At 72.0% G+C, this 40,505-nt stretch carries 33 protein-coding genes and 1 riboswitch (1 of these 34 only partly in view); of the genes, 17 read left to right on the forward strand and 16 right to left on the reverse strand.

Going from position 1 to position 40,505, the window contains the following annotated elements:
- On the reverse strand, window positions 1-1,127 hold the 5' portion of the coding sequence (locus tag ACZ5NJ_RS29790; protein WP_468768795.1) for a M4 family metallopeptidase. Its footprint begins 1,150 nt before the window's first position; the window shows 1,127 of its 2,277 coding nt (coding positions 1-1,127); its start codon is at window positions 1,125-1,127; its stop codon lies beyond the left edge, outside the window.
- Window positions 1,128-1,508: 381 nt separating this feature from the next.
- Here ACZ5NJ_RS29790 and ACZ5NJ_RS29795 point away from each other — a divergent pair, with 381 nt between their 5' ends.
- On the forward strand, window positions 1,509-2,996 hold the full coding sequence (locus ACZ5NJ_RS29795; RefSeq protein ID WP_468768796.1) for a sugar transferase: 1,488 nt from the start codon (window positions 1,509-1,511) through the stop codon (window positions 2,994-2,996).
- Window positions 2,997-3,012: 16 nt separating this feature from the next.
- On the opposite strand, the gene ACZ5NJ_RS29800 is transcribed toward ACZ5NJ_RS29795, so the two are convergent.
- Entirely contained in the window at window positions 3,013-3,957 is a 945-nt protein-coding gene (locus ACZ5NJ_RS29800) for a GDP-L-fucose synthase family protein (protein ID WP_468768797.1), read from the reverse strand.
- A 128-nt stretch (window positions 3,958-4,085) separates the two neighbouring features.
- Here ACZ5NJ_RS29800 and gmd point away from each other — a divergent pair, with 128 nt between their 5' ends.
- From gmd to ACZ5NJ_RS29815, 3 genes are all read left to right on the forward strand, one after another.
- Window positions 4,086-5,099: a GDP-mannose 4,6-dehydratase gene (gene gmd / locus ACZ5NJ_RS29805; RefSeq protein ID WP_468768799.1), complete on the forward strand. Its 1,014-nt coding sequence runs from the start codon at window positions 4,086-4,088 to the stop codon at window positions 5,097-5,099.
- Between the two features lie 189 nt (window positions 5,100-5,288).
- On the forward strand, window positions 5,289-8,069 hold the full coding sequence (locus tag ACZ5NJ_RS29810) for a CBM96 family carbohydrate-binding protein (RefSeq protein ID WP_468768801.1): 2,781 nt from the start codon (window positions 5,289-5,291) through the stop codon (window positions 8,067-8,069).
- A gap of 73 nt (window positions 8,070-8,142) precedes the next feature.
- Window positions 8,143-8,829 carry a hypothetical protein gene (locus ACZ5NJ_RS29815; protein WP_468768802.1) on the forward strand — a complete coding sequence of 229 codons (687 nt, stop codon included), beginning with the start codon at window positions 8,143-8,145 and terminating at the stop codon, window positions 8,827-8,829.
- Window positions 8,830-8,898: 69 nt separating this feature from the next.
- On the opposite strand, the gene ACZ5NJ_RS29820 is transcribed toward ACZ5NJ_RS29815, so the two are convergent.
- Complete coding sequence (locus ACZ5NJ_RS29820) at window positions 8,899-9,525, reverse strand: hypothetical protein (protein WP_468768803.1); 627 nt, start codon at window positions 9,523-9,525, stop codon at window positions 8,899-8,901.
- Window positions 9,526-9,750: 225 nt separating this feature from the next.
- Here ACZ5NJ_RS29820 and ACZ5NJ_RS29825 point away from each other — a divergent pair, with 225 nt between their 5' ends.
- On the forward strand, window positions 9,751-11,358 hold the full coding sequence (locus ACZ5NJ_RS29825; protein ID WP_468768804.1) for a phospholipase A2: 1,608 nt from the start codon (window positions 9,751-9,753) through the stop codon (window positions 11,356-11,358).
- Window positions 11,359-11,498: 140 nt separating this feature from the next.
- A complete protein-coding gene (locus ACZ5NJ_RS29830) occupies window positions 11,499-13,475 on the forward strand; it encodes a S8 family serine peptidase (RefSeq protein WP_468768806.1) in 1,977 nt (658 codons plus the stop codon).
- A 13-nt stretch (window positions 13,476-13,488) separates the two neighbouring features.
- On the opposite strand, the gene ACZ5NJ_RS29835 is transcribed toward ACZ5NJ_RS29830, so the two are convergent.
- Both ACZ5NJ_RS29835 and ACZ5NJ_RS29840 read right to left on the reverse strand, forming a co-directional pair.
- Entirely contained in the window at window positions 13,489-14,607 is a 1,119-nt protein-coding gene (locus tag ACZ5NJ_RS29835; RefSeq protein ID WP_468768807.1) for a glycosyltransferase, read from the reverse strand.
- Complete coding sequence (locus ACZ5NJ_RS29840; protein WP_468768808.1) at window positions 14,604-15,143, reverse strand: WcaF family extracellular polysaccharide biosynthesis acetyltransferase; 540 nt, start codon at window positions 15,141-15,143, stop codon at window positions 14,604-14,606. The genes ACZ5NJ_RS29835 and ACZ5NJ_RS29840 overlap by 4 nt, the downstream gene beginning before the upstream one ends.
- Window positions 15,144-15,263: 120 nt before the next feature.
- Between ACZ5NJ_RS29840 and ACZ5NJ_RS29845 the strand changes: the two genes are divergently transcribed.
- Window positions 15,264-16,748, forward strand: a complete 1,485-nt coding sequence (locus ACZ5NJ_RS29845) for a hypothetical protein (RefSeq protein ID WP_468768810.1) — start codon at window positions 15,264-15,266, stop codon at window positions 16,746-16,748.
- A 28-nt stretch (window positions 16,749-16,776) separates the two neighbouring features.
- Here the strand turns inward: ACZ5NJ_RS29845 and ACZ5NJ_RS29850 are convergent, their stop codons facing one another.
- The 4 genes from ACZ5NJ_RS29850 to ACZ5NJ_RS29865 form a co-directional block, all read right to left on the reverse strand.
- Window positions 16,777-17,364, reverse strand: a complete 588-nt coding sequence (locus ACZ5NJ_RS29850) for a pyridoxamine 5'-phosphate oxidase family protein (RefSeq protein ID WP_468768812.1) — start codon at window positions 17,362-17,364, stop codon at window positions 16,777-16,779.
- A 1,130-nt stretch (window positions 17,365-18,494) separates the two neighbouring features.
- The gene (locus ACZ5NJ_RS29855) at window positions 18,495-19,724 is read right to left on the reverse strand and encodes an MATE family efflux transporter (protein WP_468768813.1); all 1,230 of its coding nucleotides are present in this window, start codon (window positions 19,722-19,724) and stop codon (window positions 18,495-18,497) included.
- The gene (locus tag ACZ5NJ_RS29860) at window positions 19,721-21,454 is read right to left on the reverse strand and encodes a lipopolysaccharide biosynthesis protein (protein WP_468768814.1); all 1,734 of its coding nucleotides are present in this window, start codon (window positions 21,452-21,454) and stop codon (window positions 19,721-19,723) included. The genes ACZ5NJ_RS29855 and ACZ5NJ_RS29860 overlap by 4 nt, the downstream gene beginning before the upstream one ends.
- Window positions 21,451-22,656: a glycosyltransferase family 4 protein gene (locus ACZ5NJ_RS29865; protein WP_468768853.1), complete on the reverse strand. Its 1,206-nt coding sequence runs from the start codon at window positions 22,654-22,656 to the stop codon at window positions 21,451-21,453. The genes ACZ5NJ_RS29860 and ACZ5NJ_RS29865 overlap by 4 nt, the downstream gene beginning before the upstream one ends.
- 158 nt (window positions 22,657-22,814) lie before the next feature.
- On the opposite strand from ACZ5NJ_RS29865, the gene ACZ5NJ_RS29870 reads away from it, so the two are divergent.
- On the forward strand, window positions 22,815-23,336 hold the full coding sequence (locus ACZ5NJ_RS29870; RefSeq protein ID WP_468768815.1) for an FAD synthase family protein: 522 nt from the start codon (window positions 22,815-22,817) through the stop codon (window positions 23,334-23,336).
- Here the strand turns inward: ACZ5NJ_RS29870 and ACZ5NJ_RS29875 are convergent.
- Both ACZ5NJ_RS29875 and glgX read right to left on the reverse strand, forming a co-directional pair.
- A complete protein-coding gene (locus tag ACZ5NJ_RS29875) occupies window positions 23,317-24,039 on the reverse strand; it encodes a CDP-alcohol phosphatidyltransferase family protein (protein WP_468768817.1) in 723 nt (240 codons plus the stop codon). The genes ACZ5NJ_RS29870 and ACZ5NJ_RS29875 overlap by 20 nt on opposite strands.
- A 155-nt stretch (window positions 24,040-24,194) precedes the next feature.
- Entirely contained in the window at window positions 24,195-26,399 is a 2,205-nt protein-coding gene (gene glgX, locus ACZ5NJ_RS29880; RefSeq protein WP_468768854.1) for a glycogen debranching protein GlgX, read from the reverse strand.
- Between the two features lie 279 nt (window positions 26,400-26,678).
- Between glgX and ACZ5NJ_RS29885 the strand changes: the two genes are divergently transcribed.
- The 8 genes from ACZ5NJ_RS29885 to ACZ5NJ_RS29920 all read left to right on the forward strand — a co-directional run bounded on the left by ACZ5NJ_RS29885 (window position 26,679) and on the right by ACZ5NJ_RS29920 (window position 36,002).
- The gene (locus ACZ5NJ_RS29885; RefSeq protein WP_468768819.1) at window positions 26,679-27,890 is read left to right on the forward strand and encodes a L,D-transpeptidase; all 1,212 of its coding nucleotides are present in this window, start codon (window positions 26,679-26,681) and stop codon (window positions 27,888-27,890) included.
- A gap of 137 nt (window positions 27,891-28,027) precedes the next feature.
- Window positions 28,028-30,334, forward strand: coding sequence for a choice-of-anchor A family protein (locus ACZ5NJ_RS29890; RefSeq protein ID WP_468768820.1), 2,307 nt, complete (start codon window positions 28,028-28,030; stop codon window positions 30,332-30,334).
- Between the two features lie 138 nt (window positions 30,335-30,472).
- On the forward strand, window positions 30,473-31,708 hold the full coding sequence (locus ACZ5NJ_RS29895; protein WP_468768821.1) for a L,D-transpeptidase: 1,236 nt from the start codon (window positions 30,473-30,475) through the stop codon (window positions 31,706-31,708).
- 86 nt (window positions 31,709-31,794) lie between these two features.
- Window positions 31,795-32,562 (forward strand): enoyl-CoA hydratase/isomerase family protein, encoded by a 768-nt coding sequence (locus ACZ5NJ_RS29900; RefSeq protein ID WP_468768823.1) that lies wholly within the window; start codon window positions 31,795-31,797, stop codon window positions 32,560-32,562.
- 136 nt (window positions 32,563-32,698) lie between these two features.
- Window positions 32,699-33,307, forward strand: coding sequence for an ATP-binding protein (locus tag ACZ5NJ_RS29905; protein WP_468768825.1), 609 nt, complete (start codon window positions 32,699-32,701; stop codon window positions 33,305-33,307).
- Between the two features lie 377 nt (window positions 33,308-33,684).
- Window positions 33,685-34,473, forward strand: a complete 789-nt coding sequence (locus ACZ5NJ_RS29910) for a polysaccharide deacetylase family protein (RefSeq protein WP_468768827.1) — start codon at window positions 33,685-33,687, stop codon at window positions 34,471-34,473.
- Window positions 34,470-35,657 (forward strand): YncE family protein, encoded by a 1,188-nt coding sequence (locus tag ACZ5NJ_RS29915; protein ID WP_468768829.1) that lies wholly within the window; start codon window positions 34,470-34,472, stop codon window positions 35,655-35,657. The genes ACZ5NJ_RS29910 and ACZ5NJ_RS29915 overlap by 4 nt, the downstream gene beginning before the upstream one ends.
- Window positions 35,658-35,789: 132 nt before the next feature.
- Entirely contained in the window at window positions 35,790-36,002 is a 213-nt protein-coding gene (locus tag ACZ5NJ_RS29920; RefSeq protein ID WP_079429874.1) for an EF-hand domain-containing protein, read from the forward strand.
- 57 nt (window positions 36,003-36,059) lie between these two features.
- On the opposite strand, the gene ACZ5NJ_RS29925 is transcribed toward ACZ5NJ_RS29920, so the two are convergent.
- The 5 genes from ACZ5NJ_RS29925 to ACZ5NJ_RS29945 form a co-directional block, all read right to left on the reverse strand.
- Window positions 36,060-36,614: a PadR family transcriptional regulator gene (locus tag ACZ5NJ_RS29925; RefSeq protein WP_468768831.1), complete on the reverse strand. Its 555-nt coding sequence runs from the start codon at window positions 36,612-36,614 to the stop codon at window positions 36,060-36,062.
- Between the two features lie 110 nt (window positions 36,615-36,724).
- The gene (locus ACZ5NJ_RS29930; protein WP_468768833.1) at window positions 36,725-37,546 is read right to left on the reverse strand and encodes an ATP-binding cassette domain-containing protein; all 822 of its coding nucleotides are present in this window, start codon (window positions 37,544-37,546) and stop codon (window positions 36,725-36,727) included.
- Complete coding sequence (cbiQ, locus tag ACZ5NJ_RS29935; RefSeq protein WP_468768834.1) at window positions 37,543-38,292, reverse strand: cobalt ECF transporter T component CbiQ; 750 nt, start codon at window positions 38,290-38,292, stop codon at window positions 37,543-37,545. The genes ACZ5NJ_RS29930 and cbiQ overlap by 4 nt, the downstream gene beginning before the upstream one ends.
- 3 nt (window positions 38,293-38,295) lie before the next feature.
- Complete coding sequence (locus ACZ5NJ_RS29940; RefSeq protein ID WP_468768836.1) at window positions 38,296-38,661, reverse strand: energy-coupling factor ABC transporter substrate-binding protein; 366 nt, start codon at window positions 38,659-38,661, stop codon at window positions 38,296-38,298.
- Complete coding sequence (locus tag ACZ5NJ_RS29945) at window positions 38,658-39,356, reverse strand: energy-coupling factor ABC transporter permease (protein WP_468768838.1); 699 nt, start codon at window positions 39,354-39,356, stop codon at window positions 38,658-38,660. Before ACZ5NJ_RS29945 ends, ACZ5NJ_RS29940 begins: the two co-directional genes overlap by 4 nt.
- Window positions 39,357-39,386: 30 nt before the next feature.
- Window positions 39,387-39,581, reverse strand: a riboswitch (cobalamin riboswitch).
- 123 nt (window positions 39,582-39,704) lie between these two features.
- On the opposite strand from ACZ5NJ_RS29945, the gene ACZ5NJ_RS29950 reads away from it, so the two are divergent.
- A complete protein-coding gene (locus tag ACZ5NJ_RS29950) occupies window positions 39,705-40,415 on the forward strand; it encodes a flavodoxin family protein (protein ID WP_468768839.1) in 711 nt (236 codons plus the stop codon).
- Window positions 40,416-40,505 lie beyond the last annotated feature (90 nt).

Below are 40,505 nucleotides of genomic sequence, written 5' to 3' on the forward strand. Positions count from 1 at the left end.
CCGGTGACCGAGGTCAGACCGTGCGTCATCTCGTGCGCGGCGACGTCGATGGAGGTGAGGGGCTTGTTGTTGGCCGTGCCGTCACCGTAGGTCATGCAGAAGCAGGAGTCGTCCCAGAAGGCGTTCACGTACGCGTTGCCGTAGTGGACCCGGCTGTAGGGGGCCACGCCGTCGTTGCGCAGGCCGTTGCGGCCGTGGACGTTCTTGTAGTAGTCCCACGTCAGCTGGGCGCCGTAGGCGGCGTCCGCGCCGGCCGTCTCCTTGTTGGAGGGGAGGCCGTTGCCCCAGACGTCGGTGGTCTTGCTGAACAGCGTGCCGGTGCCGGACGAACCCCCGTTGAGGTTGTACGTCTTGTGGCCGCCCCGGGTGCCGTCGGTCAGCGTGTAGTTGCTGCCGGACAGGGTGGTGCCGAGGGTGACCTGGCCGCTGTACTGCGTGTTGCCCGTGCCCGTCTCGACGGCCTGCCACTGGGTGATCTTCGCGCCGGTCTTGGCGTCGGTGATCACGTGCAGGCGGCTCGGGGTGCCGTCGTCCTGGAGACCGCCGACGACGGTCTCGAAGGCGAGGACCGGGACGCCGGAGCCGGCCCAGATCACCTTGCGGGCGCCCTTGTCGGCCTTGGACTGCTTGGAGCCCGCGGAGTTGGCGGCGGAGACCGCCTGGCCCTCTGCCGTGGCGGTGCTGACCGTGGCGTTGGTGTCCGCGACCTTGATCTCGTGCTGGGTCGCCTTGGTCACGCTCTTGGTGACACCGCCCTTGGCGTGGACCGTCAGGTCGCCGCCGAGCACGGGCAGACCGTCGTAGGTCCGCTCGTAGGTGGTGTGCGTGGTGCCATCGGCGTCCTTGGACACATCACGGACGATCAGCTTCTCGCCGCTGCCGAGGCCGAGCGCCTTGGCGGCCTGCGCGCTGGTCGAGTTGGCCTCGCTGATGAGCGTCGCACGCTCCGAAGCGCTGAGTACGAGGTTGGCCGCGCCCGGGTTGGGCTGGGCGGCCGTGCGGGCCTGCGACGCGGTGGCGTCGGCGGCGGCGGTGGCGGTACCGGCCTGCATACCTACGGCGACCAGGGCCGCCGCGGCTACGAGTGCGCCGGCCGCGGTGGCGCGCCGCTGGGGGGTGGGACTCAACGCAGACTCCTTCTGCAAGGGGGGGTTCCGGATGGCTGGGTGGGCCACCGGGCAGATCAGGGCTGTGCGATGAACGGTCGAAGAGTGCCACCTGGAGTGTCCGATGTCAGGGCCACATCAAAAGGTTGGCTGGAAACGGTTCGTTGTCCGAAGATACGTATCCGGTATCCGAACCATTCACCTTTGTGTGCGAAGGCGGTCCGCAAGCCCTGGAACGGTTGATACCGCTTGCTAACCCTTGGGTAACAAGAGGCCCCGTTCACCCGAACGGCATTTACCGTACGGGTGTTTGTCGTACTGTTTCCCGGTGCGACAGATGTTCGCCGCCCGGGGAAGCGGCGGACATGCGCCACCGACATAGACCACGTGCCAGGGGGGCCCATGAGGCATGTCCATTTTCCTGCGCAAAGAGTGGCCGCGGCGGCCGGTGGTGCGGAAGGAACCCCGGACGCCCCCGCGCGGCGCATCGGTGACAAGGCCCGCTGGTACCTGCCCGCCGCCGTGGGCGCCGACTTCGCCGGCGCCGCCGTCCCCGTGGGCCTGGTCTTCGGCGCGGCCCAGCAGGCCAGGCCCCTGTACTGCGCGCTCGGCGCGGCCCTCGCCTGGGTCGGCGTACAGGCACTGCGCCGACGTTACGCCACCCGCGCGCTCGGAGAATCCCGCGGAGTGCTGCCCGTCGTCCACGACTGGCTGATTCTCATCGGCGTCCTGGCCGTCGCCCGCGTGGTCACGGGGGAGAGCACCCCCCGGCTCGCCGCCCTGGGAGCCCTGCTGCCCGCCCTCCTCATCACCGTCGCCCACCACAAACTGACCTACCATCACCTCTTCGCCGCACGCCGCGAGGCCCAGGCCGTCAGCCGGGTCCTGGTCGTCGGCGAACCCGCCGCCGCCGAACACGTCATCGCCCATCTCGCGGCGCGCACCGACCACCCGTACGTGGTCGTCGGCGTGCTCCCCGTCGGCCAGGGCCCGCTGGAAGGCGGGGTGCCCGTCGCCGCCCGCCTCGCCGCCCGGATGCCCGAGGCGCTGACCGAGGACTCGGCGGCCGTGCTGGGCGCCGTCCGCAGCCACCACGCCGACCTGGTGCTGGTGGTTCCCGGGGCGCGGATCGCGGGGGAGCGGCTGCGCCGGGTCGCGTGGGCGCTGCACGACGAGGGGCTGGAGATGGCGGTGTTCCCCGGGCTGGTGGAGGTCTCCGTCAAGCGCCTGGAGACCCTGTCGGCCGGCGGGCTCGCCGTGCTGCGGGTGGCGCCGCCCGTGCGGCGGGGGGCGCAGACCCTGCTCAAGGCCGTGTTCGACCGGGTCGCCGCGGCGGCCGGACTGCTGCTGCTCTCCCCGCTGTTCCTCGCGCTGGTGCTGGCCATCCGCCTCGGCTCGCGCGGCCCGGCCTTCTACAGCCAGCGCCGGATCGGGCGCGACGGGGTCCCGTTCGTCATGTGGAAGTTCCGCACGATGGTGGTGGACGCCGACCGGCTGAAGTCCGAGCTGTCGGGGGCCAATGAGAACGACGGGCCGATGTTCAAGATGCGCCGCGACCCCCGGGTGACCCGGGTGGGCCGGCTGCTGCGCCGCACCTCGCTCGACGAACTGCCCCAGCTGCTCAACGTCCTGACCGGCAGCATGTCCCTGGTCGGCCCGCGCCCGCCGCTGCCGGAGGAGGTGGCCGAGTACGACGAGGTCGAGCTGCGCCGGCTCACCGTCCGGCCGGGGATGACGGGGCTGTGGCAGATCAGCGGACGCTCCGACCTCTCCTGGGACGAAACGATTCAGCTCGATCTCCAGTACGTGGACAACTGGTCCTTCACCAGCGACGTCGACGTCATGGGCCGTACCCTCCGCGCCGTCGTCGACGGTCGCGGAGCGTACTGAGGGGCCCGGGGTGACGTCAGTCCTGCTCCAGCCACCACCGGTAGGTGGAGGCGATGCCGTCCCGCAGCCCGATGCCGGGCTTCCAGCCGAGCGCGGTCAGGCGGGACACGTCGAGCAGCTTGCGCGGGGTGCCGTCCGGCTTCGAGGTGTCCCAGGCGAGCCGGCCCTCGAAGCCGGTCACCTCGGCGACCGTCTCGGCCAGCTCCCTGATGGTCAGGTCCTCGCCGCAGCCGATGTTGACGGGCTCGTCCCCGTCGTAGCGCTCCAGCAGCACCGCACAGGCGGCCGCCAGGTCGTCGACGTGCAGGAACTCCCGGCGCGGGGTGCCGCTGCCCCACAGGGTGACCTCGTCGCGGCCCTCGGCGGCGGCCTCGTGGAAGCGCCGGACGAGCGCGGGCAGCACGTGCGAGGACTCCAGGTCGAAGTTGTCCCCGGGCCCGTAGAGGTTGGTGGGCATGGCGGAGACGTACGAGGCGCCGTACTGCCTGCGGTACGACTGGACCTGCACGATGCCCGCGATCTTCGCCAGCGCGTAGGCCTCGTTGGTGGGCTCCAGCGGCCCCGTCAGCAGCGCGTCCTCCGTGATGGGCTGCGGGGCGAGCTTGGGGTAGATGCAGGAGGACCCGAGGAACAGCAGCCGGCCCACACCGGCGGCGTGCGCGCCGCCGATCACGCTGAGCTGGATCTTGAGGTTGTCCTCCAGGAACTGCACCGGGTAGGTGCTGTTGGCCATGATGCCGCCGACCTTCGCGGCGGCGAGCACCACGGCGTCGGGGCGGACGTCCCTCAGGTACGCCTCCGTCGCGGCGGCGTCGCGCAGGTCGAGGTCGGCGCGGCCGCGGGTCAGCACCTCGTACCCGTCGGCGGTGAGGCGGCGGACGACCGCGGATCCCACCAGGCCGCGGTGTCCGGCGACGAAGACGCGGGCGTGCGGGGGCAGGAGCGGCTGCGGATTAGTCATACCGCCGATGATGCCAGCCCGCCGACGCGCCCCGGGCCCGGCTTACGCCGTCCCGCCCGCCCCACCACAGACCACACACCGAGGCGAAGCCTCACCCGCAACAGCAACAACGGACCCCAGGGGGACCCATGGGCAAGACCGCACTGATCACCGGCGTCACCGGACAGGACGGCTCGTACCTCGCCGAGCTCCTGCTCTCGAAGGGCTACACGGTGCACGGGCTCGTGCGGCGCTCCTCCAGCTTCAACACGGAGCGGATCGACCACGTCTACCAGGACCCGCAGACGGCGAACCGCTCCTTCGTCCTGCACCACGCCGACCTCTCCGACGGCGTGGCCCTGGTGAACCTGCTGCGCGACATCCGCCCCGACGAGGTCTACAACCTCGGCGCCCAGTCCCATGTCCGGGTCTCCTTCGACGCACCCCTCTACACCGGCGATGTCACCGGCCTCGGCGCGCTGCGCCTGCTGGAGGCCATCCGGGCCAGCGGCGTCGACACCCGCATCTACCAGGCCTCGTCCTCGGAGATGTACGGCTCCACCCCGCCCCCGCAGAACGAGGACACCCCGTTCCACCCGCGCAGCCCGTACGGGGCGGCCAAGGTCTTCGCGTACTGGACCACCGTCAACTACCGCGAGGCGTACGACATGTTCGCCGTCAACGGGATCCTCTTCAACCACGAGTCCCCGCGCCGCGGCGAGACCTTCGTGACCCGGAAGATCACCCGCGCCGTCGCCCGGATCAAGGCCGGCCTCCAGGACCACCTCTACCTCGGCAACCTCGACGCCGTCCGCGACTGGGGCTACGCGCCCGAGTACGTCGAGGCGATGTGGCGCATGCTCCAGCAGGACGAGCCGACCGACTACGTCGTGGCCACCGGAGTCGCCGCCACCGTCCGGGAGTTCGTCGAGTCCTCCTTCACCCGGGCCGGTCTCGACTGGAACGAGCACGTCCGCTACGACCCCAAGTACGAGCGCCCCAGCGAGGTCGACGCCCTCATCGGCGACGCGTCCAAGGCGCGGGAGATCCTCGGCTGGAAGCCGACGGTCCTCGTGCCCGAACTGGCCCGCATCATGGTCGACGCGGACGTCCGACAGGTCGAGGACCAACTGGCGGGCGCCACCGTCCGCATCGACCGCTGAGGCCGTATATTTCGCCTACGATGCGCCTACGTTTTGCATGTCCCGGTCATGTTCGCGGTGCTCTGCGGCCCTGACCGGGGCAAACCTGCCGTGTGTGAAGGGACTTCATCCGCGCCCCATCGGCGTCGGATACACACGGCTGTTCGTACAGTTCCAGCCATCAGACCGGGCGATTGCCCTGGGGGGCCAATGCGTAGATCCAGAGGGCTGACCGCTGCCCTCGTCCTGTCACTGGCCGGCGCCGGCGCCGGCCTGGGGGTGGTGCTGATGCCCTCGGCGTCGGCCCTCACGCCGCCCGTGGCGTTCACGGCCGACGAACTGCCCACCTGGCAGACGAACGGTGTCGTCTTCGCCATGGCCGAGGCGAACGGCACCGTCTTCGCCGGCGGCACCTTCTCGGCCGTCCGCCCGCCCGACGCCGTCGGCGGCGCCGAGCAGGAAGCGGTGAACTTCACGGCGCTCGACGCCGCCACGGGTAACCCCACCCCCTGCAAGCTGTCCTTCACCGTCGGCGACGGCGCCGCCACCGTCCGGGCCCTGACCGTCGCCAAGGACGGCAAGACGCTTTACGCGGGCGGCTACTTCGGCGCCGTCAACGGCACCCCGGTCTCCAGCCTCGCCGCCATCGACATCGCCACCTGCACCCCCAAGGCGTCCTTCCACCCCGGCGTCCCCGCCACCGTGCGCGCGCTCGCCGTCACCGACGACACCCTGTACATCGGCGGCGACTTCGGTACCGTCGAGGGCCAGACGCACGAGCGGTTCGCCGCGGTCGACGCCGCCTCCGGTGCCCTCAAGCCCTTCACCGCCAACGCGGACGAGCCCGGTCGCGCCGTCAAGGTCAGCAACGACGGCAAGAACGTCCTGCTCGGCGGCGACTTCTTCACCGTCAACGGCTCCAACTCGCACGCCCTCGCCGTCGTCGACGCCACCACCGGCGCGGTCACCAAGACGTACTCCAACATCCCCTCGAACTCGGTCGTCAAGGACATAGCCGCCGACGCCACGGGCTACTACACCGCCAACGAGGGCTCCGGCGGCGGCGTCTTCGACGGCCGCATCGGCCTGAACACCGACTTCAACGAGAAGTGGCGCGACCGCTGCCTCGGCGCGACCCAGTTCGTGCTCCCGTACGACGGCGTCCTCTACAGCGCCTCGCACGGCCACGACTGCTCCACCGAGCTGGAGTTCCCCGACGGCAAGCGCAACTTCCTGATGGCGCAGCCCACCGACCACACCGGCACGCCCCCCGCCCCCGTGGACGGCTTCGTGCGCGGCCCCCGCAAGCTCGGCTGGCACCCCACCGCCAACGACGGCATGGACGGCAGCGAGCAGATCGGCCCACGCGTCATGGCCGTCGCCGCCAAGGACGACGTCAAGTACCTCTGGGTCGGCGGCGAGTTCACCCAGATCAACGGAAAGCCGCAGGCGGGCCTCACCCGATTCGCCAACACCGGCGACGTCGGCGCGCCCACCACCCCGGTCGCCAGCGCCGGCAGCACCAAGCCCGGCGAGGTCCAGGTCCGCTGGCGCACCAGCTACGACCAGGACGACAGCAGGCTGACCTACCGGATCTACCGCAACGGCTCGGCCACCCCGATCCAGACCGTGACCGCCGACTCCCTGGAGTTCGAGCGGCCCCAGGCCTCCTGGACCGACACCACCGTCAAGGCCGGCCAGGCCTACACCTACCGGGTGACCGCCACCGACGGCGCCGGCAACACCAGCGCCCTGTCGGCGACCGCGTCCGTGACCGTCCCGACCTCCGCCCAGACCTATCCGGAGACGGTCCGCGCCGACGGCGCCAACCTCTACTGGCGCTACGACGACACCGTCAGCCCGTACGTGGCCGACTCCTCCAACGGAGGCAACACCAGCGGCGTCCAGGTGAGCGCCCCGACGCTGCGCCAGAGCCCCGGCGCCGTCAGCGGCACCAGCACGGCCATGGGCTTCAACGGCACCAGCCAGCAGGTGTACAGCGACCACCGCCAGTTCGTGGGCAGCAGCTTCACCGTCGAGACCTGGTTCAAGACCAACAGCACGCGCGGCGGCAAGCTCATCGGCTTCGGCAACAACACGTCGTCCCTCAGCGGCTCCTACGACAAGCAGCTGTACATGACGAACACCGGCCGCCTCGCCTTCGGCGTCTACAACGGCTCGGCCCGCACCATCACCACGGGCCTGTTCGACACGTACAACGACAACAAGTGGCACCACGTCGTCGGCACCCAGGGCCCGGGCGGCATGGTCCTGTACGTCGACGGCCAGAAGAAGGACACCAACAGCGCCACCACCTCCACCGCGTACGCCGGCTACTGGCACGTCGGCGGCGACGCCCTGGCCAACTGGCCGAACCGCCCGACGAGCACCTTCTTCGCCGGGCAGATCGACGAGACGGCGGTCTACCCGTCTGCACTCACCGCGGCCCAGGTCAAGAGCCACTACGACCTCGCCAAGGCGCCCACCGACACGGTCTCCAAGGTCCCCGCGACCGAGGACACCTACATCAACCAGGGCGCCCCCACCACGGCCTACGGCACCTCCACGCAGCTCGCCGTGCGCGGCACCTCCGCGTACGAGTCGTACCTGCGCTTCACCCTCCCGGCCGCCCCGGCCGGACAGGTCCTCAAGGCCGCCGCGCTCCAGTTCAAGACCTCCACGCAGACCGGCGCCGGCACCGCCGACACCGTCTCCGTGGTCCCGGTCACCGGCACCTGGAGCGGCGCCGGCACGACGTTCACCACCAAGCCCACCCTCGGCACCAGCCCGCTCGGCAGCATCACGGGCGTGCCGGACGGCTCGGCGATCCAGAACGTCGAGCTCGACACCGCCGCGGTCTCCGCGGTGCTGGGCAGCAGCTACAGCCTCGGCCTGACCAGCACGGGCACCGACGCGCTGTGGCTCTGGTCCTCGGAGTCGACCGCCGCGGACGCCGCTCCGCAGCTGATCCTCACCTTCGGCCAGAAGTAACCACCGAGACGCACGGGGCCCGGCGCGACCATCCGCCGGGCCCCGTACGCCTTCCCACCCACGGGAGCCCCCGATGCACCTCCGCTCCGCGACAGCGTCCGCAGCCCTCCTCCTGGCCACCCTCACCCTCACCGGATGCAGCTCCTCCGGCGACACCAAGGCCGACGCCGCCGCGGCCAAGCCGAAGCCGCCGGCCGCCTCACCGGCCCCCGACCCGGCGGACGCCACCGCGCCCCCGGCCACCCCGGACCCGAACGCCAAGCCGACCGGCCCGGTCCTCCCGGACGCGCGGCTCACCCCGAAGACGGGCAGCTTCAAGGCGAACGAGAAGCAGTACCTGAGCGGCCGCGTCCCGGAGAAGACCGACCCGGCGGCCGTCCTCCAGACGGGCCAGGAAACCTGCCAGCGGGTGGAACGCACCGCCAAGCACGACAAGGACGCCGCGGCCGCGTCGATCATCTCGGGCGAGCTGACCGGCGCCAAGGACGCGATCGCCTACCTCTGCCCCGACCAGAAGCCGATCCTGGACACGGCGGAGAAGGGCTTCCCCGACGGCGCCCGCACCAACCCGGCCCCGGGCACCTACCGCGCCCTCACCCAGACCACCACGTGCACCTGGGAAGCCAAGTCCAAGGACGGCGCGGTCCTCGCCTCGGGCCCGGAAACCCCGCCCAAGCCGGGCGACAGGACCACGGCTACGATCCCCGCGGGCGCAGCCACCTTCACCTCGACGAACTGCTACGCCTGGCTCCCGGCGTAACCCCCGCTCCGGTAGACGAACGCCGCCGCACCCACTGGGTCCGGCGGCGTTCGTGTGCCGGAGCGGTTCTCACCCGCTGCGGCCGACGCCGGTGCAGGCCACCGTCACGTCGGCGCCGTACGCCTCGACCTCCGTCTTCGTCCCGGTGGCCGAGCCCGACAGGCACAGCTCGCCGCCCATGACCCGCAGGTCCAGGACGAACCGTGTGGCCTCCCCGCGGTGACCCAGATCGTGGATGCGTCCGTCGGGGTAGCCGGCCCCGTTGAGGGCTTTCCGCACCTGTCGAGGATCTTCCTTGCCCGCGAGGATCTTCGTGAGGCGTTGCGCGTGCAGGCGCCCCTCGCACCTCTCGACCGGGCCCAGCCGTGTCTCGGCGGTGGGACCCGGCTGCGGCGCGCCGGTCGGGGCCGGCGGTGGGCCGAGTGACGGCAGCGGTACCGGGCCGGCGCCCGCGCGCGGCTCCTCAGCGCGGGGCGAGCCGTCTGCGCCCGGGCCGTCCGGCGGAGTGCCCGGATCACAGGCCCGGCCGACTTCCGCCCGCATCTCCATGAAGGCCAGCTCTTCCCTGGTCGTGCTGGAAGGGGATCCGGCACCCGCGGTGCCGCAGGCGGCCAGGGCGAGCGCGCATACCGCCGTTGCGGCGATACCCGACCAGGCGCGCCGAAGGGCGCCGGTCGCGAGAGTGGTCGGCGTCATGGGGGCAGTTTCGGGGGAGGTGGCCGGCCGCGCATGAGTACGGGTACTCATGTCTTTCGGTGGTATTCGTGCGCCACAACCTACTTGGCAGTAGCGGAATTTGACGCCATCTCAGTTCTTGGATGGTGGTTGTGGCGGCTCGTCGGACCCGCTTAATGTCCCGACTCGATCAACCCAAGTGGTTAATTCGAGGGGGGAATTGTGCGGAGATTGACGCTGCCTGCCGTGGCAGCGCTTTCCCTGTCGCTGCTGCTGCCGCAGCAGATCGCCACCGCCGACGGGCTGCCCGAGCAGCCGCTGTCCGGGGCTCAGGCGGAGCAGGTGGGGCCGGGTGTCTACCACCCGGAAACACGGACCTTCGAGGTCATCGAGTCCGATGTGCCCGCCGGTCTGATGGGCCGCAAGCACAGCGTCGTCGCCCCGGGCGGCGGAGGGGCGGCCAGGCCCGAATCGGCGGCGGAAACCCGTCCCGAGATGGGCGTGTTCGGCGCGAGCTGGGAGGCCGAGTTCCTCGGGGGCCAGCTCAACCGCAAGCTGGAGCAGGTGGACGGGGCCGTCGTGGTCACCGACCTGACAGTGAATGAATCGTTCCGGTACGAGTTGACCGACAGCATCGAGTATCCCGGCGGGGGCGGGGTCAACAGCTATGAGGACACCAACGGGTCGAAGGTCACGGAGACGACGAAGTGGGACGGTGCCAAGGGCGCCCTGACCACGACCATCACCGAGACGGTCGCCGGTGACCTGTCCACCGTGGCGTCCGGTGACGACAGGTTCAAAGACGCCGCCGGCCATCCGCTCTCCAACGCGGACCTCGCGCCGACCTTCACCTGGCAGCAGCCTGACGGCTTCACCGGCGCGGACACGTGGCGGGTGACGGGTACGGGCAGCAAGGCCTTCGGTACGAACACCGCCGGTTACGACGCCAAGGGCCGCGTCACCAAGGTGACCACCATCGCCGACACCGAAGGCGTCAGCGACGCACTGGCGGTGTCCTACGCGGACGCGACCACGGCTGCCGGCTCGAACCTCGGCGATTTCAACGGTCTGGTGAAAGAGATCACCCTGACCAGGGGCGATACCACGCAGACGGTCGCCCGCTACGCCTACGACGCCTCCGGAAAGCTCCGCGAGGTCGCCGACCCGTCCCGCGGACCCGAACCGGAAGCCGCGTACACCTACGACGGGCTCGGCCGCGTCGACAGCATCGACTCCCGCCTCAACGGCGCGTGGGATCTCGACTTCGCAGCCGAGGGCGCCTCCCCGGACGCCGTTCCGGACGGACCGCAGGGCCCCGCCGCACAGGCGCCGTTCCAGGGGTCGGCGGGCGTCTCCGACCCGAACGCGACCGGGCCGAAGCCGTCGGAACTCACCGTGCCGGGAGGACCGGAGCGGTCCCAGGCCTACCCGGGCCAGTGCTACACCGCCTACCGGTGGATGTACTACTCCGTCGGCGGATGCGTGGCGTGGGCCGCTCACTACGGCTGGAGGTCGCCGAGCTGGAAGCAGCTCAAGGACGGCAGCTACGTGGTCGGCATCTACTACGACCACTGCACCGACTCGCCCGACCAACCCGGAGGGTACGACTTCCGCTCCGCCTGTGACAGCCACGACTACGGATACGGCCTCATCGGCAACATCTGGACGTCCTACTGGTATTACCTCGACTGGAGCCAGAAGGCATCGGTCGACTGGGAGTTCTGGAACATGACGGCGAACAAGAACTGCAACGGGTACCGGAACAAGGGTGCGTGCCGGAACTGGGCCGGCCTCTACTGGAACGCGGTGCACCGGTGGGGGAATCCGTACAACGGCGTCAAGAACATGCGCTGAGCCCGCCTGCCGACAAGTAGCGCCCGAATGGGACGGCCGGATGGTACCCGCGTGCCATCCGGCCTTTCCGTGCCCTGAATTCGAAATGGATACACATGAAGAGACCGATATGGCCCGCCGTGGCAGTGGCTGCGACGATCATGTTGCTCGCACCCGCGCCGTCCCTCGCCCAGGACGGACCCGACGGAACCCAGATCACCTCCAAGGTCGACCCGCCGCTCTACGACGAGGTCGCCGACAGCGGAAAGATCCGGGTGAACGTCGTCACCGAGACCCGTGGCCAGCTCGACCAGGCGGCCGCGGCCGGTGAGACGCTGCAGACCCTGAGCACGCTCCCGGTCGTGACGCTGCGGGTCGACCGCGCGGGGCTGGACGCACTCGCCGCCCAGGAAGGGGTCGTCTCCGTCACCGAGGACGTCCCCGTCCCGCCCGAGCTGGACGAGAGCACGTCCCTCGTCAAGGCGGACAAGGTCACCGCTGGCGGATACGACGGCGCCGGTCAGGCGATCGCGGTCCTCGACACCGGTGTGGCCGTCCACCACCCCTTCCTCAAGGACCGGGTGATCGCCGAAGCGTGCTTCTCGGTCAACGACCCCGCCTACGGCGCCACCAGCCTGTGCCCCGACGGCAGCGCGGTACAGGAAGGCCCGGGGGCGGCCGACGCCGAGGCCGGGGCCTGCGCGGTGATCGCCGGGTGCGACCACGGCACCCACGTCGCCGGCATAGCCGCCGGCAACGGCCGGGACGTGGCCGGGGCCCCGAAGCAGGGCGTCGCGCCCGGTGCCGGCATCGTCGCCATGCAAGTGTTCTCCAAGTTCAACTCGCCGGAACTCTGCGGCCCGAGCTCACCGTGCGTGCTCAGCTTCGCCTCCTCCCAGCTCGCCGCCCTGGAGAAGGTCCTGGCGCTGAAGCAGGGCGGAATGCCGATCGCCGCCGCGAACCTGAGCCTGGGATCGGGACGCTACTCCAGCGCGTGCACCAACGACGTCCGCAAGAAGGTGATCGACGGCCTGTACGCCGCCGGTGTCGCCACCGTCGTGGCGGCCGGGAACAACGGCTACACCAACGCCGTCAGCGCCCCCGGCTGCGTCCCGTCGGCCGTCACCGTCGGATCGACCACGGACGCCGACCAGGTGTCCTCGTTCAGCAACCGCGGCCCGCTGCTGGACGTCTTCGCACCGGGCTCCGGCATCGTCTCCTCCGTTCCGGGAGGGCAGTACGCCTCCAAGAACGGCACCTCCATGGCCGCCCCGCACGTCGCCGGCGCGATCGCCGTGCTCCGCCAGGCACACGGGGAGGAGAGCCTGGACAACCTGCTCGCCCTGCTGAAGTCGAAGGGCAAGCCGGTCTCCTACACGGGGGCCACCACCCCGCGCATCGATCTCGCCACGACGTTCGAGACGGGCGAGCCGGAGCCCGCTCCGGCGGCCAGGCCGCGGTCGGCCGAGGTCGGGAACGACACCGACTACGCCATTCCCGCCCTGGGCCAGGTCACGTCCCCGATCGTGGTGAACGGCGTGGGCAACCGGGCCTCGGGCGCCCTGCAGGTCTGGGTCGACCTCACCCACCAGCGCCGCAACGACCTCCGTCTCGACCTGATCGACCCGGCGGGCAAGGCCCACCGGCTGTGGGTCGGCAGCACGGGACCGGGCGACATCAAGCAGTTCTACGGAGTGGACGCCTCGTCCTCTCCCGCGGACGGCACGTGGACCCTGAAGGTCCAGGACGGCGTCGCCGGGAACGCGGGCACGCTGCGGAACTGGTCGCTCGCCTTCCCGGTGCCGGAGAACCGGACCGTGACGCAGATCCCCGACGGTGGCTCCGTCGAGCTGCCGGTGTCGGCTCCCGGACTCGTCGGGTACGCGCCCTCCGAGGTGAACGTGTACGTGGACCTCACCCACGAGTGGCGGGGCGACGTCAGGCTCGACCTGATCGCCCCGGACGGCAGGGAATACCCGGTCAAGCCGTCCGAGATCGCACAGCGCGGTGGCGACCTCAAGGCCCTGTACCCCGTGACGATCGGCCTCTCCGAGGTGAACGCCCCGTGGAAGCTGCGCGTGAGTGACGTGGTGACGGGATCGACCGGGACGGTCAACGGCTGGGCCCTGGTGTTCTAGCGCCCCGGCCGTCTCACGAGCGGGCGGCGTCCTCGTACACCCCGAGCAGGGTGTCCAGGACCGCGTCCATCGAGAAGGAGGACGCCGCCAGTTCGCGGGCCGCTGCCGACGCCGCCGCGTTCCGCGACGGCTCCAGGAGGGCCAGGACCGCCTCCGAGACGCCCTCCGGGCCCGGGTCCACCGCGAGGCCCGCGCCCGAGGCCGCGATGTCGCGGGCCAGGCCGTTGGAGTGGGTGACCACCGTCGGGACGCCCACCGCCAGGGCCTCCAGGACCGACATGGGGAAGGGCTCGTCCACCGACGGGAGGACGTAGACGTGGGCGCGGCGGAGTTCTGTCAGGACCTCCGGGGCCGAGAGGGCGCCGGGGACGGTGAAGCGGTCCGTCAGGCCCAGCGCGGTGACGCGGGCCCGGACGGCGGCCAGTTCGCCCTCGTCCGGGCCCGCCACCACGAACTGCGCGTCCGGGTGGACCGCCAGCACCGCCGGGGCGGCGTCCACGAAGTCCACCGGGCGCTTGCGGGCCTGGAGGCGGGCCGAGTACAGGATGCGCGGCGGGCCGCTCAGGGGCGGGCGCTCCTCCTGGGACGGGGTGCCGTTCACCAGGCGGACCGCCTGCGCGAGCGGCGGGGTGCCGACCACCGCGTCCAGGCCCGTGCGCTCGTGCGGGGTCAGGTGGAGGACCGCGTCCGCGCCGCGCAGCAGGCGGCGTACCGCGACCGCGTCCAGGACCTTCGCGAGGAGCTTCTCGCTCGGGTCCACCATGCCGTGGGTCTGGAGGACCAGCGGCCTGCCCGCGCGCAGGGCCGCCAGGGCGAGGGGGAGGGTGACCAGGTCGCGGGCCAGATGGACGTGGACCACGTCCGCGTCCCGGACCAGGCGCGACGCCGAGGCCAGCAGGGCCGGCGAGGTCATCCCGCTGAACCCGAGCGGCAGGAGGCGGCGGGCCGGGAACAGCTTCGCTGGAACCCCCTCCACCGACGCCGGCCAGGGATCGAACCCCTCGCCGAGGGCCACCAGACGGGCCTCGTGACCGCGCTCCCGCAGCCCCTTGGCCAGGTTCAGGGCCACCCGCACCGGGCCGCCGAAGGCGTGCGAGGGGGAGTGGAGGGTGACGGCGTGCAGGATCTTCACTTGGGCTCCTCCACCGGGCGGCGGCCGCCGTCCTGGGTCTGCAGGGTCAGGGCGGGCAGGTCCTTGTGGACCACCGAACCGGCTCCGGCGACCGCGCAGCGGCCCACCGTCACCCCCGCCAGCACCGTCGCCCGCACGGCCACCCACGCGCCGTCCTCGACGGTGATCGGGGCGTTGTGGTAGCGGAAGTCAGCGGCCCGGTGGTCGTGCGAGCCGGTGCACAGCATCGACTCCTGCGACAGGCACACGTGCGAACCGATCGTCACCGGCTCCAGGTTGAGCAGCCAGGCCCCCTCGCCGATCCACGTGTGGTCCCCGACCTTCAGCTTCCACGGCCAGAGCACCCGCACCCGGTGCCGGATCAGCACCCCCTCGCCGATCTCCGCCCCGAACGCCCGCAGCAGCGCCACGCGCAGCCGGGCCGGGCAGAACCACGACATGAACAGGGTGTTCATCACCGCGAACCACAGGGCCTGCGCCAACAGCCGCCGCCCCTTGTCGTATCCGGCCAGCGTGAAGGCAGGAAGATTGCGCACCGGTCGTCGCCCCCGTCGTCCCACGCGCCTCCCCTGGCGCGGAACGCTCAGACTAGACTGCGCGCGGATCACGCACATGGGGTGGGGGCAACGGTGGCTACGGACATACGCACACCCAATGTGAGAGCGACCCCGCCCCCGCCCGAGGACGAGGCCCAATGGGGACGGGTCACCACCCCGCGCACCCTGCTCTCCCGCGCCCTGTCCGTGCCGCTCGCGCTCGGCTTCACCGTCTTCCTGCCGGTGTTCGTCGCCGCCCAGTCCGGCGACGGACAGGAAGACGCCGCGTTCTGGCTCCAGCTGGTCCTCACCATGTACTCCGGCGCCCGCCTCTCCGCCATGGTGCTGACCAGCCGCCGCAAGCTGCTCCAGGGGTCGTTCTGGCTCTTCGTCTACATGGCGATGGGCGTGGCGCCCCTCGCCCAGGCCGTGCTGGGCCGGGTCCCGACCCCCGTCGTCGGCCCGCGCTCCGACCTCACCCTCGCCATCGGGCTGGTGCTCCTCGGCTGCACGGCCTTCGACGTCGGCGTGCTCCTGGCCCGCCATCGGCCGGCGGGCCGCGCGGGCGGGTCCACGAAGGAACCCCGCCCCCTCATGGCACACCGGCGCAGGCTCCAACTCCTCACCGCCGTCGCCTTCGTGTGCAGCGCCGCGTTCATCGTCAAACTCGGCGGCCCCGCCGTCTTCTTCTCCAGCCGCCAGGAGATCATCGCCGGCATCCAGGACGCGGGCGTCTCCAACGGCGACGGCCAGGCCGGCCAGGCCCTGCTGCGCGGCTTCGGCACCGTGCCGGCGCTGCTCGCCATGCTGCTGTACACGCGGTGGCTGATCACCTCGACGTACGCCCGCCGCAAGGTGTCGGTCATCGTCACCTGGGCGGCGCTCATCGCCCTCAACCTCGTCGTCAACAACCCGATCTCGAACCCGCGCTACTGGTTCCTGACGGTCATGTTCGCGATGCTGTTCACGCTCTTCCCGGTCAGCGCCGCCATGTACCGCGTCGCCCTGTCCATGGCCGTGGTCGTCGCCCTCCTCGTCTTCCCCTTCGCGGACCGCTTCCGCTACGACGAGAAGAACTACAAGCCCGTCGAGACGACCTCGTTCCTGGAGCCGATGGCGCTCAAGGACTACGACCAGATCGGCATGTTCGCGAACACCATCACCTTCGCCGACTCCGGTCCCGGCCACTCCTACGGCCGCCAGCTCGCCGGCTCCGTCTTCTTCGCGGTACCCCGCTCGGCGTGGCCCGGCAAGCCGCGCGACACGGGGGTGATGGTCGGCCAGTGGATGGGCACGGTCAACACCAACCTCTCCTCCCCGATCTGGGCCGAGCTGTGGCTGGACTTCGGCCCCCTCGGCATGGGCGCCGGCCTGCTCGCCCTCGGCTACGCCGCCGCCCGCGTCGACCGCCGCTACGCCAAGCGCGCCACCCGCCGCTCACCGCCGGGCAGCCTGATCTCGGTGGTGGTGCCGCTCGTCGCCGGATACTCGTTCATCCTGCTGCGCGGCCCGCTCCTCCAGGCTTCGGGCCGCGTGGCCATCGCCGCGATGTGCCTCGCGCTGGTGGCGACGTACCGGACGGACAGGAACACCACCCTGAGGTAGGGGCGGGCGCCTTGGCTGACGCCGTCGCTCAGAAATCGCCGGGCGGCAGCGGGAGGGGCAGCCCGGGCAGGCCGTCGATGCTCTGCGCGATGTGTTCCTTCTTGGCGAAGTAGGCGCTCAGCGAGGCGTCGTCCTCGCGCGCGAACCGCTTGCCGTGCAGGTCGCGGTCCACGTCGTACGACATGAAGGGCACCCCGTAACCGCAGGAGTCCCGCACGAGTTCGGCCGTCACGACGATGATCGCGCGCAGTCCGTGCAGCGTCGGGTCGATGTCGGGGAAGTGCGCGAGCAGTTCCTTGAAACGCGGATCGTCCCGGAACACGGGCTCGCCCCGGCCGTGCACCCGGACGATGTTGGGCGGCCCCTGGAAGGCGCACCACATCACCGTGATCCGGCCGTTCTCCCGCAGGTGCGCGATGGTCTCGGCCGTGCTGCCGGCGAAGTCGAGGTAGGCGATCCGCTGCTCGTCGAGCACCGCGAAGGACCCGGAGAGCCCCTTGGGCGAGAGATTGACGGTGCCGTCACCGGTGAGGGGCGCGGTCGCGGTGAAAAACACGGGCTGCCGCTCTATGAACTCGCGCAGCCGGCCATCGATACGTTCGTAAGTCTTTCCCATGTCTAAGTATTATGTAAGGAAACCTTTCGCCTGTCTAACGACCCCCCTCTGGTTCGAGGGCCAGGGGGCGGTAGCCCGCCGAGCGGTGCCGGAGCAGCTGCCCGGGACCGGGCAGTGACGGGGTCGCAGTCGGGCGGTCTCAGGGAGGGGTTGGGGCTTTCCCGTCAGTCTCATCGTCCTTCCGTGTCGGGCCGGCCTGTCAAGGGCGCTCCTTCGTCGCGTCGCTGCGCGATGGCCTTCGGCCACCCTTGACAGACCGTCCCGCCACGGAAAAACGAAGACTGCCGGGAAACCCCCAAAGGAACGGGACGGATGTTCATAGGACATGCGGCGGACTCAGCGACCCTTCGGGGTCGTCGGGGGCCGCCACACCGGGCATCCGGGCCGACATGAGTGACATCCGGGGCCGCCCTCCGCATCAGATCGCTACGCGCTCCTCCCGTCTCGGCGTCCGCCGCCCGTCTGGGCTCGCTGCATGCAGGAGAGGACGATCAGGACGACATTCGGGCTCCCCGGCGCCCCAGATCGCTACGCGCTCCTCTTTTCTCGGCGTCCAGGGGTGGTCGTGGGCTGGGATGCCCTGCCACTCGTCGTCTGGTGCGGTCAGAGAGCCAAGACGGCCGCCGGACGCTGAGGAATGAGGAGCGCGTAGCGATCTGGGGCGCCCACGGCCCCGGATGACGATCCCGTCGTCCTTTGGTGCAGGCAGCGAGCCCAGGCGGCCGCCGGACGCTAAGCCGGGAGGAGCGCGTAGCGATCTGACGCGTACGTCGTCCCCGATTGCCCTCACGACGGGGCCGGATGGATGTCTGCCGGCCCCCGACGACCCCGGAGGGTCCCTGATCCGGCCGGATGTCTCATGTACATCCGTCCCGTTTCTTTGGGGGTTTCCCGGCAGTCTTCGTTTTTCCGTGGCGGGACGGTCTGTCAAGGGTCGCCGCAGGCGATCGCGTAGCGACGCGACGAAGGAGCGCCCTTGACAGGCCGGCCCGACGCGGAAGGACGATGAGACTGACGGGAAAGCCCCAACCGGTCCATGAGACCGCCCGGCTGAGGCCCCGCCCTCCCCGGTGCCGGTTAGCTGTTCGGTGCCGTCCAGCGGGGTCCGCCGCCGGCCCCCACCCCCCGCCTCAAGCCGACGCCGTGACCTCCCCCGGCCTCTCCGCCGGGAGCTGGAGGCGCCCCACCCGCAGCCACCCCGCCGTCGCCTTGGCCGCCGAGCCCGCCGCCAGGCCCCAGGCGGCGCCCGTGACGCCCCAGGCGGCGTAGCCGCCCAGGAGCAGGGCCACCGACAGGAGGGAGAAGACCACCTGGAGGGAGAGGGTGGCCTTGGGGTTCAGCACCCGCAGGGTCAGCAGCGCGCACGTCCCCAGGCCCATCACCGCGTACTGGGCGCCCGTCGCGGGCAGCAGGGCGGAGGCCGCCGACCAGGTGTCGCCCAGCAGGCGTCGGCCCAGCCCGTCCGGCAGGGCGTACAGGACCGCCGCCCAGCCGGCGCCGAGGACCGCGAGGGCGGCGCCCAGCAGGGCGGTCAGCCGGACCACGCCCCGCTTGCCGGACGCCCGGCCCAGGAGGGGCGGGCCGAAGGCGTTGGCCGAGTTGAACAGCACGTTCAGCGGCCCGAACAGGGTCGTCGCCCCGCGCAGCGCGCCCACCGCCAGCGGGGTCGCGAAGGCGCCCAGCCCGAGCACCGCGAGCTGGCTGGAGCCGTTGCCGACGGCGAACTCGACCACGAACCGCTGCCCGAGGTGTCCGCGCCGCAGGTACGGCCGTATGTCCGCGCGGGCGCCGCGGACGTACGGGCGCAGCAGCCACAGGCCGAGCCCCAGCGCGGGCAGCGCGGACAGCCCCCACACCAGCACCAGCCGTCCCGCCGAAGCCCCGTGCGGCTGCACCGCCAGCGCCGCGACCACGCACACCAGCCGCAGCGCGTCCGCGGCCAGCGCCCGCTCGGGCACCCGCAGGGCGGAGAAGCAGTACCGCAGGCCGTCCTGGACGAGGACCAGCGGCAGGACGGCGCCCAGCGCGAGGAAGGCCCACCCGGCGTTCCCGGGGACGACCAGGGCCGCGACCGCGAGCAGCAGCCCGGCCGCGCCCGCCGCCCCGGCGGTGAACAGCACCGACGAGCGGCACACCGCCCCCAGCCGTCCGCCCGCCTCCTTCTCCAGCACCACGGTCTGCCCGACGTAGGCCATGTTCAGTCCGAGGAGCACGGTGAAGGCCACGTACACCATCGAGAAGTCGGCGAAGCCCGACGCCGAGGACAGCCGGGCGGCCAGGACCAGCACCAGGATGTTGGTGGCGCTGGAGGCGGCCTGGTCCAGGACCGAGGCGACGGCGGCGAGGCCCCGCCGGCTCACCGCCGGCCCGTGCGGACCGTGCGCAGGGCCACGGTGTCGCCGCCGTCACCCGGAAGCCGTCCGTCGGCCGTGTCGGCGGCGGGCGCCTGCGGCGTGGACGCCGGAGCGGCGGTGGAGGAGGTGTCCCGCTTCGACTTCTGGCCCGGCAGCGGGGAGTGCAGCACCGCGCCCAGCACGGTCCCGCCGGCCCCGCTGATCAGCTCGCGGATCCGGGCCAGGTCGCTGCGGTGCACCGCGCGCGGGTCGCAGACGACGAGGACCCCGTCGACGCGGTCGACGAGGGCGAGCGCGTCGGCGTACGAGAGCACCGGCGGGGCGAGCACGACGACGGTGGAGTTGGGGGAGTCGGCCTCGGAGATCAGCCGGGTCGCGCGCGGGGAGGTCAGGGCGCGGGCCACGTTGCGCACGCGGTCGCCCGGGATCAGGTCGAAGGCGCCCGACTCCCCGGCGTCCACCACCAGCTGGCGCCCGTCCGGCCAGTCGGACTCCCCGGTTCCGCCGCCGAGGCCGCCGCCGAGCAGGCCCGCGCCGCCCGTGCCGCCCGGCATCTGGCTCCAGCGCGGCCGCCCGGCGCCGTCCGTCGGCAGCTGGCTGGCCAGCACCGGCGTGCGCAGGTCGGCTTCGATGAGCAGCACGTCCTTGCCGGTCTCGGCGAAGGACGCGGCCAGGTTCACGGCCACCGCGGCGGCCGTCTCGCTGCTGCCGCGCGGGGCGACGACCAGCAGCCGGCGCCGGTCGGCGAAGCGGGAGTCGTAGGCCAGCCGGAAGGCCACCGAGCGGTACTCCTCGGCGAGGCGCGGATCGGCCTCGCCGGCCGCGAGGAGCGGGCCGCCGCCCGTCTTGTCCCGGGGCAGGGAGCCGAGGACGGGTGCGCGCAGGGCCCGGGCCACGTCGCCCTCGGAGCGCGGCGCCGGGTCGAAGACCAGCCGCACCCAGGCGGCGAGCAGGCCGAGGGCCAGGCCGGTGGCCGCGCCGAGCGCGAGCGACATGGGGATGCCCGGGCCGTCGGGGGCGGTGGGCGGGGCCGCCGGGCTGGTGATCCGGCCCGGGGTCATGTCCAGGGCCTGGAGCTTGGTGATGTTGTTGTTGAGGGTGTTGACCTTGCTCTGGAGGTCGGTCTTCGAGCCCAACGCGGCGTCACGGGCCGCGCCCGCCGGCATGCTGTTGACCTGCTTGGCCAGGTCGTCGAGCTGCTTGGCGACCGGGTCGCGCTGGTCCTCGTACCCCTTGACCATCTTGTCGCGGGTGACGTCGAGGGCTTCCTGCCGCTTGAACAGGTAGGCGTCGGCCATGGCGTTGGCCCGCTTGGCGGCCTCCTTGGGGGAGGCGGAGGTGTAGGTGAAGCGGAGGACCATCGTCTGCGGCGGGTTGGTCACCTGGAGGCCGCCGCGCAGTGCGGTCGCGTCCTTGGCGGGGAGCCCGAGCTTCTTCGCCGCCTGCTCGGCTATGGAGCTGGAGAGGGCGACCTGCCGCTCGGAGCCGATGTTGATCGCCTTGTCGGGCGCCAGGCTCGGGTTGAACGGGTCGTCGGTGGGGGCGCGCAGCACCACGTCCGCGACGGACACGTAGGTGTCGGCGGTGGAGACGCCGAGGTAGACGCCGCCCAGCAGGCCTACGGCCAGGCCGGCGCCGAGGAGCCGGCGGTAGCGCAGGAGCTGCTTGAACTGGTCCCTGAGGAGGTCCGGTTCGTCCTCGGGCGGGGCCGCTGCCGGGCGGTTCGTCTCGGTCACGACTGGGGACCCCCAAGTGCTTCGTCGATCAGTGCGTCGATGCGGGCCAGGCCCGCTTCGCGGCTCAGTTGGGCCGCCACGTGGACGGGTCCGGCCGCGCCCAGCGCGTCCGCGCGCGCGGGGTCCTCGGCCAGGGCCCGGACGGCCCCCAGCAGGGCCTCGGGGTCCTCCGGCGGTACGAGCACCCCCGCGCCCGAACGTTCCACCTCCTGGGCGGTCCCGCCCTGTGCCGCGACGGAGGCGACGACGGGCCGGCCGGCCTGGAAGTAGGAGGTGAGCTTGGACGGCACGCTCATGTCGAGCACGGCCGCGTGCTGCGTGACCGCGAGCACGTCCGCCGCGGCGAGGATATCCGGGAACTCTCCGTCGCCGGCAGGGGGGATGATGTCGAGGTTGGGGACGTCGGAGGCGAGGGCGGCCAGGGCCGCGCGCCGGCTTCCGTCGCCCATCAGCACGAAGCGGACGCGGGGGTCGAGGCGGGCGGCGCCGACGAGGACTTCGAGGCCCTGCTTGAGGCCCATGTTCCCGGAGTGCAGGACCACGGTCTGGTCCGGCGCCCAGCCCAGGTGCCGCCTGGTCTCGCCGCGCGGCTTGCTGGGCACGGGCACGTGCGACCAGTTGGGCACCACGCGGATCCGCTTCGGGTCCACGCCCATGCCGACGACCCGGTCCACGAACGTCTCGTGGATGACGCCGACCAGAGTGGCCCGCTTCAGGGCGTACGCCTCCGCCCGCCCGGCCAGCGCGGCCGCCTTGTCGCCGCCGCTGATCCCGCTCTGCGCGGCCGCGGCCCCCATCAGGTCCTGGACCACCGGGACGAAGGGGACCTTCCAGCGGGCGGCGAGCCGCGCGGCGAGCACGCCGCCGGCCAGGCTGGGCATCTGGGCCATCACCGCGTGCGGGCGCGGCATCCGGGGCGGGGCGACGGCACCGTGCAGCAGAATCGATCCTTCGAACAGGGCCCGCTTCACGGCGGTCTGCTGCGCCGGGACGGTGTGCGCGCGCCGGTGCACGGTGACCCCCGCGCGCCGCTCCGTGCGCCGCAGCGCCCCCTTGTACTCGGGTTCGAGGGACCAGGCCGGGTAGTGCGGCATGCCCGCCAGGACGTGGGTGTCATGACCGGCACCCGCCCAGTGCTCGGCTATCTGGGTGGCGTACGGGCCTATGCCCGCGTGCTCGGGGGCGTAGTTGGTGGAAACCAGCAACAGCCGCCGGTGGCCGGATGTGGACACTGAACGTCCCCTTCTCCCCTGGATGATGCGCACGTCACCCTATGCGTTCACCGTCGGGCGGTGGAACGTGCGCGCTATTGTCTGCTGATTGCGCCGCACCGGGGGGTGCGGCCCGTGGGGGGTAACTGATGACGGAGCACCACATGTCCGATGCCGCGCCGTCCGCGCGCCGGCCGTACCGGGTCGGCTACGCCCCCGGTGCCTACGACCTGTTCCACATAGGCCACCTCAACATCCTGCGCCACGCCCGCAGCCAGTGCGACTACCTGGTGGCCGGCGTGGTCTCGGACGAGATGGCCGAACTGGCCAAGGGCCGACGCCCGATGATCCCGCTCGTCGAGCGGCTGGAGATCGTCCGCAGCGTCAAGTACGTGGACGCGGCCTTCGTCGAGACGGTCCCGGACAAGGTGGAGACCTGGCGGCAGGTCCGCTTCGACGTCATCTTCAAGGGCGACGACTGGCGGGGCACCCCCAAGGGGGAGAAGCTGGAGCGGGACTTCGCCGCCCACGGGGTCGACGTCGTCTACTTCCCCTACACGGTGCACACCTCCAGCACCCAGCTGCGCCGGGCCCTGGACGCCCTCGCCCAGCCGCAGCCCGTGCCCCTGCACCAGCCGCTGGCCGAGCCCCTCACCGCCGAACGGCGCTGAGCTCCCGGAACCACTTCGCCAGGAACGCCAGCAGGAACAGCACGGCGACCGCGCCCAGCCCCGCGTACGCCCAGCGGAACAGCGCCCCGCCGCCCAGCAGCAGGAACACCAGGCAGAACACGCCGTAGTCCACGGGCAGCAGCGCCACCGCGCGCAGGGTCGACGGTGCCGCGGCGGGGCTCCCCGGGGCCGCCTTCGGCTTGAGCTTCTCGGTGAGCAGCCCGCCGAAGAGGGTCACCACGGCGGCGAACTGGAACACCAGCGGCACCAGCAGCCAGCCGTCCGCCGCCGTGCCGTACGCGTCGGGGAAGCGGAAGAAGGCGATGAGCACGCAGGAGTGGAGCGCGGTCAGCTTGGCGGCGTCCACGACGTGGTCCAGCCACTCGCCCGCCGCGCTGCCGCCCCCGCGCAGCCGGGCCAGCTGACCGTCGGCGGAGTCGAAGGCGAAGCCGACGGCGAGCGCGGCCCACACGGCCACCCCCAGCCCCCACGAGGGCGCGGCCAGCGCGACCGCGGCCACGGCGGCGAAGCTGAACCCGGCGCTGACCAGCGTCACCTGGTTCGGGGTCAGCCCCAGCGCGTAGGAGCCGGCGGCCAGGTACCGTCCGGCGGGCCGGTTGACGAACCGGGAGTAGAGCGACACGCCCTTCGCCGACTTCTGCGCCCCGCGCAGCTCCCGCAGCGCCGTCCCCACCCTCGACATGCGTACTCCCGTTCGTGTGCCCGTGTGTGCGTATGTTCACCGAAAGGGCACATCATCGCAGGGCGAACGGGCTGCGCGAACGGGCTGCGCGAACGGGCTGCGCGAACGGGCTGCGCGAACGGGCTGCGCGAACAGGCTGGGCGGACGCACCTCCCTCAGCCCGCCACCCGCAGCAGCAGCACCGACCGCGCCGGCACCGTCAGCGGCTGCCCGCCCCGGTACCGCGTGCCCGGGGCGCTCTCCTGCTCCTCCCGCGAGGTGTCCAGGACGAGCTCGTACTCCCCGGCCCACGGCGGACCCGGCAGCACCCACTCCACCGGCCGGTCCCCGGAGTGCAGCAGCGCCAGGAAGCTCTCGTCCGTCACCTGCCGTCCCCGCTCGTCCCGCCCGGGGATGTCCCGGCCCGACAGGTACAGCCCCACCGCGGCCGCCGGCGCGTACCAGTCCCGCTCCGTCATCTCGTCCCCCGCCGGGGTGAACCAGGCCAGGTCCCGCAGCCCGTCCGAGCCCTGCGCCCGCCCCGAGAAGAACGCCCGCCGGCGCAGCACCGGATGGGCCCGGCGCAGCGCGACCAGCCGCCGGACCAGTGCGAACAGCCCGCTCCACGCCGGATCCTCCAGCAGCGACCAGTCCACCCACCCCGTCTCGTTGTCCTGGCAGTACGCGTTGTTGTTGCCGCCCTGGGTCCGCCCGAACTCGTCCCCCGCCACCAGCATCGGCACGCCCGTCGACAGCAGCAGCGTGGTCAGCAGGTTGCGCAGCTGCCGCCGCCGCAGCGCGGCGATCCGCCCGTCGTCCGTCTCGCCCTCGGCGCCGCAGTTCCACGACCGGTTGTCGTTGGTCCCGTCCCGGTTGGCCTCGCCGTTCGCCTCGTTGTGCTTGCGCTCGTACGACACCAGGTCCCGCAGGGTGAAGCCGTCGTGCGCCGTCACGAAGTTCACCGAGGCGTATGGCCGCCGCCCGCCCCACGCGTACAGGTCGCTCGACCCCGAGAGCCGGTACCCGAGGTCCCGCACGTCCGGCAGCGCGCCCCGCCAGAAGTCCCGGACGGCGTCCCGGTAGCGGTCGTTCCATTCGGTCCACAGCGGCGGGAACGCCCCGACCTGGTAGCCGCCCGAGCCCACGTCCCACGGCTCCGCGATCAGCTTCACCCGCCGCAGCACCGGGTCCTGGGCGATCACCGCGAGGAACGGGGAGAGCATGTCCACGTCGTGCATGGAGCGGGCCAGCGCCGCCGCCAGGTCGAAGCGGAAGCCGTCCACTCCCATCTCCGTGACCCAGTAGCGCAGCGAGTCGGTGATCAGCCGCAGCACGTGCGGCCGGCCGGCGTGCAGGGTGTTCCCGCAGCCCGTGTAGTCGGCGTAGCGGCGCTGGTCGGACTGGAGCCGGTAGTAGCCCCGGTTGTCCACGCCGCGCAGCGACAGCGTCGGGCCCAGCTCCCCGGCCTCCGCCGTGTGGTTGTAGACCACGTCGAGGATGACCTCGATCCCGGCCGCGTGCAGCGCCCGCACCATCCGCTTGAACTCGCCCACCTGCTGCCCCGCCGTCCCGCTGGCGGAGTACCCGGCGTGCGGGGCGAAGTAGCCGACCGAGTTGTAGCCCCAGTAGTTGCGCAGCCCCCGCCGCAGCAGGTGGTCCTCGTGCGCGAACTGGTGCACCGGCAGCAGCTCCACCGCCGTCACCCCCAGCCGCACCAGGTGCTCCACCGCCGCCGGGTGCGCCAGCCCCGCGTAGGTGCCGCGGAGCTCCGGCGGAACACCCGGATGGCGCATGGTGAACCCGCGCACGTGCAGCTCGTAGATCACCGAATCGGCCCAGGGCGTCTTCGGCCGGACGTCGTCCGCCCAGTCGTCGTCATCGTGGACGACGACCCCCTTCGGGACGAACGGCGCCGAGTCCCGGTCGTCGCGCACGGTGTCCGCGATGTACTGCTGCGGCCAGTCCCGGACGTGCCCGTACACCTCCGGGGGCAGCGAGAAGTCCCCGTCCACGGCGCGCGCGTACGGGTCCAGCAGCAGCTTCGCCGGGTTGTACCGGGCCCCCGTCCAGGGGTCCCAGCGCCCGTGCACCCGGAACCCGTACCGCTGCCCGGGCCGCACGCCGGGCAGGAACCCGTGCCAGATCTCGTGCGTCAGCTCGGCCAGGGTGCAGCGGGTCTCCGTGCCCAGGGCGTCGAACAGGCACAGCTCCACCGCCTCCGCGCCGGGCGCCCACAGCGCGAAGTTCGTGCCCGCGACCCCGCCCGGGCCCACGTGGAAGCGGGCTCCCAGCGGGTGCGAGGACCCGGGCCACACCGGCGGCCCCGGGTGCGCGGCCGCCCGTAACACGCGGGCCTGGACCCGCTCCCGTACGGCGTCCATGTCGGGACCGCCCCGCGGGGCGGCCTCGGTGGTATCGCTGGCGGCGGTATCCACCGCCTCTTGCTCGGCTGCGCTCGACACTGCCCGCCTCCACGGCTCCTGGGTACCGGCGGGGGAGAGCGGCCCGGCGTCCCGGCCAGGGCCCGCCCCCGTCTGGTCCTTCACACTGTTCTGCCCTGACTGCCGTACCCGGAACGTGTCCGGCCCTCACGTTTCCCCCGGAGGGCCCCCGTCGTTGGACGGGGCGTGACACTTCTGACGAGGCGGGCAGGGGCGGGGATGGCCGCCGTGGCGGTGTGGGCGGGACTGCTGGGCGGGCTCACCGGCTGCACCGGGGACGGCACCTCCCCGGTCGAGGTGCAGCTGCCCGGCAAACCCCGCTCGCCCGACGAGGCCATCCGCATCACCCCCGACGACAACGCCAAGGGGGTCCCCGCCGATGGCCCGCTGCGGGTCGCCGTCCCCGAGGGCCGGCTGGAGCGGGTGGTCGTCACCAAGGTGGAGGACGCGCAGCAGGAGCAGGTCCCCGGGTCCATCGCCGCCGACGGGCTCAGCTGGAGCCCCGACCCGGAGGCCGGGCGGCTCGCGCTCGCCGCCAAGTACACCGTCGACGCCGTCGCCCTCGACGGGCACAACCGGCGCCAGGCCCGCCACACCACCTTCACCACCTACGTCCCCGAGGAGCGGTTCATCGGCTACTTCAAGCCCGAGAACCGCTCCACCGTCGGCACCGGCATGATCGTCTCCTTCAACTTCAGCAGGGCCGTCAAGAACCGCGCCGAAGTCCAGCGGGCCATCACCGTCACCTCCGAACCGGCCGTGCCCGTCGTCGGCCACTGGTTCGGATCCGAGCGCCTGGACTTCCGGCCCAAGGAGTACTGGAAGGCCGGCACCCAGGTCACCGTGAAGATGAAACTCCGTGACGTCGAGGGCGCGCCGGGGGCGTACGGGATCCAGGACAAGACCATCAGGTTCACCATCGGCCGCTCCCAGGTCTCCACGGTCGACGCGGCCGCGCACACCATGGAGGTCCGGCGCGGCGGCGAGCTGCTGTCCACCATCCCCATCAGCGCCGGGGCGCCGAAGAACACCACCTACAACGGCAAGATGGTGGTGATGGAGATGTTCGACGTCACCCGGATGAACGGGGCCACCGTCGGCTTCACCAGCGAGGACGGCAAGGGCGAGTACGACATCCCCGACGTCCCCCACGCCATCAGGCTCACCGCCTCCGGCACCTTCCTGCACGGCAACTACTGGGCCGCCCCCGACACCTTCGGCACCACCAACACCAGCCACGGCTGCGTGGGCCTGCGCGACGACAAGGGCGGCGGCTCGGACACCCCGGCGGGCTGGTTCTTCGACCGGACCCTGATCGGGGACGTGGTGGAGGTGGTGAACTCCCAGGACAAGACCGTGGCCCCGAACAACGGACTGGGCGGCTGGAACATGTCCTGGGCCGACTGGGTCGCGGGGTCCGCCGTCGGCTGACCCGCGCTGCAATCGAGTGATCGTCAGACCGGAATGACGTAGCCGGGGAGTGTCTTCCGTCCGCCACGCCGGGCCCCGCCCGCAGCCTGGCAGGGCCATCAGCGCAGGCGATGGCCCGATCACCTGGACGGAGCGTCATGTCAGCAAGGAACTGGACCCTCGGGCTGGCCGTGGGAGCCGTACTCGCGGCCACCGCCGGGGCCCCCTCCGCCCTCGCGGCGGGCCCCGGCACCGCCCCGCCGGCGGCCCGCGCCCTGAGGGCCCCGCTGCCCGGCGGCCTCGGTCCCTGCATCCCCGGCGGCACCGCCCCGGGCCAGGGCTGCCCGCCGTCCTGGCCCGACCCGAACAACGGGCCCTTCACCGGCCGGGACAACGGCATCAACCTCTTCGTCGGCGGGGACATGCAGGTCCGCCGGGGCGCCGCCGAGGCCGAGGGCAAGGTCGTGGTCCTGGGCGACTTCGACATGAACAAGTCCGCGGGCGGCGGCGTCTACAACGTGGGCATCGCGGGCGTCGGCTCCCGGGTCCCCCCTGCCGACGGCTCGGACTTCCTGACCACCGGCGACGACGTGAGCGTCGCCGCCGGCCAGCGGCTCCTCGCCGACGGCGGCGTCGTCCGCTACGGGGGCACCCTCACCGGTACGGTGACCGGCACCCTCACCCACGACGTGAACGCCGCCGCCCCCTACACCGCGCTGCGCGGGCAGCTCACCGCCGCGAGCACCTGCTACGCCTACCCGCAGGGCACCCCGCGCGCCGCGACCGGCCGGGCCGTGTGGAGCACGCAGGAGACCGTCTTCACCGGGGACGGCGCGTCCATGCTCCAGGTCTTCAACGTGGACTTCGACCTCGCGGGCCCCGGGACCGGCCAGCAGAGCATCCGCTTCGCGGGCATCCCGGCCGGCGCCACCGTCCTGGTCAACGTCACCGGCGAGGCCCGCACGCTGCGCGTCAACAACGTCATGCTGCCGCCCGGGCTGCGCGAGCGGCTGCTGTGGAACTTCCCCGACGCCCGCGCCGTCGGCCTCGCCGGCTCCGCCCAGCTCGGCGGCAGCGTCCTCATCGGCCAGGACGCCTCCCTCGCCACGGTCTCCGTCATCGGGATGAACGGCCGCTTCTTCACCGCCGGCAACGTCACCCACACCAGCCCCACCGAGACCACGGGACTCGGCGCCGAGTTCCACGCCTACCCCTTCGACGGCGACCTGCCGGAATGCGCCCCCAACCCGCCGGTCACCGGGCGGATCTCCGTGCTGAAGACCGACGACGAGGGCCGGCCCCTGGCGGGCGCCCGCTTCGAGCTGTGGCGCGAGAGCAACGGCGTCCCGGGCCTGCAGGCCGACGGCGCGAACGCCGACACCCTGGTGACCGACTGCACCACCCCCGCCGACGGCACCTGCACCCGTGAGGAGGAGCTCGGCACCTACTACTGGCGGGAGACGGCCGCGCCCTCCGGCTACGAACGGCCGGCCAACCCGGTCTTCCCGCTGGTCCTGACGCGGGAGAACGCCGAGCGGGGCGTACGGGCCACCGCCCTGAACCGCCGCACCACGCCTCCCGAGCCCAGCGCCCGGGTGGTGCTGCGCAAGGTGGACCTGGAGAGCGGCGATCCCGTGCCGGGCGGCCGCTTCGAGCTGTGGCGCGAGACCAACGGCGTGCCCGACCTCCAGACGGCCGGCCAGGACCCGGACACCCGGCTCGGCGGGGTGTGCGTGACGGACACCCAGGGCAGCTGCACGGTGGAACTGCCGGTCGGCGAGCGCTACTACTGGCGCGAGGTCGGCGTGCCCGACGGCTACGAGCGGCCCGCCGACCCGGTCACCGCCTTCGACCTGGACGAGGACGACGTCGCGCAGGGCCTCGTCGTGACCATCCGCAACCAGCGCAGGGACGTCGAGCACCCCGGCTCCATCCGGGTCGTGAAGAAGGACGCCAAGACCCGCAAGCCGCTGGGCGGGGCCGTGTTCCAGCTGTGGAAGGAGACCAACAACACCGAGGGCCTGCAGACCTCGGGCCAGTACCCCGACGAGCGCGTCGGTGAGCCCTGCACCACCGGCGGGAACGGGGCCTGTGAGTTCGACGGGCTCGTCCCGGGCTCGTACTACCTCCTGGAGACGGCGGCCCCCGAGGGCTACGCCCTGCCCGCCGACCACGTCACGGGGCCGCTGCGGGTCGAGGGCGGCGCCGATGAGGAGATCGTCGTCCCGGTCCTCAACAAGCGGGACAAGCACGGCAAGCCGGACCACCACAAGCCCGGCCACGACAAGCCCGGCCACGACAAGCCCGGCCACGGGAAGCCCGGTCACGAGGAGCCGGGTCACGAGGAGCCCGGGCACGGTGAGCACGGAGACCACGACGGCCCGGGCCACGACAAGCCGGGTCACGACGGTCACGGCCTCCCGGGCCTCGGCGGTGACTGGCCCGCCACCCGCGGCCGCGACTGACGCCCGCCCGGCCGTCCCGGCCGCGCGTCAGTTGGGACGGAACGGTGACATGAACGTTTCTATTCGTCATCTCCCCGTGTGATTTCCTGTCGGCAAGCGCGCGACTGTCCGTGCGCGGGGGACATGGGGAGAACACGAGTGAACGTGCAGCCGATACGCGGCCGCGTCCGCACCGGCCTGCCGGCCCTGCTGCTGGGTGCGGCCCTTCTGCTCACCACGGCGTGCAGCAACGGCGGCGGCGCCGGCAGCGGCGGCGGTGGCGACAACGGCAAGTCCGGAGGCGGCAACGCGGCCAAGGCCAACACCGAGGCCTCGAAGGCCGTGGTCGGCGTCAAGCCGGACGACGGGGCCAAGGAGGTCGCCACCAGTGGCGTCCTGAAGGTCACGAGCACGGGCGGCAAGCTGACCACGGTCACGGTCGCCGACACCAAGGGCAACGCCGTCGAGGGCAAGCTGACCCCCGACGGCGCCGCCTGGGAGCCCGCCCGCAACCTGGCCGCCGCCACCGAGTACAAGGTGCACGCGGTCGCCAAGGACGAGGCCGGCCGCGAGTCCGCCAAGGACACCACCTTCACCACCCTCACCCCGCAGAACACCTTCGTCGGCCACTACACCCCCGAGGACGGTTCGACCGTCGGCGTGGGCATGCCGGTGTCGATCAACTTCACCCGCGGCATCACCAACACCGAGGCCGTGGAGAAGGCCATCACGGTCACCGCCGAGCCCTCCGTGCCGATCGAGGGCCACTGGTTCGGCAACGACCGGCTCGACTTCCGCCCGGAGAAGTACTGGGCCGCCGGCACGAAGGTCACCGTGAAGCTCGCCCTCGACGGGGTCGAGGGCCGCCCGGGGGTCTACGGCAAGCAGACCCGTACGGTCACCTTCACCATCGGCCGCTCCCAGGTGTCCACGGTGGACGCGACGGCGAAGACGATGGAGGTCCGCCGTGACGGCCAGGTCATCAAGAACCTGCCGATCACCGCGGGCGCCCCGGCGACGACCACCTACAACGGTGAGATGGTCATCAGCGAGAAGTACAAGGTGACCCGGATGAACGGCGCCACCGTCGGCTTCGGCGGCGAGTACGACATCTCGGACGTCCCGCACGCGATGCGCCTGTCGAACTCCGGCACCTTCGTCCACGGCAACTACTGGGCCTCCTCCAGCACCTTCGGCTCGGAGAACGTCAGCCACGGCTGCGTCGGCCTGGAGGACGAGCGCGGCGCCGGGGACCCCAACACCCCCGCGGCCTGGTTCTTCAACGAGTCCCTGATCGGCGACGTGGTGGTCGTGAAGAACTCCAAGGACAAGCAGATCGCCCCGGACAACGGCCTCAACGGCTGGAACATGGACTGGGCGGAGTGGAAGAAGTAGGCGGATCGCCCCGCTGATCCGGTGGCCCGGTGCTGTGACCCACAGCACCGGGCCACTTCTCGTTAACCGCCGCTAACCTTCCCCGTATGACCCTCTCTCTCGAAGTCTCCGAAGGCGTCGGCACCATCCGCCTGGACCGCCCGCCCATGAACGCCCTGGACATCGCCACCCAGGACCGGCTGCGCGAGCTCGCCGTGGAGGCGACCGACCGCGCCGACGTGCGCGCCGTCATCCTCTACGGCGGGGAGAAGGTGTTCGCGGCCGGCGCGGACATCAAGGAGATGCAGACGATGGACCACGCGGGGATGATCGCCCGGTCCCGCGCGCTGCAGGACGCCTTCACGGCCGTCGCCCGGATCCCCAAGCCCGTCGTCGCCGCCGTCACCGGCTACGCGCTCGGCGGCGGCTGCGAACTCGCGCTCTGCGCCGACTACCGCATCGCCGCCGACAACGCCAAGCTCGGCCAGCCCGAGATCCTGCTCGGCCTGATCCCGGGCGCGGGCGGCACCCAGCGGCTGTCCCGGCTGATCGGCCCCTCCAGGGCCAAGGACCTCATCTTCACGGGTCGCATGGTCAAGGCCGACGAGGCCCTGGCGCTCGGGCTGGTGGACCGGGTCGTGCCCGCCGCCGAGGTGTACGAGCAGGCGCACGCGTGGGCCGCGAAGCTCGCCCAGGGGCCGGCGATCGCCCTGCGCGCGGCGAAGGAGTGCGTGGACGCCGGCCTGGAGGCCGACATCGACACCGGCCTGACCATCGAACGCAACTGGTTCGCGGGCCTGTTCGCCACCGAGGACCGCGAGCGCGGCATGCGCAGCTTCGTCGAAGAGGGCCCGGGCAAGGCCAAGTTCGTATGAGCGCCGTCGTGTGAACCCCTGCGGGTGGTTTAGCCAGGCCTTAAGGCAACCTTAAGGCGAAGGGGTTGATCGACGGACGGTGATCGGTCCTCAGCGGATCGTCACCGCAGGTCAACGCCGCCCGGTGGGTGGTCGGTTGCCCCTCGCATATGCCGGTGCGCCCCCTCGGAATCCTCCATTCCGAGGGGCGTATTCGCGCGGAACGGCCCGGCCGGGCGCGGCGGCCGTCCATGATGGGTGCATGGCGGGCCTGGAGGGTGTGGAACAGCCGCGGCAGCGCGGCAGCGCTATGGCCGTACGGCTCACGGCGGCGGTCGAGGACGAGCAGGGCCTCAAGGCGCTGGAGTCGTACGGGAACCCGGCGGAGGCGGAGGTGGTCCTGCCGTCCATGCCGGAGTCCGCGGGCACGGCCCGCCGGCTCGCCCAGAGCGTGGTCGTCCGCTTCTGGGGGCTGTCGCCGCAGATCGCCGAGCACACCGTCCTGCTGGTCTCCGAGCTCGTGGGCAACGCCGTCCGCCACACCGGGGCCCGGTCCTTCGGGTTACGGATGCTGCGCCGCCGCGGCTGGATCCGCGTGGAGGTGCGCGACCCCTCGCGCGGGCTGCCGTGTCTGATGCCGGTCCACGAGCTGGACACCACCGGCCGGGGGCTCTTCCTCGTCGACAAGCTGTCCGACCGCTGGGGTGCCGACCTGCTGCCGCGCGGCAAGACCACCTGGTTCGAGATGCGGGTCGCGGACCGCTGACCCCCGAAACGCCAGAAACCCCCTGTCGCCGAGGTGGGGCGCTGCGGGGGTTTCATGGGCGCCGAGGACCGGTGGGGTGTGTGGTCCTCGGCGGTGGACTTCGCTCGGGTCAAAGGGAAGCCGTGGTTCCGACTATGGCAGACGCGGGCCCAAACGCCAAAAGTCCCTACTCGGACATAAGTGTGCATATCCTAAGAGTTTTCATCTAAATCTTAGGTGAGGTGGGCCACTCACCTCGTAATCCATGAATGACTATCCACCGCTCTGCGTAATTCGTTGATCGCATAGCGGACGAGCCCGCCCCGGGGCGCCACTACCGAAGGTCCCAAAATGGGTCAATCAATACCTTCGAGGGCGTTCGCCACTTAAATGGGCAGGTGCTCTGTTATCCAGACCGCCGTACCGCCCTGCGCGCCACGGCGGCGGTCGCCGCCGGTGCCCTCACCGCGGCCTGCGGCACGGGTGGGGGCGGCCCGTCGGCGTCCCGGCCCGCCCAGGCCGCCCCCGTCAAGCCGGAAGCCGCCGCCCCCGCCCCGGCCCCCGCCCCCCGCCGGTTCCCCGGGCAGCCCGTCGAGATCGCGCACGGCCCGCGCGACCACCCGAAGGTCGCCCTCACCTTCCACGGCAACGGGGACCCCGCCACCGGCCGCGCCGTGCTCGCCGAAGCGGAGAAGGCGGGCGCGCGGGTCACCGTCCTCGCCATCGGGACCTGGCTCGACGACCACCCCGACATGGCCCGCCGGATCCTCGACGGCGGCCACGAACTCGGCAACCACACCCACCACCACCTCGCGATCAACGCGCTCCCCGAGGCGGAGGCCTACGCCGAGATCACCGGCTGCGCCCAGCGCCTCAAGCGCCTCACCGGCTCCATCGGCACCTGGTTCCGCCCCTCGCAGACCCAGAACGCCAGCGCCCTCGTCCAGAAGCTGGCCCAGCGGGCCGGCTACCCGCACGTCCTCTCGTACGACGTGGACTCCCTCGACTTCACCTCGCCCGGCGCCGCGGCCGTCATCCGCAACGTCACCGGGACGATCCACGGCGGATCGGTGGTGAGTCTGCACTTCGGCTACGCGGACACGGTCGACGCGATGCCTCCCCTCCTCGAAGAACTCGCGCGCCGCAAGCTGCGCGCGGTGACCACCACGGAGCTGCTGACCCCATGACGACCACCCGCCTTCCCCGGAAGGCCACCGTCCTGCTGGCCGGTCTGGTCCTCGCCGCCCTGGCCGGCTGCGGATCGGGCGACAAGGCGCCCGCCGAGGCGCTCGGCTCCAAGGGGCCGGCCGACCCCGTCAAAGCCGTGCCCGCCGTACCGCAGGGGCTGGCCGGGATGCCCCCGGTGCTGGATCCGGCCGACGTGTACGCGGCGGACCGGCCGAACAAGCTCTCCCCGGTGGTCAAGGACTTCCCGTCGCGCGTCTACGTGCCGAACACCAACTCCAACACGGTGTCCGTCATCGACCCGGCCACCTACAAGGTCATCGACACCATCCCGGTCGGCGTCCAGCCGCAGCACGTGGTGCCCTCGTGGGACATGAAGACCCTGTGGGTCAACAACAACCGCGGCCACACCCTCACCCCCATCAACCCGGCCACCGGCGAGGCGGGGGAGCCCGTCGAGGTGCACGACCCGTACAACCTCTACTTCACGCCCAACGGCAAGTACGCCGTCGTGATGGCCTCCATGGACCGCGAGCTGGTCTTCCGCGACCCCCACACCATGAACCGGGTCAAGACCGTCCCGGTGACCTGCTTCGGCGTCAACCACGCCGACTTCTCCCTCGACGGCCGCTACTTCATCGTCAGCTGCGAGTTCTCCGGCGAGCTGCTCAAGGTCGACACGGAGAAGATGGAGGTCATCGGCCAGCAGAAGCTCCCCTTCGAGGGCGCGATGCCGCAGGACGTGAAGATCTCGCCCGACGGGAAGACCTTCTACGTCGCCGACATGATGGCGCACGGCATGTGGGTGCTCAGCGGCGACAAGTTCGACGTTCCCAAGCTGCTGCCCACCGGCAAGGGCTGCCACGGCCTCTACGTCAGCCGCGACTCCCGCGAGATGTACGTCTCCAACCGGGGCGAGGGCAGCGTCTCGGTCTTCGACTTCAAGAAGAACCAGCTGACGAAGAAGTGGGAGCTGCCCGACGGCGGCAGCCCCGACATGGGCGGCGTCTCGGCCGACGGCAAGGTGCTGTGGCTGTCCGGCCGCTACAACTCCGAGGTCTACGCGATCGACACCACCACCGGCAAGGAGCTGGCCAAGATCCCCGTCGGCAGCGGCCCCCACGGCCTGGCCGTGTACCCGCAGCCCGGCCGCTACTCCCTCGGCCACACCGGCATCTTCCGCTAGACCCGCCCGCCCCGCACGGGAACGCGACGGCGTCCCGGGAGCCCGCCCGCGGCTCCCGGGGCCCGTGGGCGGGACCCGCCCCCGCTACGGCTACCCTGAGCCGGTCAACAAGCACCAGGAAGGGGTGGCCCAGTGGCGGACATCGACAAGGCACGCGAGACGTTCGACCGGTTCGACGCGAACGGCGACGGCGTCATCACGGCCGACGAGTACAGCGCGGCCATGAAGGCGATGGGGGACGCGTTCGTCACCCCCGCGGTCGCCGACGCGATCATCGCGGCGAAGGACCTCAACGGCGACAAGCTGCTGAGCTTCGACGAGTTCTGGGCCGACCTGAACAAGTAGGCCCGAGCCGAACGGCGCCGCGCCCGCCTCCGTCCCGCCCGCCGGGGCGGGGGCGCGTCAGGCCTCCGCTGCGGCGCGCGTCATGTCCTCGACCTCGGCGAGGGCCTCCTCCAGCCAGCCGAGCCAGAAGCCCTCCAGGGCGATGCCCCCGTGCAGCACCAGCCGGCGCAGCCGGTCCGGGTCGGCGTCGCGCCCCGGCGGGAAGTCCTTCGCTTCGATGGCCTCGTACTCCGCCAGCTGCGCCCGGTGCAGCTCCAGGTGCCGCCGCAGCTCCGCACCCAGCCCCTGCGGCCCCACCACGGCCGCCGCCCGGATCCGCAGCAGCAGCGCGTCCCGCATCGGCTTGGGGTCCTGCCGCTCGTCCACCCAGCGCGCCAGCTCCGCGCTGCCGCCGGGCAGCACCTCGTACCGCTTCTTCTGCCCGCGTACGGGCACCTCGCTGGGCAGCGCCCGGATCAGCCCGGCCTCCTCCAGCCGGCCCAGCTCCCGGTAGATCTGCTGGTGCGTCGCGGACCAGAAGTAGCCGATCGACTTGTCGAACCGCCGCGTCAGCTCCAGCCCCGACGAGGGCTTCTCCAACAGCGCGGTGAGAATGGCATGAGGCAGCGACATCCCGCCATCCTAGGTGTGGGCAACCGCCCGCCCCCGGTGTGGGCAAAGGGTGGGCACACCGGAACCCCGCCCCGCGGCCCCGACCCCGCCCAGCCCGGGCACGGCTTCGCTCACCCCAGCGTGCCCAGCTCCTCCGGCGTCCGTGGCCCCGGAACGCCGTCCGGCAGCATCCCCTTGGCCCGCAGGAACGCACCCACCACCGGCGCCCACGCCATCCGCAAGCCCGCCGACGCCAACAACTCCGGATCCGACAGCAGGACCCCGGCGGCCCCCACCCGGACCCCGGAGGGCGTGAGCACGGCCGCGTCGTCCGCCCAGCGGACCGCCAGGTCCACGTCGTGGGTGGCCATCACCACCGTCGTCCCCGCCATCCGCAGCCCCGCCAGGACGTCCAGCAGCCGCTCCTGCCCGTCCGGGTCGAGCCCGGCCGTCGGCTCGTCCAGGATCAGTACCCGCGGCGCCATCGCCACCGCGCCCGCGATCGCCGCCCGCTTGCGCTGCCCGTACGACAGCAGGTGCGTCGGCCGGTCGCGCAGGGCGGTGATGTCCAGGGCGGCCAGCGCGGAGTCCACCCGCTCGCGGACCTCCGCCTCCGGCAGCCCCAGGTTCATCGGGCCGAAGGACACGTCCTGCTCCACGGAGGCCGCGAAGAGCTGGTCGTCGGGGTCCTGCACCACCAGCTGGACGGCCGTGCGCAGCCGGGTCAGCCCCCGCCGGTCGTACGCCACCTCCGTCCCCGCCAGCCGCAGCGCGCCCGACGCGGGCCGCAGGCCCCCGCTCAGCAGCCGCATCAGCGTGGTCTTGCCGCTGCCGTTGCGGCCCAGCAGCACCAGCGCCCGCCCCTCGGCGATCGAGAAGTCCACCCCCGACAGCACGGCCGGCCCGTCCTCGTACGCGTACCCGGCGCCGACCAGCTCCACCAACGGGGTCACAGCCCCAGCTCCTTCAGTACGAGGGTCCCCGCGACCAGACCGGCCGGCAGGGCGGCGGCGGCCGCCAGGAACCGCCGCGACAGCCGCGCCGGCGGGACCAGCACCCGCAGCGCGCCGTCGTAACCGCGCCCCGCGAGCCCCTCCTGGAGCCGGGCGGCGCGGTCGAAGGCCCGGACGAACGAGGTCGCCGCGAGCCCGGCCACCGAACGCCAGGCGGCGGCCCGCCCGGCCTGCCCGAGCCGGGCCGCCTGCGCCCGGCGGACCTGGGCCAGGGAGTCCAGCAGCAGGAAGCCGATCCGGTACATGACCAGGGCGACGTCCACCACCGGCGCCGGCACCCCGGCCCGCACCAGCCGGGGCAGGACGTCCGAGACGGGGGTGGTGAAGGCGAACAGCAGCACCCCGAGGGAGCCGGCCGAGGTGCGCAGCAGCAGGTCCAGCGCGTGCCGGGGCCCGTCGGGAGCCGGCGCGAGGAACCCGTCCGGGCCGCCCACCGACACCAGCAGCGGCAGCGCGCCGGTGACGCAGAACCCCAGCGGGACCCGGAAGGCGCGCCACAGCTGCCGCCCGGGCACCCCGGCGGGCCCCAGCAGTACCGCCAGGGTCGCCGCGGCCACCAGCGGCCCGCCCGGCCAGGGGGGCAGGCACACGGCGGTGAGCGTCAGCCCGAATCCCAGGAGGGCCTTCTCCAGCGGATGCCGGCCGCGCCAGCGGCTGGAGTGCGCCGCGACGTCGATGGGCAGCACCGGCTACGGCTCCCGCGCGGGCTCGGCGGGGGCCTGCGCCCCGGCTCCGGCCGCCGTCTGCGCGAGGGCCTGCGCCGCGCCCTGGCGGCGGCCCTTGCGGACCCCGAAGTAGTACGCGAGGACGCCCGCGCCCAGGGCGGCCTGGAGGGCGAACAGCGCGGACTCGACCTCGCCCGACGGGGGCTCGTACAGCGGGGAGAACCAGGGCTTGTAGTCGGGCTTCAGCTCGGTGATGGCCGACTCGGCCTGGGCGTCGGCGCCCGCGAAGGGTTCCTCCTTGCCCTCGCCGAGCCCCAGCGCGAGCGGGAGCACGGCCAGCGCCGCCACCAGGAGCAGCAGCAGGGTGTTGATCTTGGCGTTCCTGCTCATCGGGCGGTCGCCTCCTGCCCGGCGGGCTTCCCGGTCAGCTTCGCGACCCCGAGCCGGACCAGGTCGGACTTGCTGGACTGCGTCAGCAGCCGCATCACGAGCACGGTCAGCAGCCCCTCGCTGACCGCGAGCGGGATCTGGGTGAGGGCGAAGATGCCCGCGAACTTCTCCAGGGAGCCCACGAAGCCGCTCGACGGGTCGGGGAAGGCCAGCGCGAGCTGGACCGAGGTCACGCAGTAGGTGACCAGGTCGGCGAAGAAGGCGCCGAAGAAGACGGTGACCATCAGCGGGGCGCCCGACCCGCGCAGCAGCTTGTAGACCGCGTACCCGGCCCAGGGGCCGGCGATGGCCATCGAGAAGACGTTGGCCCCGAGGGTGGTCAGTCCGCCGTGCGCCAGCAGCAGGGCCTGGAACAGCAGGGTGATCGTGCCGAGCACCGCCATGATGGGCGGCCGGAAGAGGATGGCGCCGAGTCCGGTGCCGGTGGGGTGCGAGCAACTTCCCGTCACCGAGGGGATCTTCAGGGCGGACAGGACGAACGTGAACGCACCGGACGCGCCGAGGAGCAGCGTGCTCTCGGGGTGGGACTTCACCTCGCGGGTCAGCGCGCGGACCCCGTGGACGACGAACGGGGCGGACGCGGCGCCCCAGGCGGCCGCGTGCAGCGGGGGCAGGAACCCCTCGGCTATGTGCATGAGTTGGGAGACCTCTCCAGCACCTCGTGGATGGACGTACGCGCCCCGGCCGGTCTCCTGGCTGACGGGTACTGCCGCCCCGGCTCCGCCTTCCCGGGTCCGTACGGTCTCCCGTGCGGTCCCAGTGGCTCCCGCGAGGGGTGGAGCTGGACTTCCCGATCACAGTGGCGAGGGCCGCACCGGTTTTCCACCGGTTTCCCGAACACCAAGGCCAGCTGACCCTAGTCGCCCGCACGGACCGGTATCAACCCGGACCGATCCGGCCGATCGGATGGCTCGATTCCACTTGGCCCCCCGGACGGGCGCGGCGCACTGGCGAGCCAAGCGGCCGGCCCGCAGGGTGGGGGCGTGGCCGCCTACGACTACTCCGACCTGTCCGCCGTCTTCGTCAACTGCACCCTCAAGCGCTCGCCCGAGACCAGCAACACCGAGGGTCTGATCTCCCGGAGCCGCGCCGTCATGGAGTCGGCCGGGACCCGGACCTCGCTCATCCGCGCCGTCGACCACGACATCGCCACCGGCGTCTGGCCGGACATGACCGACCACGGCTGGGAGAGCGACCAGTGGCCGGTGCTCTACAGCCGGATCATGGACGCCGACATCCTCGTCCTGTGCGGCCCGATCTGGCTGGGCGACAACAGCTCGGTCATGAAGAAGGTCATCGAGCGGCTCTACTCCTGCTCCTCGCTGCTGAACGAGCACGGCCAGTACGCCTACTACGGGCGGGTCGGCGGGGCGCTGATCACGGGCAACGAGGACGGCGTCAAACACTGCGCCATGAACGTCCTCTACAGCCTCCAGCACCTGGGCTACGCCGTCCCGCCGCAGGCCGACGCGGGCTGGATCGGCGAGGCCGGGCCCGGACCCTCGTACCTGGACCCGGGCTCGGGCGGCCCCGAGAACGACTTCACCAACCGCAACACGACGTTCATGTCGTGGAACCTGATGCACCTCGCGGCGCTCCTCAAGCGCGCCGGAGGCGTCCCCGCGCACGGCAACCAGCGTTCCGAGTGGGACGCCGGCTGCCGTTTCGACTTCCCGAACCCGGAACACCGCTAGACGAGTAAGTCCGAAGTCCTGGTCAGTGGTCGTAGGCGATCAGTGATCGTGTGATCGGTGTTCCGGTGGCCCGGTTGTGCCAGATCGCGG

The sequence above is a fragment of the Streptomyces sp. NPDC032091 genome (assembly GCF_055580265.1).

Coding starts and splice junctions, on each gene's coding strand:
- ACZ5NJ_RS29830 (WP_468768806.1), top strand. CDS start 11,499: ATGTTGCTCGCACCCGCGCCGTCCCTCGCCCAGGACGGACCCGACGGA.
- ACZ5NJ_RS29900 (WP_468768823.1), top strand. CDS start 31,795: ATGACCCTCTCTCTCGAAGTCTCCGAAGGCGTCGGCACCATCCGCCTG.
- ACZ5NJ_RS29850 (WP_468768812.1), bottom strand. CDS start 17,364: ATGGGAAAGACTTACGAACGTATCGATGGCCGGCTGCGCGAGTTCATA.
- ACZ5NJ_RS29945 (WP_468768838.1), bottom strand. CDS start 39,356: ATGCACATAGCCGAGGGGTTCCTGCCCCCGCTGCACGCGGCCGCCTGG.
- ACZ5NJ_RS29885 (WP_468768819.1), top strand. CDS start 26,679: ATGGCCGCCGTGGCGGTGTGGGCGGGACTGCTGGGCGGGCTCACCGGC.
- ACZ5NJ_RS29810 (WP_468768801.1), top strand. CDS start 5,289: ATGCGTAGATCCAGAGGGCTGACCGCTGCCCTCGTCCTGTCACTGGCC.
- gmd (WP_468768799.1), top strand. CDS start 4,086: ATGGGCAAGACCGCACTGATCACCGGCGTCACCGGACAGGACGGCTCG.
- ACZ5NJ_RS29940 (WP_468768836.1), bottom strand. CDS start 38,661: ATGAGCAGGAACGCCAAGATCAACACCCTGCTGCTGCTCCTGGTGGCG.
- ACZ5NJ_RS29875 (WP_468768817.1), bottom strand. CDS start 24,039: ATGTCGAGGGTGGGGACGGCGCTGCGGGAGCTGCGCGGGGCGCAGAAG.
- ACZ5NJ_RS29870 (WP_468768815.1), top strand. CDS start 22,815: ATGACGGAGCACCACATGTCCGATGCCGCGCCGTCCGCGCGCCGGCCG.
- ACZ5NJ_RS29915 (WP_468768829.1), top strand. CDS start 34,470: ATGACGACCACCCGCCTTCCCCGGAAGGCCACCGTCCTGCTGGCCGGT.
- ACZ5NJ_RS29795 (WP_468768796.1), top strand. CDS start 1,509: ATGAGGCATGTCCATTTTCCTGCGCAAAGAGTGGCCGCGGCGGCCGGT.
- ACZ5NJ_RS29815 (WP_468768802.1), top strand. CDS start 8,143: ATGCACCTCCGCTCCGCGACAGCGTCCGCAGCCCTCCTCCTGGCCACC.
- glgX (WP_468768854.1), bottom strand. CDS start 26,399: ATGGACGCCGTACGGGAGCGGGTCCAGGCCCGCGTGTTACGGGCGGCC.
- ACZ5NJ_RS29925 (WP_468768831.1), bottom strand. CDS start 36,614: ATGTCGCTGCCTCATGCCATTCTCACCGCGCTGTTGGAGAAGCCCTCG.
- ACZ5NJ_RS29800 (WP_468768797.1), bottom strand. CDS start 3,957: ATGACTAATCCGCAGCCGCTCCTGCCCCCGCACGCCCGCGTCTTCGTC.
- ACZ5NJ_RS29820 (WP_468768803.1), bottom strand. CDS start 9,525: ATGACGCCGACCACTCTCGCGACCGGCGCCCTTCGGCGCGCCTGGTCG.
- ACZ5NJ_RS29890 (WP_468768820.1), top strand. CDS start 28,028: ATGTCAGCAAGGAACTGGACCCTCGGGCTGGCCGTGGGAGCCGTACTC.